The following is a 57,671-nucleotide window of genomic DNA, read 5'->3' as shown; positions in this document are numbered from 1 at the left end:
ACGCTGGTTTAATACCATGTTAAGCACAAGCTTATCTGAATCCTTATCCTTTGTAACATTATATGTAGCTGAATAGCAGCATGGATCCAAATGCCCTGTTGCAAGGTCGTGGAACTGATAAAGATTTGTCATGATTCTTCTGGAATATGGTGTTTCCTTAAGCTGCTTAAGGACATAATCCATCTGGTCAATCATCTCTCCCTTGAATTCGAACTTTTCACCAACTACGTATCCGTAAGCTGTTCCGATTGAGCCTTCCTCATCAGCCCATTCGTCCCAGATATGTGGCTTTAAATCCTTAATATTGTTAGACTTACGCTGGTAAATCCAGAGGATTTCATCCATCGCTGACTTAAGAGCAGTCTTTCTAAGTGTAAGAGCTGGGAATTCTTCTCTTAAATCGTATCTATTTACCACGCCAAACTGCTTGATGGTGTAGGCTTTTTCACCTGTATCCTGCCAGATTGGACGCACAATTTCGTCTTTTGTATCTGTGCCATTATCAAGTATGTCCTGGCACATTTTCTTGAATATTACATCAGCTTTACTCATAACATTTCTCCTTCGTAAAACTTAATTACACTATCGAATAAATTTTACCACAACATATTGGGGTTTGAATAGTTCTTTTACTATTTTTAGTAAATAATATCGCCCCATTTCCCTTGAAAACAGCCTCCTTTTGAGTTACTATATTTTTTAGTAGTTTAATCGCTAGGCCTCTCCAGCGGAAATATATAGGTCTAGTTTAGGAGAAGAAATGAGTCAACAAAAAGTAGATCAAAAAAAGCATGACAAAGCAAATCGCAAGTCAATCGTTAGAAAAAAGAAAATAGAGGAGATTGCAAGTTTAGTATGTGTTTCTATAATTGCTATCGCAATTGTAGGCTGGATTGGTTTCTCTGTTTATAAGAAGGCAGAGCAGGCTAAGCTAGCTAATGCAACATACGAATACAACGAAATCACTACTACCGCTATTCAGGATTACCTTGGCACATTAAACCAGTAATAGGCCATTTAAGCAAAAGTCCGCGTGTGGCGTACAATTGTAGTTTTCTGTTTTAGAATTCACAATTTTTACACATTTTATACCCTTAGAGGTGTTATAATAGCCTTAAGAAAAGCAAATCATATTATTATTTATACTTTTGAGGAGGTATTTGTAATGTTTGATTGTAGTTTATTCCAGGATCTTAGGGCAGACGGTATAGGAAAAGAAATAGTAGAAAGCATTCAGGAGCGCATCGAACAGCGTGAATCACAGGTTCACGAGCAAGCAGCTTCCTTAGGAGTTTTCTTATCACCAACTACCATGAATAGATAGTGGGCTTTAATTTAATAGGGGTTTTAAAAAGAGATATCCACGATGGATATCTCTTTTTTTGAATCATTCATTAAATTTCATCGCTGCCCTTAAGCTCTTTTATTCTTGATAAAATCTGTTTTTCATTAAATGTAAAGAAGATGCACGAACCTATGAAGCAGGTTACAAATGCTATTGCTGCCGTAGCTCGATAGCTTTGCTTAGTCTGTGAAACTGTAACAGATGTAAACACTACCATAGCAATGGCCTGGCCCATTTTGAAGGCAAAGGTTCTTGCTGCGAAGAACATACCACTTCTGTCCTCTCCTGTTTCAAGTCTGGTAAGCTCTGCCACATCTGCAACGCAAGCCTGTGGAAGGATTCCAAGGATAGCCATAGGAATAGATGCTGCCACTGCAATTATGAAGCCCCACTGTAATCCCTTGCCGCAGAAGGTTGTTACCATAAATACACATGCATAGGCGAAGAAGCCAATGATGATAAGCTGCTTTTTGCCAATCTTTTTAGCAAGAATATTTACTGCAGGATACAAGCATACGCTGATAAAGGTCATAGTGGCTGTAAGCACGAATGTCCAAGTATCAGCAATCTCCATAAGCTGAGTTTCATAGAATGCCAATCCTGTTTGGAATAATGTTAGTGCAAAGAAATAAATCACATCGCTATAAACAAAATGTCTAAACTGCACATTTGAAAAAGTCTTAACCAAGGATTTGAAAGGCTTTGTTTCACTTGGCTTGCTTTCAATATAATCTCTTTCATTAATATAGAATGCTGGAATCAACATGGCAACGCAGGCAATAGAGGCCATGATTGCAACAGCCATTCTGATTGAGCCAGCCTGCCCAAATCCACCCTCAAGAGCACCTGCCACATTTGGAAGCAGGAAGGAAATAGACTGACCTACAATAAATGTAAATGAAATATAAGTTGATACATTAATTCTGTGCTGCTGAGTATCCCCAAGCTCTGCAATAAGAGCATTATATGGAGTACAGAACATTGTCATAAACAGATAAAAAATCATAAGAAGTGCGAACAGCATGGCATCATTTGCTATGACATTGCTAGTCTGTGGCAGGATGAATAATCCTATTGTGCAAAGTGAAAATGGAATTGCCATTGCTCGCATAAATGGGATTCGCCTTCCACCCTTGTAATCTGCCCCGTCAGACCATCCCGCAATAAGAGGATCTGTTATCGCATCAAAAATACGTCCTGCTGCAAGCACCAGGCCAAACAATGTTAATTTAAAAAATATAGGATGCTGTGTGATATTAGATGCAAATAATCCAGTATTTGGATTCTGCTCACTAGGTGCGCCTGTGTAATAATAGACCATCCAGTTGGACACTACTCCCGATAGCAAGCTCCAACCAAACTGCCCCAGGGCAAACACCCATAGAAGTTTGTTTGTGATAGGTTTTAGTTGTTTCATTATTTAGTTATTCCCCCTTAAAAATATATCTACCCGCAAATAATATTATAGCGCACTTTTTCTGTTTTTGGGATGAAATTGACGCGGAATGTATCGCATAATACGGTAATATTTGTGATTTCTTAAAAATTACTGTAACTTAAATACGTAATTTTCCAGCGTATCATTCACAGGATTAAGCATTGCTAATAAGTCTTCACACCATCCCGCTTGTTTTTTAGCATCAGGATGGTTGATATTCTTCATCCAAGAATAAACTCGCTCTATCATGGCAATCGCATTGCTTTTACTGCTGGTAAAATACTTTTCGCCAAACAATTGCTGGAACTCGCCAAATGTATCTAATTGATCTTCATATCTTAATGCAGTATATGCCGCCCAATTGTTGATGGCGCCTGGTATCTTATTTCCAATGTGCCCTTGATAGGTTAGATATGCGAAAATCTCCATTTCAGATGCATTGTTAGGATTAACATCATTTACATGAATGTTATAGGTATGAGTTTTGCCGTCACTTTCCTTCATGCTCAATTGCACTATAGGATTCTCTGATGTAGATTCTGGAGTCTCATAAGCTATAACCATATGTGATACCAAATCTGATACAGGGTAAGTTGTTATTCCTATAACCTTTCTATCTTTTGAGACAGCATCCTCGGATATTTCTTCAACAGCACCATATCGGGAAATAATAGATTCATTTTCATTCTCTATTTTTAGGGTTGCTTTTGAAATATTTTCAATTCGCTGGTCCTCTTTCGTTTGCTCTGACGGAGCAAGCTCATCTTTTTTAAGAATGCAACTCTCAGTCATTTTTAAGTAGACTTCGATGAGTTCAGCTTTCTGTTCCGCAAAGAACTGATTCATTTTCTTTTGATATTCTTCGTCAGCCCATATTCTCCTAATCTCTTCTTCAGTAGAATATTTTGACGAAAAATTACCTATAGATTCTTGTAATTTATCACCCTCTAATCTAAGGCAATAGTCCATGTAAGGCCTTCCACTATTAATTGCTTCTTGCTGAAATTCGCCATGATTATTTTTAATTCTATCTATAGTATCCAAAACTTCCTCTTCAAAGCTAGAATCACTTTGCATCTTACGAATGACAGCTACATCGATATCAATACTGACTTTTCCTATTTCGCTATAATTATCACCAACTTGGTTAAGGCTATCATTATAGCCAAGATATGGACGACTATCGTTCATATGCTTTAGCGTTTCTTCAATATCAGATAATCTAAATGATATGTCAGTAAACTTTGAACATATTTCATGATAATAATCAAGCACATCATCACCTAATAATTCCGATTGCTTTGTCACTTCAAACTGTACTTCAGTTTTACTAACAGAACTGACGGCGTCACTGTATTCCATTCTTGTGCTTACAGCATAACCTGACAAAATATTACCTACTGCCATGAAAACTCCTTTCTGCAGCTCATCTATCAGTCAAAGCTGCTCCGCTCTCCAGAAAGGTCCGAGCGGTGATGCTAGAGCCTAAAAAAGCGCCTATTCCAACTTCATTCCGTTGAAATAAGCGCTTCCATAGCTCTATAACAATTCTTACACTATGATATCGAGAATCATGGCAGGATTATTAATGGTCAAATTTAACAAATATATAGAATCACATTCTTCTATTGATTATATGAATATTTCCAAACGCTTTTCATTTGAGATACAAGGATATCAACATCCCAGTGCTTTTTTGAGTTCTTTGGACTATTTGGATCATTAACAATAATCTGCCCATCATCAGTGATGCCAGTTAAAACAATAAAATGACCTGTTTTAGTAAAATCACCAGGAGCCATAGAACAGATTAACGGTGTGGAGCTTGTTAGATTATTCATTATGAAATCCACTGACACACTACCTGCCGAAACATCAAGTCCAAAATGCTTTGCTCCTGTAGTCATAATATCCCATGACGTCCCCTGTCCATATGTATAGAATCCCTGCTGTGCAGCGTATTGACTTACAACATAAGGATTAATGGCTGCATCTTGCTCAAGTCCACATGCAACCATTGCAATACATGTAGGTCCACATCCAGCTACACCCACATAATTTCCGCCATAGTCTTTATATCCCCAACGCTTATCCCACTGCATAAATAAAGGAATATCACGTTCTGACATTTCCTTTGAAACGTCCATATCAAAGTCTTCGTCTTTGTACTTATTAAAGTTTTTCACATAATCAGATGCCTCAGGATATTTCTCACCAAATTCAATTACATTCTGCGGTATATCTTCTACATCTCGATTACCAAATATGTTGAATCCTAAAATCACAATCAAAAAGATTAATACAATAGCCAATACAGGCTTTAATATTTTTAGGTGTCTCTTTGTTGCCTTATGACTGTGCTTAGCTTTAATTGTGCTTATTAAAACATAAACAAAAAATGAAAGTGCCAATATACAAAATGCCATGGCATCAGTTAGCCATTCTGGTGCAAAAAAATAATCCATTGCTATTAAGCCAATAAAAACAGCAATGATAATTATGAAAGTTTTTAATAGCCATCTGATAGTATTTCTCAAATATGTATTCCCCCTCATCAAAGCGTTGCATCCGCCCAAGTAATTATCAACTGGTAATATTTTAAAATGGAGAGCCTTGAAAAATCAAGGCTCCCTAAGCTAACGAATCATTATTTCGCTCTTACTATTTCCTCAGCCATATCTAGCATTTCTTCAGCCGAAACATCATTATCAAAGGTTCCTAGGTCATAGATAACGTTATCCATTTCAAATATTACGTTTGAAACATAGCTTGTTTCACGTTCATCTGAACCATAACTGATAAAGAAATGGTCATCTGTTGCTTCGCGTTCACGTTCTTCTTCAGTAGGTTCAGAGCCTTCTTCGACAGGTAAAAATAAATATTCATCTACGCTGTAATAAATATCTACGCCATCAACTGTACGAGTTTCTAATGCTCTAGTTGCATCAACAGATTCTCTAGTTATATGTTCCTCTGAAATAACAGGGCTAGTTGAAATGTAAATATATGGTGAACCATCCCTCTCATACTGAAGATATATTTCTTTGTACTCATGCAAGGTGTGACTATCTTCATCTTCAATTCGACTTGATTCTGTTTCCATGTATGAAAAAGAATATCCATTAGTGAAATTCTCTATAGCAACAATATCTAGACTAGTTTTCTCCTCAAGCTTTTCTAAATCATCAAAATTTGTTGTTTTAGAATATAAATCATTATGGCTTATTATACTAGCCGCCTTACCAGCAGCAAATGCAGTTCCACCAACAAGTACTAAGCAAGCAGCTGTTACAGTTGCTATTTTCTTTATATTAAATACTGATTTCATATGGCCTCCATTCTTTTCATCAATTGCATTATTAATCTGATGTATCAAATGTTCTTTTTCAATTGTTGAAAACTGGAGCTCATCCATGGACATTTTATATTCTTTGATTATCTCTTTATTCATAAAGTTCACCTGCCTTAATATTAATTACATTATCCCGAGTCAAAGATTTCTTTAGTTCCTGTCGTCCTCTAGATAGATATTTTGAGACTGCAGAGATTGGTTTATCCATTATGACCGAAATCTCTTTGACTGAATAACCTTCATAGTAATGAAGATATATGCTTATTCGATAATTGAGAGGTAGCTTCTTTATTTCATCTAACAGCTCAGAAGTAGGTGCCACTGGTGCTTCTTTTTCCACAATAGCCTCTAGACTTACAGTTCTTTTGAAAAATGCACTTCTTCTTAAATCGTGGCATGCATTAATAGTGGTTCTTATAATCCATGATTTTTCATGTTCCCTTGTATCGAAAGTCTCGCCGTTTGTCATATATTTCAATAAAACTGTTTGGCAAATATCTTCCGAATCAAAGGTATGCTGCAAATAGTTGTAGCTGATTCGAAGAATCATATCTGAATAAGTCTCCACAATTCGCCTTACTTCTTTTTCATCCATATGATATTGCTCCCTTTTTCTTAAATTTAGAAGGCCTTCTACTTATAATACGATTTAAAGTGGGTAAAGTGGACACTAATATTTATATTTTTTAATGGTAAAATAAAATGAGCTGACAATTGCCAGCTCATAATTATATTAATGATTCTTAGGCACATACACAACGCATGTAACTGTACCATCTTTGTTTAGGGTATATGTCTCAATAACCAGGTCTTTTATTCCATTTTCCGATGAAGAATAACTAAAGTTCTCACTCATTCCAATCTTTCCATCAGGGAACATATACTCAATATTCCAATATCCGCTACTAGAAGTGCCATTAGGCATCACATAATCATAGCTAATATATCCATCTTTATCAGGCTTCACATTCTTTCTGGTTGATTCTACTGGAGTAGCATAGTTATCTATATTATCTACTGTAAGTTTAGACATAAACTTCTCTACTTCTTTATCTGATGGCAAATCTTGAATATCTTCTTCAACAGAATTTTCAACTTTTTCAATAATAGCATCAGCTGCTCTCTTATCAGCTTTTGATGGGTCCATTGGAAGAACAAATAAAGCATTAACACCATCATATTTTTCATTTCTTGATATTTTTCCAGTGGCATTATCATATATATATGCATCAGAATTATAGAATGAGCCATCAGAAACACCTAAATATATTTCTCTGTCTGCAAAAGCCTCGATGTTTTCAACTTCCATAATACGATATTGAATGCCATCTTCAACAACAGCGAAATATCCACCTGCAGCTAATGTGAAAATATTATATTTGCTAGGGTTATAGCCCTGGATATATGGAGAAACAAGAAAATCATTTTCGCCATAACTATCACTTGAAACATCCGGCATTGCTGATCCGTCTGTTTTACTTATTCCTACAACAGCATAAGTATTGTCACTAACAACTTGTCCATCAGATGTAACCAAATAATCAGATAATTCTTTACCAGAAATCAGGCCAATCATAGCAATATCATAACCACCGCAGGATTGTGTTTCGCCACCTGCCCAGTCCCCTTGTTTATCAAAGGCTTCTGTAAGTTTTGTATCGCCAATCTTACTGGCCACATCTTTTGCTGAAAGATATTTCCAGGCTGCATAGGCTGTGCCTGAAAGTATTAAAACCATGCAAAGACAAGCCACTGCAACAATACCCCTATTCATACCTTTAAATTTTACTACTTTATTTTTTGCTGAATAACTAGCACAACCTGCTATCAAACAATCATCAACGCCATTTATTGCTAAAAACAATTCATCTCTTTTCATGATGCTAAATACCCCTCCTTTACTAGTTCATTTTGCAACCTTCTTCTAAGTCGACCTAAAGTAACAGAAACATTATTTTTTGACATATCGAATTTCTTAGAAATCGATGATAAATCTTCTGCATAGAAGTACCTACTTAGAAATATAAATGCTTCCTTCTCAGATAAGCTATTTACAAAATCTCTAACAATAACTGCCAATTCACTACCAAGAATTTCTTGCTCCACATCACTGTGATCAGGAATGCATTCCTCTAGTTCTTCTAGAACCTCTTCAATTACTCCATTACCACGTTTTTTTGATGTCAAACTCCGATATCGATCAAAAGCTAATTCACGTGTGATTTTTGCAAGAAATGCTTTGAAGATTTTTGGTCGTGTAGGTGGTATTTTGTTCCAAGTCTTCAAGTATGTATCATTGACACATTCCTCGACATCTAGATTATCCTTTAATATATTTCCTGCTATTTTTTCACAATAATTACCGTACTTATTATCGGTTTCAGCAATGGCCATTTCATCTCGTCTGAAGTATAAATCTATTATTTCTTCGTCTCTCATGGTTTCCCCCTTGTTGTTTTATTTGTAAGACCCTTACATCTATATAGCCGAAAAAAATATTAAAAAGTTACAAGATATTATAACAATTTTAAAACAGCGCGATAGGTCGTCCCGTCTCGATTGAAGTGCTCATTTAGTATAAAAAATAGGACCACCCATAAATGGATGATCCTATTTTTTATACTAAAAGAGCGCGAGACGGGACTCGAACCCGCGACCCCCACCTTGGCAAGGTGGTGCTCCACCAACTGAGCCACTCGCGCATATCTGTTGTTTCGTTTGCCTCAACAACAATAGCTATTCTAAAGGATAGACAAGAATAAGTCAAGCATATTTTAAAACTTTTTTCACAGAATTTTTCATGCTACAATTATGAGTATGAAAAGTACAAATTTGAAACGTCCATACATCAATATTATAAATGAAAAAGGCGCTATTATCGGCAATGGTTCTAACCAGGGTTGGTTCTCTTCTTCCCCTTGGTTTAACGTTAGTGGGCAGGGGTGTGGCATTATTTCTTCGCTAGATGCATGCTACTATATAGAAGGCAAAAGAATCATTTCCAAAGCACAATATGAATTTGGTATAAATGACTTTGCCAAAATTATCGTATTTACGAAGTTATTCATGCATGAATTCTTCTTCAAAAAGTTTGCCATCGGAATCACCCCAAATCAAATCTGCCGTTTCATGAATAAACGCCTAAAGGGTCAATATAAGGTTTCTTATAATGGTAGATTTGGTCATGCTGATTTACTAGAAAAAATAGAATCACAGCTAAACAATGACCTGCCTGTTATTTGGTCTCTCTACCGTCCTCGCAAAAAGATAACCTTATACACTTTTAAATCAGTAACCCGCGAGTACATTCCAACCACTAGCACCAACAGTCACTACGTAAATGCGATAGCTGTAATACATGATGCAGCCCCTAATCATCCTACTATGATAAAAATCTCATCCTGGGGAAAGATTTATTATATCGACTTTGACGAATATCTAAAATACACAGAAGGCTCTATTATCAGCGCAGTCTGCTCAAACATATTCTTAATAAAAAAGCTTCAGTGAAAACAATCACTGAAGCTCATTTTTTACTTTCTCTTATCTAAATTGCTAGCAACCTTCATTCCAATATTCTGGATAATCTGGAACAGAATAATAAGAAGAATTACTGTAACAATCATTATATCAGTCTGCCATCTATAATATCCGTAACGCACAGCGATGTCACCTAATCCGCCGCCACCAACAGTTCCTGACATTGCAGAATATCCAAGGATATTTCCTGTAGTGATTGTAGCACCGATGATGAGTGATGTGCGTGCCTCAACAAGCATAACCTTTGTTACTATGTCCCAATTGCTGGCACCCATTGATTTAGCAGCCTCGATAACTCCTGGATCCACCTCATTAAGGGAAGACTCCACCATACGCGCAATGTAAGGTGCTGCGCAGACTACAAGTGGAACAATAGTTGCAGTAGAACCGTAGCTCTTTCCAACTACAAATCTTGTAAATGGTATCAATAAAATCAACAAAATCAAAAATGGTATTGAACGAACTATGTTACAAAAAATATCCAATAACCCATATACAAACTTATTAGGCTTCAATCCATCCTTGCTTGTAACCTTCAAGCAAATTCCAAGAGGGAGGCCTAAAATATAGGCAACCAATGTTGACACAATTGTCATGTAAAGAGTGTCTCTGATTCCCTCTAGTATCATATTAATTACCTGTGAATCAAACATCTCCTGTTACCTCCTCTATCTCTAATCCACGTTCCTTAAGATACACAATAATATCTTCCTGAAGCTCCGAATCCTCTGGTAGTCCAAGAATCATTTCACCTTTGGCAACGCCACCTACATTTCTAGTATCTGCCCTAAGAATATTCACTGCTGTCTGGAACTTAAGAACCATGTTTGCGATGACCGGCTCAAAGGATGAGTTCTCCGTAAATACGATACGAATCTTCTTCTCGCCATTAAGTGTCTCAACTGTACCGTGGGATTTTGTATCATCTCCTCGTAATATCAGCTCTCTGGCAGCGCTAGACTTTGGATGATTAAATACATCCTCTACAAATCCATTTTCAACCACCTGGCCCTTTTCGATGATAGCGACCTTGTTACAAATTTCTGATACAACAGACATCTGATGTGTGATTACGATAATAGTGATGCCAAGCTTCTTATTAATATCGCGAAGCAGTTCTAATATAGAAGCTGTTGTCTGTGGATCAAGAGCTGATGTTGCCTCATCACAAAGCAGGATTCTAGGATTATTCGCAAGAGCTCTGGCGATGGCGACACGTTGCTTCTGACCACCTGAAAGCTGAGATGGATATGCCTTCGCCTTATCCGACAGTCCAACCACCTCTAACAACTCTTTAGCACGCTTTCTGGCATCAGCCTTTGATACCTTCTGCAATCGAAGTGGAAAACAAATATTATCGATTACATTTTTTTGCATAAGTAGATTGAAGCTTTGGAAAATCATAGCTATCTGGCTACGTTCTGCTCTAAGCTCCTTTTCTGTAAGCTGACCGAGGTCCTTATCACCTATAAGCACCTGTCCCGATGTAGGCTTTTCAAGATAATTAAAGCATCTAACAAGAGTACTCTTGCCTGCGCCAGACATACCTATGATACCGTAGATATCACCTGTCTCTACAGTAAGGTTGATATTCTTTAACGCATCAACACTTTGCTCTCCCTGAGTAAATGTCTTTGAAAGATTTTTTACAACAATTTCATTCATAGTATACACTCTCCTCATAATCTATTATCAGACTATGACTTCATATTATTAACAACAAATGAGTGTAGCGATGGTAGTTTCAACTTCCTACCCCACTACACTCTATTTAGATTAACCTTTGTTTATTTTTCGGTCAAGTCCACGGATTATTTGTTGTAGAAAACAACAGCTCCGTCGTATGTATCCTCGATAAACTTCTTAATCTCATCTGACTTAAGAACTGAAACAAGCGCTTTTATCTTAGCATCGTTCTCATGTCCTTCAGCAACTGCGATGATGTTAACGTATGTCTCTGCTGCCACTGAATCTGAAGCCTCATAAGCTATTGAATCCTTAGCAACTGAATATCCAGCCTCGAGTGCATAGTTACCATTTAATACAACATAAGCAACTTCTCCTACAACACGTGCAACCTGTGCAGCCTCAAGCTCCTCGAAATCAAGGTTGTATGGGTTCTCTGTGATATCGTTAACTGTAGCCTCAAGACCAACACCATCCTTTAATGTAAGAAGTCCATTGTCCTGAAGAAGTAAAAGTGCTCTTGCCTCGTTTGTAGTATCGTTTGGAATGGCAATAACATCACCCTCTGCAACATCATCAAGTGATGACTTTGTACCAGGATAAATTCCGAATGGCTCGTAATGAATGTCACCTGCATCTACAAGATGTGTTCCATGCTCCTCGTTGAAGCTGTTAAGATATGGAACATGCTGGAAGTAGTTTGCATCAAACTCGCCTGCCTCAACAACCTCGTTAGGCTGAACATAGTCATCAAATACTTTCACTTGAAGGTCATACCCCTGTTCCTTAAGTGCCTCCTTTGCAGCCTCAAGAATTTCTGCATGAGGTGTGGCTGATGCAGCAACTGTGATTGTTTCAAGCTCTGTTGAATTCTCTGTCGCTGTGGATGATTCGCTATTTGCATCTGCGCTTGAATCTGCTGTGCTGCCGCAACCCACTAATGCCCCCGCTGTAATTATTGAAGCTAATGATAAGCTTGCTATCTTTGAAAATCTCTTATTCATATTTATGTCTCCTCCTAAAAAGTTATGTTATGCTTGAGACTTTATCACACTAAATCACCTAGTTCAATGGGTCTTATTATACCTAGATTTTATTACTAGTTATCAATTTTATTGATAGCAAAGCCTAAATCAACTTCTTAGCTTTGTTTTTTCTACTAAATAGACTATAATTTTTAAAGAAAATTATATATAGATAGGACGCAATAATGAAACGAAAATTATTATTAATTTTGATTCCATTAATCATCATTTTAGGCGCTGTAACTGGAGGCCTTTTCTTCTATTTCTCTGCGACAGATTTAGTTTATTCTGAAGTGTACATAGAAGCCGGTTCCAAGGATTGCACAGTTGGTGACTTCCTTAAGCACGATGCTGATGGCGTCGCCTTTTCAAAGGATTCTGACTTTGACCTTAATACACCTGGCGACTATAAAATTACCATCAATCGAAAGATGCCTGTTATAGGAAAGATGACTTATCACAGCACACTGCACGTTCAGGATACCACTGCTCCTGTTGTGACATTGGCAGAAGAAACAATCGAAATGTACACTACTGCCACTGCCCCTACAGCAGCTGATTTGGTTGAATCTGTAATCGATGCATCCAACTGTACAATCGATTTCAAAGAGCCTTACGACTTCACAAAGGAAGGCAAATTCAATGTAGTAATTCTTGTGACAGATGAAGCTGGGAACACTACCGAAAGCACCATTCCTTGCACAGTTATTGAAGATGTAACTCCACCAGAAATCACAGGTGTGGAGCCTCTTACTGTTTCCCAGGGCGATGCTATTTCTTATAAAAAGGGTGTAACTGTTACTGATGATAAGGATGAGAATCCTACACTTGAGGTAGACACTTCTCTGGTAAATCCAGACAAACGTGGCACATACAAAATCACCTATACAGCCACTGATGCAGCTGGAAACACATCAGAAAAAACAACCACTATCAAGATTGTTTCAGCTAAAATATCTGAGGCCACAGAGGAAACTGTTTATGCTAAGGCTGATGAAATTCTTTCAGAAATCATCACCGATAACATGACTCAGCTTCAACAGGCAAAAGCCGTTTTCGATTGGGTTGTAAAAAACATTACATATTCTGAAACTGCTGGTATTGACGACCTGTTATCAGCCGCCTACAAGGGCATGTATTACCGCGTTGGTGACTGCACTGTAAAGCAAAAAACTGCAGAGGTTATGCTTAACAGACTGGGCATCAAAAATATGGAAATCGAAAAAATCCGTGACACACGCGGTCACTACTGGTTACTGATTGATGTTGGCGAGGGTTGGTATCACTACGATCCAAATCTACAGCTTGACGGTACTCTTATCTTCTACTGGCATGATGCAGATTTATGGGCATATTCAAACGCACACAAGAACACTCACAACTATGACCCAAGCAAATATCCACATATACAATAAACACTTAGGAGGACTAAAATGAAAAACAAATTACTTTCTTTGGGATTGATTATGGCAATATCTCTTTCTATGGTTGCCTGCGGAAATTCTAGCGATACAAAGGTTATCGAATCAAACACAAGCACAGAGGCTACAGGCTCTGAGCAGGTTGCAACAGCTAATGCTGGCTACGTATTCAACTATGATGGCATGGACATTCCTGTAGATGCAGATGTTGCTCCAATTATCGACAAGCTTGGTGAGCCTAACAGCTACTTTGAATCTCCTAGCTGCGCCGCTGATGGTATCGGAAAGCTTTACACTTACAGCGATTTTGAAATCCAGACATATCCAGATGGTGATGTAGATAAGGTTCTTTATGTAATGCTTCGCACTGACAATGTTGCTACAAAAGAAGGCATTGATTTATCAAGCTCACGCGAAGATATCGTTGGTGCTTATGGCCAGGCCACTGAAGAAGATTCAAGCTCTATGAAGTATGAAAACGGTGATATGACTCTCGTATTTATCTTCGATGGCGAAAGTCTTATTTCTATCGAATACGACAGTGCAATGAACAAATAAGAGGACTGAATTGTCTGAAAAACAAAGGGATTTTTTAAAGCTTTGCAACTTTAGAAAATCCCTTGACTTATGGGTGTTTGTACTATAGAATACATATTGTTGTTGAGGCAAACACAGCAACAGATATGCGCGAGTGGCTCAGTTGGTGGAGCACCACCTTGCCAAGGTGGGGGTCGCGGGTTCGAGTCCCGTCTCGCGCTCGATAATTAAAATAAGCAGTATCGCTTTTGCGGTGCTGCTTATTTTAGTTATCGGGCATTTAAATCGAGACGGGACGACCTATCACGATTTGTCGAGCTTGCGATGAGAAATCGTGATGCTTCCTTAATCCCGTCTCGCGCGAAGGCTTGCTGTTTGAAATAATTGCTTAGCATGAAAAACTTAAAACTAAATTGTCGTTGAATCTATATTCCAAAGATGCTATATTATAAATAAAGAAAGCACCCACTCCAAAGTGGATGCTCCCGAATTAGAGTTAATTAGCTCTCAGTGAGAGCCGCCTCTTTCGTTTGCCGACGAGAGAGGCATTATTTTTTTCGCTTGTTGTTCCTCTTATCGAGAAAGCTAAGCAACGCCAGTAAGAAACCACAAGCTGTAAAAAGCAATGCTAACATCGTTAGCATAATCATCAAGATTTCATAGTCCGTCATGTGCGTCACCTCCCTTCCATAGTGATATCCACTCTGTGGATCACCTTATAGAATGGTTCGGGAGATTTCCACCTCGTCATGGGTACTTTCAGTACGGTTACACCGCATAAATAATCTAGCACGAACGTTCTGTTTTTACAATCGAACATACTTAGTTTCTAAGTACTTTTATGAGTACATTATTCACACTTAAAAAAATAGATTGATAAATGTCGATAGAAATCAGGGGTACAAAAAGGGCCTTTGACAAATACTTAGGAATCATCAAACACTGATGTTGCGGAAGCTTCCAACAAGACTGATTTAAGTGAAAATCATATTTTTCAAAATTCACTTATCTATAATTTGAAAAAAGTTAAGTGTATTTAAAAAATATATTTTTTCACTTAAAAATCCATATTCCTATTAAGTGTGTGTATGGATTTAAAAAATAAACTTAACATTTTAATTGAAACTTTTGAGCTACTTAAGTGTATTTCTCCAGAACCAGAAATAAACTTTAGTAGCTCTCTTATTATATTAAGTGAAAAAGCATATTCTTATAATAAACTTAACTTTACCTAAAATATTTTATCTTATTTTAAGTGAATTTCTATTTTTCTTATATTCACTTAACCCACTTTCAATTTTTTAAGTGAAAAATTCATTTTTCTATTTTCACTTAACCTGCTCCCCGACAAATTTAAGTGAAATAGCCATTTTCAAACATTCACTTAACAAAAATACATCCCTATGCGAATATATGAATCACTACCCCATCAGGGGCGCCTTCAACGGTTCCAGTCAAGGCAGCTGTCTCCAAATGCTTAAGAGCATCGCTATCTGTAAGTATGCATGGACTAGTGACAATGCGGCCATCTGATTGAATTTCACCATTATTTTCAATAAAAATACGGCAGCTCTTGCCTGTGTAATCCACACCTTCCATGATGTATCTAGCAGAAAGCTTTACACGGCCATCCTCGCCTAGACGCTGAGTATCTACCCCGCCAGGAAGGATTTTTCCTTTGAAATTATCGCACTCACATTCACCGTCAAACAAAATCATGGTAACACCGTTAATGCCACCCTTTACCTCTAATGCTTCCTTAATACGAACCTGTACTGTCAAAACCTCTGTTGCCATTATTCCCTCTCCTATCAATTAAAATCTACATTTAGCCAATTTCTTTATCTAGTCAAATCCTTTACCCACTTATATCTCTTGTAGTGGAAAAATACCCAAGGCAGCTTGCCCACCTCGTCGACGCAGGTGCAGGCATATACTGCAAGCACCGGCCATTTAAATACAAATGCTCCCAAAAGTGCAAGTGGCACCGCGATACACCACATACTAACAGCAAGGCTATACACATCAAAAAGTGTGTCTCCGCCAGATGCAAATACGCCATTGATAATTACGGTATTAATAGCACGACCAATCATGTAAAAGGACATTATTACCATCATACCAATCAGATATCTCTTAGCAAGCGGTGTAAGTATCATAAAGCTGGTAACAAGTGGAGTAACCAGTAAAATCACAGCTGTAGAAAACAATCCCACATACACGGATAATTTGGCTATTCTGCCGCCATATAGCTTGCCCTTTGCCAAGTCACCTGAGCCTAGTTCATTTCCAACAATAATGCCTCCTGCGGCGCTGATACCATCGCATAGGCAGCACATCAAATCTCGCACCACTGCCGCCACAGAATTGGCCGCAGCTGCATCTGTACCCAGATGGCCCATGATGGCTGTATATGAAGTAAAGCCCACGCCCCAGAACATAGCAGCTCCAGCAAGTGGCATACCACATTTAATATAGTCCTTGGCAAGTAGTCTATCTCTTGCCAACAAATCGCCTAAGGATGGATGGATGAAATCCTTCTGATAAGAAGATATAACCGCCCAAACCAGCTCGATAATTCTAGCAAGCAATGTTGCAAGAGCTGCACCATTTGCCCCCATTGCGGGAAGGCCCAAAAATCCAAATATGAATACAGCATTTAAAATAATATTTATAATTACGGCGCCAGAACTAATGAAAGCGCATCTATCTGCATGGTCAGTAACACGCATCATACCTAAGAAGCACTGGGAAAAGCCTGTAAGCAGATATGACCAGCCTGCTATTCTTAAATAGCCAGCACCGATTCTGATAAGTTCTGAATCGCTGGCGAAAATCAACATCAGCTGATTAGAAAAGCCTACGCAAAGAACGCACACAAATAAAGATATAACAGAGGCGATTCTAAGGCTCATACCAAATATCTTATGAATGGCCTGCTTATCTCCCTTGCCCCAATACTGGGCACCTAATATTGCTATAGAACCTGTTACGGCACAAAGCATCATGTTTTGGATAAACTGAATCTGTGTGGCTAAAGATACTGCTGCCATAGAATTCTGTTCTACCCTGCCTAGCATAACAGCGTCACTGGCTGCCACAAGTGCAAGCATCAGTGCCTGAAAAGCCAGCGGTAATGTTAGATTAACTAATCGTTTTAAAAAGGCCTTATCTCCAAATAGTCCGCTCATATTTAATCCTCATTTTATATTATTTAACCTCTAAATCATATCATTACGAAAGCAAATAAAAAAGCCCTAACGACTAGAATTATCTAATCGCTAGGACCTTAAATCGTATATCAGAATTATTAAGAATATAATCTCTTAACGTTGCTTTCAACAACATTTTCTGCCTTGATTTCAAACTCGCCATTAAGGAATGCCTGAAGCTGACCCTTTGTATTAATAGCTTTGCCATTAACAAGAATAATAAAAGGCTTTTGGCCTTCAGCATTTAATGTCATTCTATAATCAACTCTATCAAGTGCGTATTCGATTCCCATTTGATAAGAATCAAAATAGCAACGTGAATTTCCAAGTGTATGGTCAGATGTAATCCAATATTCTTCAACAACATTAATATTTGGTTCGATCTGGCTCATTTTCACAAATTTCTCATCACATTCTTCTCTTAATAATCTGTACTCTTTATTAAGTGTTGTAAGTTCCATTCTTCACCTCATATTAAAACTAATTACCACAAAACCAATAGCACTTTATCATGCTATTAGTTATATGTCAACACTCAATTTAACAATTTAGATTATTTATAACTATTTTCGCCACAACCTACCAAGAGGTGCTGTTAAAAAGATTGCTTTAAGCACGTTGTCTGCAATCATGCAGGTCCAAACATAAACCAATCCCTGATTGAAAAAATGAATACCAACATAAGTAGCAAGAATTCTAACCAACCACATACCGGCAAACTCTATAACAAATGGATATTTGGTTTTGCCTAGACCATAGTAAATACCTTCGGATATGATGTACATTCCAAAAAATGGCTCGGAAAATGCAACCATTTTAAGTACAGTAGCGCCCAAAGCTATAACGCCTGGGTCAGATGTGAAAAATCCCATCAAAGGCTCTGCAAAGATGAATAATAGGGTTCCACTGAGAGTCATAACCGCCAAAGTACAAATAATACTGCTGGCACAAACGGCATGATATTTATCATGATTCTGCTCACCATAAGCAATACCAACCATAGTATTAGCCGCAGATTTAAATCCGTAGCCACCGATATAGAACAGCTCCTCGGCACCTACCGCTATACTGTGAGCCGCAAAAATGATGGTACCCATGTGAGATACAAGGCCTGCAAAAACTACATAGCCTGATGTAGATGCAACATTAATAAGCAACACTGGAAGTGATAGCTTCCAAATCTTTTTGGTAATTTCCTTATCCGTAATAAATATGCTATCCCTGAATCCAAGGTAAGGATTTTTGAAGAATACCACAAGAGTAAGAATACCACCTAAGGCTGCGGAAATACATGTAGCATAGGCTGCACCATCTACTCCAAGTCCAAACATATAAATAAAGATATAATCAAGCACAATGTTTACAGCATTAATGACAATGCTAATAACCATTGGGGTTTTGGTGTCCTTAGTGGCACGAATTGCAGATGCCAGGATATACTGAACACTCTTTAAAATAATAGGAACTGATATCCAGAAGAAATATCTGGTAGCGGCTGGTCTGATAGCCTCCTCTGCTCCCATCCATGTTGCTACAAATGGTGAAAGTGCAAGACAGATGATTTCAAGTACAGCACCTACTCCAAGAGCGAAAATAAGACTTTGCTTTGCTACCTGCTTAATTTTATGGTCCTCGCCCGAGCCTATGGCCTGAGCTATAAGTGTCATGGCAGCTACACCAAATGCATAAGGCATACTTCCAATAAGCCATGTGATAGTGGTGGAAGTAGATACGGCAGCTGTAGCATCTGCGCCCAAACGACCAACCATGGCAGTATCAACATACTGCATCAATACAGACAAAATCTGTTCTAGCATGGTAGGCAATGCCACCGTCACAACACTCCAAAAGACCTTATTATCCTTAATGTTACTCTTTGTTATCATCACTATCCTTTTCCATTCCATTTGCCCATATCATGGATTGAATTGCTCTTGCAACTCTAATGGCATCTATAGCCTCCATGGCACGTTTATAATCTGCCTCCTGCTTTTCATACATGGCGGCAAAATCCTTCTGCTTCTGTTCAAACTCCTGCTTGCGACGCTCCTTAGCTTCCTTTGCCTTCTTCTGGAAGGCAGCATAGTCAGCATTAGACGCTGATTGACGTTTGGTTGTTTTGCCCACTACTCGGCTGTGGGTTAAAACGTGACCATCAGTATCGTTGCACAAAAACTGATATGCCTCTGTGATGCGATTGTAGGCGGTAAAATCCTTACTGCCTGTCACATCAGGATGACATTTTTTAACAAGGTCTTTGTACACAGCCTTAATCCTGGCTAATGAAGCATCTGGCCCTAAGCCCAAGATGCTAAGCGCTTCGCTTCTGGTTTTGATCATAACTCACCCAATATTTCTCCAATAAAATACAATGAACCAAATACAATTATTTTTTCGTCATATTTTTTAGCGGCCTCTAAAGCCTTATCATAGGATTCCATGGCAGTAGCATTTAACCCTATATCATTGATGCTATCTGCAAGCTCCTTTGCCTGAAGGGCTCTGGAAGAATCCACAGTAACAGTAAACATTCGCTTTACCTGAGGTGCGATGATGTGAACCATCTCAAGGTAATCCTTGTCTGCCATTACTGCCATTATAAATGAAAATTTCTCATTTGAAAATTCCGCTGCAAGACTATCTGAAAGAGCCTGCACGCCGGAAGGATTATGAGCTCCATCCACCATAATAAATGGATTATCTGATATGAGCTGCATTCTTCCTGGCCATACTGCTTTGGCAAGTCCCTCTTTTATAATATCATCACTGATGCCGGCATCTAAAAACCTGATGACTTCAACTGCAACTGCGGCATTTTTTCTTTGATATTTTCCAAATAGCCCTAGCTTGCTGTCTGAGGAAACCTCTGTTGCTTCTATGTATTTACAGCCCATTTCCTGGCTTCTTCCAATAATTACGTCCTTTGCTTCAGCAGGCATCTGCCCTATAACCACTGGAACGCCAGGCTTAATTATGCCAGCCTTTTCTCCTGCAATGGCAGCCAGGGTGTTTCCCAAATACTGTGTATGTTCCAAGCCTATGGATGTTATGGCACACACTCTTGGTGCCTGAGATAGCCCGTTAGTGGAATCCTTAGCACCACCCAGGCCTGTTTCCAAGACGATGTATTTAACTCCCTGTTCCTTGAAATATAACAAAGCCATCGCCAGCCAGTAATCAAACATGGTTGGCTCTAACTCAAGCTGAATATCTAGTAGATATGACCCAAGCCTAGCCACGTCATCCCTGCTGATTTGTTTACCATCTACCACTATTCGTTCTGTGTAATCAATAAGATGTGGTGATGTAAAAAGCCCTACTTTAAATGGTTCTTTAGACGCAAAAGAAGCAGCCTGCAAGATACTACTTACAAAAGCTGCCACTGAACCCTTGCCATTGGTACCTGCAATATGGATGATGTTAATATCCTGCTCAGGATGTCCCAGCTTTTCCAGAAATTCTATGGTAACATCTCTTCCACATGCTTTACCAAAACGGCGTTTATTATCGATTGTATTAACTACCTGTTCATATGTCATTTTGTTATACTAGACCACAAGAATAACTCCACCATCATTTGCATACATGGTGCTGACGCCTCTCATGTCAACAATGAAAATATCCTTGAATGTGGCCAACGACTCCATTTTTTTCTTTAATGATAGTGCACGTTCAGGACAGTTGCAATGAGAAATTGCAACAATTTTGTTTTCACAATTTGTTGTGACGTCCATGACGCACTTTGTCATTTTATCAATGGCCTGATTCATACCACGGCCCTTAGCCAGCTGCTGAATATAGCCTATTTCTGTTGAACCCATTACAGGTTTGATGTTAAGTGTTTCTGCGATAGCAGCCTTAAGGCCTGAGAGTCTACCAGACTTTCTAAATGTCTCAAGTGTTTCAAGTACAAAGAAAGTATGCTGCTCCTCAATGTAAGCATCTACTGTTTCTATAACCTGTTCAAAAGACATTCCTGCCTCTTCGCATTCAGCAATCTTCATAGCGATAAGTGTTTCACCGATAGAAGCTGATTTAGAATCAAAAACGTGAATGTTCTTAGTTTCATCATCCTCCTCAAATAAGTCCTTTGCAAGGCAGGCACTGTTATATGAGCCTGAAAGCTGAGATGATAATGTAACTAAATATATGTTATCGGCATCACATTCCATTTCCACCATGTAAGCATTTGGAGATGGGCATGCCGACTTAGGTGCGTTAGGACTTTCGGCAACAGCCTTGATAAAGCTGGCCTGATCAAAGGTGTCATCATCGATAATCTGAGCGTCATCTACTTCTAAAGTAAGAGGAACGTTAACGAAATGGCCGTCATTTTTCATGTCCTCTGTAAGCTCGCCACAACTATCTAGAATAACTTTATACATAATATCCTCATTTCTCCTACTATATAGGTTATTTGATATATGTATTATAGCATCCTAATACTCCCACGTAAATAGTTTTTATTAATTCATCATGTGGTTTTTAAAACCACATCCATTAAATCCTACTCCCACTTAATTGTTATGACATTTGAATTCTCATCTAAAAGATAATAAACCGATGTCAAATCAGGACAATAATCAGATATATGTTTTTCATCAAAGAAGTAATTTATCACTCTCGAATAAATATCTGTGCTACTGAATTTAAGAGATATTTCATCTTCTCCTGATTCATATGATTCTCTTATTCTTTGGCCTATAGAATCAATTCCAAACCAGTCATAATATAAGCCTTCATGCACGAAATAATTATCTGCATTAGATAAACATTCTGGCACCTCAAAAGAAGATGTAATGACATGGTTCTGACTGATTTCCTCTGTTGTCATTGCCAGATATGCATAGTTGATTCTTCCAGTCGCATCATTGTTGCTGTCTAGATATTTACTGTTGCCCCAGGTTACATCCATGTAATAATATGCACCATCAAGACAAACCAGATTCCATGCGTGGCTTTCATTGTTTGCTGTACCTGTTATGATGGTACTTTCAACGCCAAGCTGATCAAGCAGATACCAGGCTGCATCTGCATATCCCTGACAAACTGTGGACTGATACAAAAATACACTAAGAATATTTTGATTTTCTATACTTTCAGTATCGTAATCGACCTTATTTATTAGTGTCTCAAACACATACAACGCTTTATCAAAATCGCTTGCTGATGAGCTTATACCAGATAACCAGTCTTCTACAACAGAATCAATCATTCCCTGGTATATATCTCTTTGCTCCTGGCTCATAGAAAACTTAGGTTCAAACTCAAGTCCTACTACCTTCTTACCATTTGTATAGGTGTTGTACTGATATCCATTTACCCAAAAAAGATTTCCATAATCGGCCATTACAGCTTCATAAGCGTTAGCTAAAACCTGATGGTTCTTTGTGGACAAAGTGATACGACTTTTATAACTTGTAATGCAATCATAAATCTGGTCGTATGTCTGCTGTTCCTCTTCATCTAACTGCTGATAAGCATATCTATCATAAGATACACTTTCGACAGTTATAGCCTCTTCCATCATGGGATTACTGATTAATGCCGATGATGGCTCTGATACACCAGTCTGTTTTGCATTATAAATCAGGCATATACCAATAAATATGCCTACGGCTATGAGTGAAGTAATTAATAAATTGAGTAAAATGTGAAATAATCTTTTCAACGTCGCTCCTTATTAATGTAAAAAAAAGCAGCGTAGATTCTACGCTGCCTCTCCCCTTAATCTTTTTTTATTGCCTATAGCTTGTTTTTCATAACACAACCAAAGGTATTCGAAAAATAGATTAATGTAAAATTGATTAACGTACTACTGTTACGTTAACAGCCTGTGGTCCCTTTGCGCCATCAGTTACTTCATACTCTACTGTAGCACCTTCCTCGAGAGTCTTGAATCCCTCTGAATTGATGCCGCTGAAATGTACGAATACATCGTTTCCAGCTTCGTCTGAAATAAAACCGTAGCCCTTTGAATTGTTGAACCACTTAACTGTACCTTTGCTCATGCTAAGTACCTCCAATATATTACTTGCCAAGCTTTGCCTGACTAGATTTAGTTTAACAGAACACTTCCCTAAAGTAAAGAATTTGTCCGAATATTTTGTACAAATTTTTAAAATCGTTACTTATAGGACGTCAAACTCAAACCCAAACGGAGATAAATAACATTTTTTACTAGTTAGCAGCAGCTTTTTCAGGGATAAGTCCAGTAGTTCTTAATAGAATTCTTGGGCCACCCTTTTTCTCTATATAATCTTCTGTAATTATTACCTGACCGATATTTTCGTCCTTAGGAATTTCGTACATAATATCAAGCATAAATTCCTCGATAATAGAACGAAGACCTCTGGCTCCTAATTTCTTATCAAGCGCTTTCTTGGCAATGGCATGAAGTGCACCTTCTTCAAATTCAAGCTTAACCTCATCTAACTCTAAAAGCTTCTGATACTGCTTGATAATTGCATTTTTAGGCTCCTTGAGAATACGTACAAGCATATCCTCATCTAGCATTTCTGTAGCAAATACAATTGGAAGACGTCCTATGAATTCTGGGATCATTCCAAACTCTCTTAAATCCTCTACAGTAACCTTTTGAAGGATGTTTTTATCCTCGTCGTATTTATCCTTTAAATCTGCCATAAATCCCATTGATGAATGCTTATTAAGACGAGCTTTAATGATTTCATCCATAGCTGGGAAGGCACCACCACAAATAAATAAAATATTTCTTGTGTTGATTGTTGTTGTAGGCACCATTGCGTTTTTGCTAGATGCTCCGATAGGTACCTCTACATCAGCGCCTTCAAGAAGTTTAAGCATACCCTGCTGCACTGACTCACCGCTTACATCACGCTGATTTGTGTTTTTCTTTTTTGCAAGCTTATCAATCTCATCGATGAAAATAATACCCTGCTGACATCTTTCAACATCATTACCTGCTGCAGCAAGAAGCTTGCTAACTACAGATTCGATATCATCACCAATGTAGCCTGCCTCAGTAAGGGATGTAGCATCTGTAATAGCAAGAGGTACATCAAGAAGTCTTGCTAAAGTTCTAACTAAGTATGTTTTACCTGAACCTGTAGGTCCAAGCATAAGCATGTTAGACTTTTCGATTTCGATGTCATCCATTGTGCCTGTAGCAACACGTTTGTAATGATTATAAACAGCTACAGACATAACCTTTTTAGCGTAATCCTGTCCTACCACATATTCATCAAGCTTTTCTTTGATTTTGTGTGGAGGGATGATGTTGTTTATATCAATAGCTGGTGCTGGTCTGTCTTCCTTATCTGCGCTCTGAGTACCATGGGCATTTTTAACCTTTGGGCCTTCTCCGAAAAGACTGCCTAGATTCAAAAAGCTAATGTTTGGCATCTTTGACATATCCACATTGCTCTTGGAATTATCACCGCCGCCAAATCCAAAGCCTCCCATTGAATCAAATGTGCGCTGCATACAATCTGTACATACGCTCATTCCTGGGGCCATCTTAATAAGTGGGCCTGTGATGTTATCTGGGCGATGGCAGATATAGCAAAACTCTGTAGGCTTATTATCCTTCTTGTCCTCTGTTGATTTGTTTTTGTCGGTAACTTCATCTATAACCTCATCAGAGATATCTACTACCTCATCTGGGTCAACTTCTCTATAATCCTGATCTGACATATTAACTCCTATCTACTGCTTTCGCAGAAATCAAAAACCATGTTGTAATAATCCAGAATTATATCGTCAGTCGCATTGAATATTTCGTGCTTACTTCCCTCGAAACGGTGAAGCTTGCAATTAGGTGCTAAACTGGCAAACTCATTTTGAGCCTCTGGCATTACAAGAGCATCTTTAGATGCTTGCATTATTATAACAGGAATTTTGACTAAACTTGCGTTTTTAAGAATTTTTTTAGAAACATTAATAGCTTCTCTGGACCAACCGTAAGTGCAGCCGTTAGTCTGATAATGCTTTTCACGCTCTCTTTCATCATATTGGTAATTATATCTTGCTTTAGAAAGAGCAGAACATCTAGGATATTTATAGGAGTGATCATAATCATGGTACCCCTTTAAATATCTTTTATTAAAAAATGGTATGTATGAAAGAAGCTTCATGAAGCCTAGCATGAATTTGCTAGTACCACCTGTTGACATTTGTATCATAGGTGATGATAAGATTGCCCTTTCAAATACTGTTGGATGCTGCTCAATATAAAGTGCTGCAATTGCTCCACCCATAGAATGAGCAAAAAGAATCAGTCTTTCTGTAAGACTTTCTGGAACAACAATTTTCTCGATAAATTCGTTAAAATCTGATACGTAGTCTTCAAAATGATTTACGTGAACCTTGCAAAAGCCGTCTACCTGTCTATCTGATAAACCATGGCCTCTGTGGTCAATAATAAAGACAGAATATCCCATCTGATAAAAGTAATAAATTAGTTCTGCGTATTTAGTAGTAAACTCACAATAGCCATGAGATATAACAACAGCAGCCTTCTCATCTGGATTTATGATAGCTTGATAGTGTAGCGTTAAACCATCTCTATTTATAAAATAGCCATCTTTTATTTTGTCATTTAGAAAAGGAAGGATTTTGCTTTTGATACCCTCCGCAAAATCCTGTTCTCTAATGAAGAAATCTTCTATTTTTTTCATAATTAATCCCACTTGTATTCGTTAACAATTTCTAGTGCTACATCTGGATAATTTGTAATAATTCCGTCTAAGCCCATATCACATGCCATATGTAAATATTGCTTAGAATTAACTGTCCATGTGTTAATCTTCAGTCCTAATTCATGACATCTTTCAACATAATTTGGATACTGAACGTTATACAACGCTGGATGCAAAGCCTCCACACCATGTTCCTTACCGTATTCAGGCATGTTAAGTGTTCCATCCATATATAGGAAGCCTGTTCTTGCAGTAGGATCAAGCTCCTTTATTTTCATAATGCTATAGTGGTTAAAAGATGAATATATAACCCTGTCTTCCATTCCAAATTCTTTTGTCATGGCTAGGATATCTTTTTCTATTCCTTCATAAAAAACTATTCCTGTTTTTAACTCGATATTGATTATTAAATCGGTAGGCTTAATAAGTTCAAACACTTCTCGCATGGTAGGAATATCTGCATGCCTGCACTCAGGATGAGTAGCATTGTAATTGAACTTTTTAAGCTCTTCTAAAGTGAAATCCCTAACATAACCTTTTCCATTTGATGTTCTGTCGATTTTTTCATCGTGGATAACTACCAGCTGTCCATCCTTTGTTTTGTGGATATCTAGCTCTATTCCGTCAGCTCCCATTTCGATAGCTTTTTCAAATGCTGGAATTGTGTTTTCAGGCAAGTATCCGCTTGCACCTCTGTGTCCAAAAACTAACGGTCTGTTCATTGAATCATTACCTCTTTTCCTTATGCCTTTAAGATTGTATATTCTTACTCTTATTTGTTTTAATAATAGTCTTGCTCTATAAAATCTCTGTTTCATTAGTCCATGTCTTCGAAAGCCTCTAGGCCTCGTTTTGCTTCTACATTTCCATCGCCGTGTTTAACAAAAAGCATAGTTAAAAATGCAAGTGCTGCAAAAATCGTTGCATAAGGGAATAAAGTAATATACCCCACATGGTTAAGCAGCCAACCCGCAACTATTGGTGTTACTATCTGCGCTGCCATCGAGAAGGTGTAATAATATCCTGTGAATCTACCAACATCTGAGCCTTTACACATTTCAACAACCATTGGCATTGAATTAACATTGATGAAGGCCCAACCGATACCAACACATGCAAACAATACATACAATATTGGCGAAAAGCTTGGATGAATTATCGTAAATACGAATCCACCTAAAAAGCTTAGTCCAAGTATAGCCACACCTAAAAGGATTGTTTTCTTTCGTCCTACTTTAGATGCAAGTAAACCTGATGGAATAAAAAACACGATTGCTCCTGCAGTAGCAACAAGTAAGCAAAATGATGCTGCACCTACTGCCATATTCCACATTCTGACAGCGTAAGTTGTAAACCATGTTTCCATGCCATTATATGCAATAAACCATAATGAAACTGATATTAAAAGGAATATCAACGAACGTTTTACATCCTCCGGTAAAACCTCATTGCCGTTTTCGTCTTCCACAGCGAGATTTTCCTCTGGATGCAAAAGCTCATAGTTTTCAACCTCTTTAGCAAATCCTATTTCATCCACAGTGAACATCACTACGCAAAGAGCTATCAACATTATTCCTGCAACAATAAGAAAAACAGGTAGATAATTGATATGCTCCAAATCTTTTGTACGTGACGCTGGATAAAGCACTGCTGCAACTGCAAGATAAATAATGCCACCCACAGCGCCCATTAAATTGATAATGGCATTTGCTTTAGAACGAAGTGGTTTGATTGTGCAGTCTACCATTAATGCAACAGCAGGACTTCTGTAAGTTCCCATTGCAACAAGAAGGGCTCCTAGTATTCCAATGAATATGGCTTCTTTCCCCATGGTAGGATTTGCATAATAGCTGTTATCCACAATTGGAAGCATAACCATAAGGATAACTGCAGCAATTGTTCCATATAAAATGAATGGCTTTCGCCTACCCATTTTGTGTTTCGACTTGTCTGAAATAGCGCCAAACAATGGCAATAAGAACAACGCCAAAACATTGTCCATTGCCATGATTACACCCGAAATAGTTTCGTTTAGATGAAAGGTTCCTGTTAGTATAAGCGGAATTAAGGCATTATACATCTGCCAGAAAGCGCATATACTAAGAAACCCGAACCCCATTTGTACCGTTCTCTTAATATCCAATTTCATAATATCTCCCCCAATCTAGTCCGCTTGTTACCTACAGGCTCATCTAAATACGTTTTACTTCGTATATACCACCAGCTGCAATGCGTGCTCCGCTACTACGTTGTCGATGGCTGGTATTTTGCCTTTGATAGCGTATTCAATCTGTTTTATCTCGTTAACTACTGGCGCAAGCTCATGATAGATAGCCTCCATGTGTGGCTTCATGTTCTCAGGTGTGTATTCCTCTGGGAACTCAAGCACTACCAAGTGACGAATGACTTTAGTATCCTCTTCAATCTTTGTAAGGAAGCTGATTGAATAAATATCATCGTGATTCTTGCCGTACTCTAAAAGCTTCTCACGAATAGCTGTTGTTTCCTCACAATCTTTTGGAACACCAAGAAGGATTTTCTTGCCAGCTGGAAGCTTTTCTTCCTTTACATGCTCAGCATCATTCTTAGGTGCAAATTCTGCCTTGTATCCAGGTGTACCTGTGATAGTGTCAAGATATGGTATAGGAAGTGTGCAAGGTACAGCGTTAAATGGATTAATAGCAATACCTGCATAAGCATCTCCACGCTTAAGCAATGCATATACATCCTGGAAAGAAAGAACCTGTGTATGAACAAGTTTGCCATCCTTTGAAAGTCCTTCCCATTTACGAAGTGCATCCCAGTCAGTAAACAATGGCATTACCATGCTGTCCTTATCTTCTGGAGTTCCTGCTAACTTGATTTGAGATTTAAGCATATAAAATCCGATTTTAGTATCTTTTTTAATAACAGCAACACCGTTTTCATTAACTTCTGGTTCAACGTCCATTTTGATTGGTGTAAGGAAATGAGCATGACTAACATGATATGCAACTGTTGCATGGAAACCATTATCCTGGCTGTATGTAGTCATACCATTAATGATTCCAGCTAATGCTGGATTTTCTATAGATACCTTAGGATCAAACTTATCCTGTGGCTTAATGTTTGTGATTACAGCATATTTTTTAAGCTGAACCTCGTCTGGCAATGTAAGCTGTAAAGATACAGCTGTATCTGAAGCCTCATCAACGATAGCTGTTCTTTCTTCCTGCTTTGCTTCTATTGCCTGAACCTCGCATTCTACAGCTGGTGTACCAGCCATGTATACGTATACCTTATCGCCCTTTTTAATTTGTCCGTATAAATTTCCTGAAATAATGCTTCCGTTACCATCAAGCATAGTAGTAACGCCATCAACGATTACAGAAAAGCGTCTGTTAGTATCTACTGTGTTGGAAACATCTGCATCCTCTAATTTGATATTTTCTGCTGCATTCTCTGCTGCAGCATTTGCTTCTTTTTTCTTTTTGTCAAATAAACCCATAACAAATTCTCCTTAATATCTTTAGTGCAGTTGCACTTTTAATATTATAATCTATTTGTTGCTAAATACACAAGAAATAGCTAAAATAACAGTGAAAACTATAACCACAAGGGAGGTACATATGAGTAAAAAAGGATTCATCTCAGAATTTAAAGAATTCATCATGCGTGGAAACGTCATGGACATGGCTGTGGGTGTTATCGTAGGTGGTGCTTTTACAGCAATAGTAACATCCCTGAACGAGGATATATTAACACCACTCCTCGGAATATTTGGCGGAACAGATTTTTCTGAACTAAAAGTTACACTTGGATCTGGTGAATTAGCACCAACTCTTTATTACGGTAATTTCATTACTGCTATAATCAATTTCTTAATCACAGCGCTTGTTATCTTCTGCATCATCAAAGGTATCAACAGAGCTAGCGAAAGAGCTGCTGCAATTGTTAAGCGTAACAAAGAGGAGGAAGAGGCTGCTGCTCCTACAGAAAAGGAGTGTCCTTACTGCTATAGCAAAATCGATATTAAGGCAACTCGTTGCCCTCACTGTACTTCACAGTTATAAAACAAAAAGCTTGCTACCTTTACAAGGTAACAAGCTTTTTTATTAGTCAAGTTTGTCTCTTTTTGATCTTCTCAACTGTTTTCTCAGTTTATGATTCTCAAACATTGTCTTAAACATTTTTACTTTAAATAGAAATACCTTCATTATTCGTCCCTTTACATTCAAAGCGAATGCATTCTTAATGCAAACCACCTATTATTATTTTGTAATATCGTCGTTCTTATTCTTTGAAGCCTTCTTTTCGTAAGCAACAGCTCCACTGATTACAGCGATAATAACAAGAATCCACCACCACCAAGAGCGCTCCAAGAAATTCTTCTGAACTGCAGCTGACTCTGGAACAGCTGGATCTTCGATTTCAACTTCCTTTGTATCTTCAACCTTTTCTGTCTTCTGAGCATCAGCAGTATCAACTGCATCTTCTGTATCTGCTGCAAGAGGAGTATCCTCATCCTCGATTGTAACAACTGCGTTTCTTCTTGCTGGTCTAGCTGGCTGCTGTGGACCTGCTGCTGGAACTGGTGTAACCTCTGGAATAGTTGTTGGGTCGTAATTTACTGGTACTACTACTGTTCCGCTAGGAGTAGGTGCTGGGCCTGGACCTGGTGTTGGAGCAGGTGTTGGACCTGGTACTGGTGTAGGTGCTGGTGTTGGACCTGGCACAGGTGTAGGTGCTGGTGTTGGCGCCCACTCAAATGCCTGGTGAATGAAATTATATGTTGTACCAACAACTCTAACATGTAATGTATATGAATGTGTAGAGTACTCTGTTGGTAAAACTGACTGAATTTCGTTAGCATATGAAGTAGTGTAGTATCTTGATACAAAGTTAGCTACAAATGAATCATATGTTGTATCATGTGAGCAACCTACAGCAAAATAGCCTGTTCCAACTGGCTGTATTGGCTGATTGCCAATCTGTCTTGTTGGATCACCAAATGGTAAAGCTAAAGCTAAACCAATCATATTCTCCTGCTTCTGAAGTTCATTTGTAACCTGCTCCATGAAAGCTTTGCTAAAAGCATCAATCTGGTTATTTCTAGTTTCCATATCAATATCAGAAAGCACGCCATTAATGAACTGATATTTAACCTTTGTAGTTATGTTGATAACATTCTGTATGAATTTACCATCTTTATCAAAAAATGAAACAACTGTAGCATCACCTTCAGCAATGAGGTTTTCTACAGTAGGGCATTCAACCTCAACCACGTTACCATTTTCATCTACAGTAGTTTTATCTGTAAATGTTGTAGATGTTTCATCAGTAACGTATTTTCCAGTTACTGTATCTGTATCCATTAAGATAATGTTAGCAACAGAAGCCTTTTTCTTTTCATCATCTGAAAGGTTAAGAGCGTTGAAAGCTTCCTCTGTGTAATAGTTATTATTGTATAAATAACGCTTTACGTAATTAGAACCATCTTCTTTGATAAGTCCCTGCATTTCTTCGTTTGCACCTGCAATGTTCTCAGGAACTGTATTATATGTATCTTCTGTTGGACCAGTGACTACTTCAACCTCAGGCTTCTGTAAATCATACTTTGTTTCTTCTGTTGAAACAGTAACAATATTAGTAGTTGGATCAACCTTATAGCAATAATGACCAACCTGCTCGTTACCTTCAGCATCTGTATAAGTAACTCTTACTGAGTCGCTATCCATTCTTTCTACCTTAATGTCATCTACACCAAGGTTAGACTTAATGATATTCTTGATGTTCTCGTCTGAATCACCATCTTTAATTACTTCCTTTTCTGTAGGAGTAACAACAGGAGCTACCATTTCAGCGTAATCTGAAACCGCATCATTTACTTCATCAACAAGTGTATTGTAAAGCTCAACTTCCTTTTCTGTAGTCATGCCTGCTGCAATTGCTGCTTGAACCATTTCTGCGTCTGTTGGTATTCTAGGTACACTAGCTGCTCCTAACATATTTTCTTCTAATTTTTCATCCCCAGCGACCTCGTTGTTCTCATCTGTCTGTGTTTCCTGTGAAGGTACTACTTCAGCGCCTTCTGTAATTGTTGCATTCTGTTCTGTAGGCTCAGCTGCCAAAGCAGTAATATTCATAGAACCTGCAAGCGTAACAGCAGAAAGACCTAATGTCATTGATTTTACAACCTTGTTTTTCATCTCTAGTCCCTTTCAATTATTTTATTTTGTTAAAAATTTGTTTTAGTCTCTAAAATCTACCTTAAAGAATGTAACACTTCTCAACTATTGAAACAAGATTTTGGCAAAAATGTCAAAAATCTGGCAAGAACGTATAAAATATTTGTGTACTATGTTATAAATATAAAAAGGATTGACTTTCGGTCAATCCTTGTAACGTTTATTGATTTAATTTGTCTATTAGTTTCATCGCTGCTCTGTGCTTAGCTTCCAAAACAGCAACACCGATACCTGCTGTAGATACACCTGCTAATCCTATAAACCATTTTCCTCTGGCAAGTATTCCTGCAATTGTTATTGTTGTTGGCGTTTCTTCATCTGGAATCGTAACAGCATCGCCTGCTAATTCCGTAGTAGCATCCGAATCTAATTCAGATTGTTCCCCGTCACCACCATTTCCATCGTTGCCTGTACCAGCTGTAGTATCGTTTGCAACCTGTATCTGTTGTGCTTGATCTTCTGTATCTTCTAACTCTTCTGGCTCTTCAGTTTCTTCTAGTTCTTCATCAGTAAGGTCTAAAACAACTGATTGTATAGTTGATTTAATGTTTTCTGCTGCTGGAGCTGCAGGAACTGAAGGTGCTGTTTCGTATCTCTTAGCAAAGGATGTTTTTGCATTTGCTAATGATTCGTTAGCAAAATCTAAATTTTCTTTTGCAGTTGTTAAGTTAAGCTCTGCCTTTTCAAGCTTTGCCTGAAGAGATGCAAGTTTTGCTGCTGTAGTTATATCGTTTGCTGAATCTAAGCTTTCGATTTTGTCCTGAAGCTTTTTAACCTCTGATTTAGCAGATGCATAACTTTCTTTAGCTTTATTTACATCCTCCATAAGCTTTGAATAATAATCAAGCTTAGTCTTAAGTGAAGATATGTATGATCTATAGCCATTAGACATGCTTTCAAACAAAGCATTACCTTCATTAATATGTCTTTCTTCTACAGATGCATATTTTATATTTTCTTTGATCGAAAGATTTGTGCTATTTGCAATATCTATGCCCACAGCATCTTTTGAATCCTTAGCATCCTGTGTTACAGCAGCTACAGCATCCTTATATGATGCATATTCATTGCCTGCCACCTGATCAGAAATGGCATATTCTTGAATATATCTAACTATACCGTATCTATATTCCTCAGGAGTGCTTATAACTCTTTTGCCTGATTGGGCTAGTTCTTTTACTATGCCTTCGTAACTAACACGAGTCATAGGCATAAGATATACTTCCACCTGGTCGTAATAAACATTATATTTCAAATCCAAATGATAAGTTAAAGGCCATGGTGTTTTTGTTCCTTCTATGTAAGAAGCTTCTGCATTATATCTGTATAAATCACTGGCATATAATTCTTCGATAGATTTTTTGCCCTGAGCTATGGCCTTTGCATCAGAGTAATTGATATAAGAAATGGTTCCCTTATATCTTGCAAGCTCTTCATATCTAGGAATGTAGAAACCAGTAGCTGTAAAATATCTTCCGATTTCTATTCTGTTATCGTCTAAAGCTTGTGCTTCTTCTTTTGTGATGCGAACTGTTTGACCGTTTGAATCAACATATTCGTAGCAGAGCTTGTTATCGTATATACGAATCTCCCCAGAATCTTTATCTACTTCATAGCCATAATCAGCATTTACTGTTCTTAAGATATTTCCATCCGAATCAGTAATAGTATATGAAATAGAAAGATAATCATCATTTGTTGATGAAACTACAAAATCTGTGATTTGCTGGCCATCAGACAATTCATTATTAGGAATGTAATAGTATCTAACAATAGTCTGAACATATTCTGAAATATCTGTAGTTTCGTCTGCATTAACTAATGCTTCTGCACCGGCATCAACTAAAGCCTGTCTTGCAGCTTCAGCTTCCTGCTGCATTTTAGCAAGCTTTTCTTCTGCTTCTGTTAAAGCTATGTCTGCTTTATTTAAATCCGACAATGCAGATTGTTTATTTGATTTATATGCATCTGCGGCAGTTAAATAATCTTCCTTAGCCTCTTCATATGCTACCATCGCTTTATCATAGGAAGCACTGGCCTCATCGTAATTGGTCTGCGCATCGGATACTGTTTTTTCCGCATCTGCAATAATAGTGACAGCATCTGATTTTGTCGTATTAGGTGCAAGTACTGCCTCATTAGCGTTTTGAGCTGCTGTTTTAGCTGCTTCGCTATCAGCTTTTGTGTTATCAGCCTGGCCTGATATTGTTCCAACGATATCGTTTGCTTCGTCTTCGGCATCATCCATGGCCTGCTGGGCTGTTTCTATATTAGTTGTGGCTTCAATAGCATTTGATATGCTTTCTTTTGCTTCTGTTGCCTCAGGGATATCTGTACCTGAAACGTTTTCCACAATATTTTCAACTGTATTATCATCTATAGATTCCGAAAGGCTTTGGGAATCTGCTACGTCTGTAGCAGTGTATGAAGAGTCGCTAAAAAGGCTTTCAGTGTTATCTGAAGCCTGTACTTGCACCGGAATCGCCACGGTGCCAGCTATAGTAATTGTCGACAAGCCTAAAACAGCGGCTTTGGCCGAACCTTTCCTCATCACCTAAATCCTTTCGTTATATAATTTAACTATACTGTAACTAGGATAACAGAAAAAAAGCTAGACGCAATAGTTTTGGCACAAACGTTTAAAATCTGGCAAAACTAATTCGTACTAGCTCTAATTCTTTATATTTATTGATTATTATATCGATATTCATCAACTATCTGCATTAACTCTTGTATTTTTCTAGTTGATACAGGATATTCGCTTGAATCAGTCATATGAACCTGACCCGCTTCGATATAATCCAAATATTCCATATTAATAATGATGCCTCTGTTCGGAACTGCAAATCTTTTATCGGAACCTGTCATTTCTAAAAATTCGCCTGACGTTAATCTGGCTCTTCGTGTGGTTCCATCGGATTTTCTTATTTCTAGATAATGCCCATCCGTTGTAACAGCAACAATGTCTTTTAATTTAACACGTTCTTCCACTCCGGAAGCAGAAATCTTTATAAAAGCTGTATCAAGCGGTGTGTGCTCTAATATTTCTGTAAGAACCTGGTCTATTCTTTCTAAAGTAAATGGCTTTGTAACATAATCAAATGCATGTAGCGAAAATGCGTCTGGATAATGCCCATCTGAAGCTGTCAGGAAGATAAGGAAGGTTCTCTCAGTCTTACGTCTAAGCGTTTTGGCTGTTTCTATACCATCCATACCAGGCATATAAATATCCATGAAAACAATATCGTATCGTCTTTCCGATAGTGCATCAATAAAACTTGGTCCATCTTCAAATTCATCAACTAAAATTCGAACCGACTTAACCTTTGAAAGCTTTTCTACCATCATTTTCAATTGCATGCGAAACATACTTTCGTCATCAACAACTGCAACTCTCATATAAAATCCCCTTATGTAACTTATACTGTAACTAAATAATAGCATAATTAAGCCAGTTTGATAATGAAAAACCAAAAATAATTATATATAATATATTTATGAAACTTTTTTTAGATAATCTACTATATATAAACATAATATTATTAATGTCTGGTGCAGTATCTATACACCTTGGGGCCGTTTTTTTGAGCCGCGAAAAACATACCCGGGGCTTTTTTAAGTACGCCGTATTTTTGCTTGCCTTAGGAAACGGTCTATGTCTTACAGGATATTCCATTATGTCCCTTAGCACCAATCTGTTTTTAGCCTATATTTTCAGAGTTATAGGTTTGGTCGGTATAGACATTTATCTAGTTGCAGAATTGCTGCTTATCACCAGCTGCCTTAACTTTAGTAAAATTGCAGAATACATGATTATTGGAATTGCATCTATCGCAGCTATTTTGGATGTTTTAATCTACGGGCATCCTGACACAGATAAATTCATAAGATATGACAACTTTACAAGTTATATTCGCTCAGATCCATATAGACATATCTTCCACTACACATATCTAATCATACTTGTAATATGTCTTCTTTTGATTAGTATAGCTTGGGCATTTAGTTCCAAATATAGACGTGAACGAAGACTTATTATTTATGCTTTCATTTCTAATACTATTTTATGCCTTTCAACAATACCTGATTTAATAAAAATTGTGCACGATATTTCCTTTGCGCACATTTTCTATTGCTTTGGTATTTGTATTGCGTTTGTTGTTTTCTACACTGCAGCCAACAGATACATGGTGTTCTATATCACCGTCAATAATATCAGTAAGGATATTTTTTCAACACTGGCCGCAGGACTGCTTGTATTCGATACTAACTATCATTTATGCCTGTCAAACGAATATGCTAATAAATTGCTTGGACTTGATAAAGAGCCACAGCGTATTCGACTTAAAGAAATCTTTAAGCTAAAAAGTGGCGAGCCACTGAAGATGTTTGCCAAAGCTACTGAAGGAGATGCAATCGATTACCGCTTAACCTCAGAGGTTACTGACAAAGTCACATTAGTTAACTTTTCTTGCAAAATGGACAAAAATCATGAGCCAATGTGTTACATCTTAGTAACTACAGATTTGACTGAAGAAAATCGCCTAGTGGAAGAAGCACAAGCTGCTAATAAAGCTAAATCACAATTCATCAGCAATATTTCTCATGAAATAAGAACACCTATTAACATCATATCAGGTATGGATGAGCTTATCTGCAGAGAATGTGAAGATGAAACCATATTAAAATATGCAGAAAATATAAGTACAGCTTCTAAGAATCTTACATCCTTAATTAATGATATTTTGGATTTTTCAAAGATTGAATCAGGTAAGCTGGAAATCATAAAAAATGAATACAGCATCAAAACAGTACTTAATGATTGCTACAACATGTTTTACTATCTTGCTGCTGAAAAAAGGCAAAATCTAACAATAAACTGTGACCCAATGCTTCCTAAAACTCTTTACGGTGACGATGTCAGATTAAAACAGATTCTTTCAAATCTGCTATCCAACGCCGTTAAATACACACAGGAAGAAGGCTCTATTAAGTTAGATATCAAATATGAGAAACGTACATTTAATAATATCACGCTGATTGCTTCTGTCGAAGACAACGGAATTGGTATTAAAGAAACTGATTTACCTCATATTTTTGAAAACTTCCAAAGATTTGAGCTGTCACGAAATCGTTCAATACAAGGAACTGGCTTAGGTCTTTCAATTACTCAAGACCTGGTTAATCTTTTGCATGGACAAATATTAGTAAACAGCACTTACGGAAAGGGCTCAGTCTTTACCGTAAAAATTCCTCAAAAAGTAATTGATGCAGCTCCATTAGAAAGTATTTATGATGACTATTCAACCGATACAAAAAAACATCAGCTAAGTTTCACTGCTCCTAAAGCAAGGATTTTAATCGTTGATGATGTACAAATGAACTTAGACGTATTAGTCGGCCTTTTGAAGAAAACTGAGATTCAAATCGATTCTGTTTTAAGTGGTGCTGCTGCGTTAGAAAAACTGAATACTACCAAATACGATTTAGTTTTTCTTGATCATATGATGCCTGAAATGGATGGCATAGAAGTACTCACCAGACTGCGCGCTAATAAGCAAAGCATCAACAACGAAACTCCAGTCATCATGGTTACGGCAAACGCCATGATTGGAGCAGATCAATCTTACCTTCACAGCGGTTTTGATGACTATATTTCAAAACCTATTAAGCCAAATGTTTTGGAAGAAATGCTGCTGAAGCATTTACCTTCTCATCTAATAACATTAAATGAAGAAACTGAAAGTCCGGTCTCAAAGCCTAACGTAACTTCAAGCTTGCTATCAGCTCTTAGCTTTTTAGATACAAAAGCTGGCATGGAATTTGCTGCAGATGATGAAGATTTTTACACACAGATTCTTACCACCTACGTAAACGAAGATAAGCGTCCTGCGTTAAATGAAAGTCTCAGCAAAGAGGACTGGCCTAATTATCAGATATTGGCACATTCTCTTAAAGGAACATCTATGACTATTGGTGCCCCTGAGCTTTCTGCAAAGGCCAAGGCTTTGGAATTTGCGGTTAAGGAAAACAATATAGATTACATAAAAGAACATCACTATGAGGTGATGGCTGAATATGGAGATTTGCTAAATCAATTAAATGATGCATTAAATAAGGCCTAAGCGTTTTGCTTAGGCCCTTTGTTTTATTAATGTTTCTTTTCAAAGGTTCCTGCAACCTTATCAAGCAAATCACGAATTGGAAGATGCTGTGGACAAACCTTTTCACACTTGCCACACTTAATACAATCAGAAGCCTTACCATTGTCACTTCCACTTACTAAATCATAATACATGCCCGAGTTCCAATCATGGAATGCCTCGTGAGCATTCATAGCTGAGAACATGTCTGGAATGCGAATGTTTTTAGGACAGTGATTCTCCTCTACGCAATATCTACAGCTAGTACATGGAATGAGGTTAAGGTTCTTAAAGATACCTGTAACACGGGCAACCGCTCCCATTTCTGCTTCTGTCAGTGGCTCAAAATCCTTCATGAAGCTTAAGTTATCTTCCATCTGCTCCATGTTGCTCATTCCTGAAAGAACCATAGTCATGCTAGGGAAGCTGGCTGCAAATCTGATTGCATAGCTGGCGTTACTCTTATCTCCTAAATCTCTGAATACCTTATCAGCCTCTTCAGGAAGATTTACAAGGCTACCGCCCTTAACTGGCTCCATAACTATAACTGGCTTGTTATGCTTTTCGCATACTTCGTATACCTTGCGGCTTTCTACAGAAGCATCCTCATAATCAACATAGTTGAACTGAATCTGAACCACCTCTACCTCTGGATGGTCTGTGAGAATCATATCAAGGACCTCTGCCTTGTCATGGAATGAAAGTCCTACGTGTTTAATCTTACCTTCTTTTTTAAGCTCGAAGGCTGTCTCGTATGCCTTGCATGCCTGGAACTTTTTGTAATTATCCTTATTCTGTGCATGCATGAGATAAAAATCAAAATAATCTACTCCGCACCACTTTAACTGATTCTCGAAGAAAGGACGGATATCCTCCTGCTTGTTAAAATATGGCTCAGTCAGCTTATTTGTAAGCAAGAACTGACTTCTGTCATATCTTGCTGACAGGCATTTTGCAATGGCTGTCTCAGATTTACCATCTATATATCCATGAGCAGTATCGAAATAGTTAAGACCTGACGCTATAAAGGCATCAATCATCTTATTGAACTGTTCATGATCAACTTCCTTGTCCTGCATTGGAAGTCGCATACATCCAAATCCAAAGTTACCGTGAATCTCTGGGAAAAACTTATTTTCTACCATTATGTACCTCCCGTTATTACATTCCTTTTACCCTGATATAATAACATGAAACCCGCGTGTAATGGAATAAATTCATTTCAAATGTTATCCGCAAGGTCAGCAAGAATCTATGCTTTTTTAATTAATGCCACCGTTTCAAGCTGATTTAAATTGTCCAAACCAAAAAGTGTCTCATTGTTGATCATTGGAATCTTAAACTTAATATCCTTAATCCACTTTCCATCTGGCTGTCTCTCTTCGTAAACCTCAACCTTCTCTATAAGTTGAGTGATGAACTCTCTGCACTCTGCATCAGTCATATCAACAACGTACTTGTCGAAATAAACCAATGCCTTGTATACATTATCAGCTGATACTTTATTTGCTATTATTGCCTGACGCTTTGCCTGAGCAGACAGTAGTAGTTCTTCTGTCCTATCAATTTTATCATAGATTTTATATAAACTACACTCGAGATCATTTTTGCGTCTTGAATAATGCTTATTCTCAACATCTAAAGAATCTATATCATCATTGATAGCCTCTTTTCTGTTGTAACACTTTCTAAGCTGAGCTTTTAATTCTTTTATTTCTTTATCCAATTCAGTGGTATCCACCTCCGCCTTAATCTTTCTTTTGATTTCTTGGGCGAATTTTCTACTTTGTGTCATTCGAATTATAGACTCAATGACTGCTGCATCAAGTAATTCTTCATTTATCTGCTTTCTATATGTGCATACATGACCTCTATCCTTTTTTCTGTGCTTGCAAGAATAATAATAGAAATCCTTATAGAATGTTCCATCCGCTTTTTTCTTAGTTGCCTTGTTAGCGTACAATCCTGTTCCACATATCGGGCATTTCACTATTCCTGTAAGAAGATGCGTTCTTTCTTCTTTTGGTTTATTAACACGACTATATTTATGAGAACGCTTTTTCATCTTGGCATTAGCAGCCTCCCACAAATCTTCAGATACAATAGCTTCATGTGCTCCATCAGCCGTAATATAATCATCAGAATTAACTATCTGATATTCATTACGTGTACCTTTAACTTTTTGAGTTTTTCTTCTACCAAATGCAATCTTTCCAATGTAAACAGGATTTTGAAGAATAAGACGAATTGTATGTTCGCTGAAGTATTCGTTTTCCCAATCACGCCTTTTTACCTTCTTTATTCCATGATTCGAAAGATACTTTGCTACACCTGAAGGTCCATGTGTTGTATTGACATATACTTCAAAAATCTTTCTAATAACTTCCGCTTCATCCTCTTTAATAACTAGATTTCCATCCACTAGCTTATAACCATACGGAGCCATTCCTCCATTCCATTTTCCTTCTCTAGCCTTTTGCATTCTACCTTCCATGGTTTGAGCTCTAATGTTTTCACGTTCAATTTCAGCTACAGCTGATAGAACTGAAATCATTAGTTTACCTGCATCTTTTGATGAATCTATTCCATCCTCTACACATATAAGGTCAACTCCAAAGTCTTGCATCACTTGAAGTGTAGAAAGAACATCTGCAGCATTTCTTCCGAATCTTGAAAGTTTAAATACAAGAACAAACCTCACATCATCTTTTCCTGCTTTTATATCTTCGATCATTTTATTAAAAGCCAGGCGATCCACAGTGGATTTGCCTGACTTTCCTGCATCCTCATATTCCCCAGCAATCTCGTACTCATTGTAAGCACAGAAGCCTTTCATTCTTGTCTTCTGTGCCTCTAATGAATAGCCATCTATCTGCATTGCTGTTGAGACACGAGTGTAAATATAAACTTTTGTCTTTTCTTTTGTCATAATACCTCCCAAGCTATTTGTCTTCATTAACCGAAGCTCCAGGTAAACGCTTAAGCCCCTCGTTATTTACATATTCCAATGTTTGCATTTGTTTAACTACAAGCTGTCTAAGGAGAACCAGTCTTTCTGATTGAGGCTTCCCCTGCTCAATTAAAATTGCGTTGTAGCTTTCCATATTTGCAAGTACGAGCAATTGATTAAGACTTGCGAAATCTCGCATGTTCCCATTTTTATCTTTATTGGAATCTCTCCATTGTTTCGCTGTCATACCAAATAATGCAACATTAAGAAGATCTGCTTCACTGGCATATTTAAATGAAATCTGCTCTGGTGTAAGTTCTGGTGGGATTAAGTTATCTTTTATTGCATCAGTATGAATGCGATAGTTAATCTTTGCAATTTCACGATTCAAATTCCAGTTAAGAGATAATTTGCTATTTTCATCTTTCTTTATACGTTTGTAATCTTTTATAATATACAGTTTAAATTCAGCGGAAATCCATGATGCAAATTCAAGCGCAATGTCTGAATGTGCGTATGTTCCACCATATCGACCTGCCTTTGAAACTATACCTATAGCATTTACACCTTGTATCCACTTTGTTGGTGACATTGTAAAAGCATGCAGTCCTGCCTCACCTCTAAACCCCTCGAATTCGAGGGGTTTAAAATCAGTATTATGCAACCGCTCCCACAATCCCAAGAATTCAATTGTTTCTCGAGTTCTCATCCAATTACATATCGTAGCATTTGCATCATCACTTTTATATTTAGCTATATCAGTAAGTGAAATAAAATCATTCTCAAAATCCATTGTGTACATGCGAATGTCCTTACCATTTGCATGTATTGTATCTTTCATCATTTTTCCCATGTTAAATCCTCCATTTTCGTCAGCTCCCCCAACTTCTTCGCATAGGTCAGCAATCTCTTTTGCGCGTCCTCATTTAAACCTTCATATTCCATTAAAAGCTGCTTTTCCTTATAATCCACCTTAGTCTCCTTGACCTCAGCCTCATCTATACCTTTACCCGTAAGAAGAGCCTCCGGTGATACTTCTAATACTCTGCATATATCCATAATCTTATCAGCGGAAGGATTATGCCCTTTTCTCTTCCAATCACTGATTGTGCTAGGTGCTATTCCCGCAGCTTTGCCAAATGCATTCTGACTTAAACCACGCTCTTTTATAAGAAAAAATAATCTTTCAGTTATTGTCATAACAACTGTCCGTCTTTCCGTATTCTATCATTTTCGTTTACGCGAATATATTATCATGTAAACAAAACGTATTCAATATCAAACAAATCTTTTTCTTTACGTTTCTCTGACATAAGCTTGATACACCTTTTCATGTCCTGCATTAGGAATATCTCCTCTAAATAAGGCATTTTGCCTCTGCAGAAAATTTTTTAGTAAGGAATGGCCTATATAGATAAAGTCACTGTAGTTAAATGGAGTAATATGCTAGACCTGAACCTATCGAAGATCCCCGCTACTGAAGTAAATGAGTTAATGAAAATTGTTAAGAAATCTTGCAAGCATCCAATATTCAAGAATCCACCTAAAGGGCGTGAAAATAAACACTGCCATCTTATAGAATGAGCACCTTCACAATAGAAGGTGCTCATGTGATGAGTTTATTAATTAGACACATATTCAATTTGAGCGTCAAACCATTCTTCCGCTTCCTCTTCATATTCAGAACCATACTCACTAAAAAGCTCATCAGAAATTTCTATAGCCGCATTAATCTCACTGGCAAACCTTTCAGGAATATCATTTTCTGGCTTATTATAATAATCTGCTACACGTCCAAGGGAATAAGAAGCAAGTTGTTTATTCTGCTGAGTACCAATGCCATCCAATAAAAACATTCCAATCTTATATTCTGGCATCATCTCAAAATAATCATCATAGCCATATGATGTCATACCCCAGCGGCATCGTTTATAAAATTCCAATGCAACTGAGCAGTTTGCCTTAGCTCCTATTCCATCTTGAAAAAATTTTCCCAACATACATCCTGCATACGCATCCTCATCCTTTAAAAATGCGGAAGCAAAATATGTAAATGCCTTCTGATAATTCTGTCCACAATCTATTCCATAAAAATAATTTCTAGCCTGCTCAACATCTGCATGCTCTTCAAATAATTCCTTAACATGTGAATAGAAATCATAATGGTCACGAACTATATCAGGATATGCTTTGAATATATATGCTTTTAATATTAATTCTCTTGCCGCCTGCAAGTTAATATCACATCCGTAGCCATGGATATAACAAGTTGCCAAATAGTAAAAGGACTTGACATAGCCTTTATCTGCTAAGCGTTTAAGATAGAGATAAAGCATGTCACTGTTCTTAGATTTCTCTAAAAATGATAACGCTAATTCAAATTGAGCGTCATCAACGCCATTAGCAGCACAGATATCTCTGTAAATAATCTTTTCCTGTAATGGCAATGCATTCTTTTTTAGTAGATTATGTAATCCTAAATAATCACTAGCGGAAATATACTCTTCTATCGTTTCCCTATTCAAATTGTCCCGAACCATTCGGTAAAACTCTGTAAGGGGAATTTCTTTTTCATCTTTCTTTGGCATACCTTCACTTTCTTGCATTTTATTCATATAGTCCATGTGTACCGATTCCATACCTTACACCATATTCTTTAAATGCCTCTATAATGCTACATTCATAAAATCCCAAATGCTCATTACTTGAAATTTTTAAATTCTCTCATTGCTGTCTGGAATGCTGTAGGATTTGGATAACCGCCTTTAAAGCAATTAAACTCATCTATGAATTCACGATTTTCTTTATATTTTAGTAATAATTTATAGGCAAGTTCACTATCTTCTTTGGAAATTTTACGATTTCGCAGTTCATCCCATCTTCTATATATCATCTCAATTTCTAAAATATATTTTTCCATAAAGAATCACTCTCCGTCATACATGAAATGTCCAGAACAATTAAACTCATATTCGTTCTTATGCTCTGAATTGTATCCAGCGGCAACAACATCAATCTCCTTACCTGATGTAGCATTTAAATCTAAATAGTATCCCTGCTGTGACAAATAATCACAATAAACAACCATATGTATGTCATCATGCTCCGTATATCCATCAAAACAACGTTCTCCGTGTCCCTCATACCCCCAATTCACGCGAATGTGATCCTTTCCAACTGCTGAATCTGGAATAATCTGTAATGTATATGTAACAGCTGGATTAGTAGATGTAAATACATATCTGCCATATCTTATACATGGTTCAGTAAATTCTTCCTCAGGTTCCACAATTTCCTCTTCATACGCTATCTCTTCATCAACCGCTTCTTCATCGACTATTTCAGGAAACATTGACTGTACCATTGTTTCCTCCTCGTGATTGTCATTTTCGTCTATGACAGAAGAATTTGCGTCCTCTCTTTCTTTCTTAAAAATCATCCATTTCCCTGAATCTTGTTGCAAATAATAGATTCTCTTTCCCATATATACAGGTTCAATCTTTTCATACTCTATTTTCAAATCATTTAAACTATCTAAAACAGCCTCCTTTACTATCTTTTTTGCAACCTGTTTCTTTAAAAAATTACTATTATCTGAAAGCTTATTCAAAAGAAATGTTTGTAAATAGTTGTCAAAATAGCTTTCTATAGATTCACCCGTTGCCCCGTCTTTTGCTGACATTTTAACAGTTACTATTGCCGTACCATCATCTTTCATCTCAACATCATCGCTAATAGAGCGAATAAACAATTCCGCAATTACAAATTCAGTAAAATCTTCCACTGCTTTTTGTACTTCATTATCTTTTCTTAAATATTCCGCATCTATCACTTCATCAGTTGCAGTTGCGAAGAAAATAAATTGTGCCTCTTCTACAGCGCATTCCATAAATGTCGTATTACTTTCCTCTTTTAGTTGTTTTATTTGCTTAATATCTTCACTAATTTCTGTTTTAAAATCATCTGCGCAATAAGATAGTGCTTTCTCAGAATCACATGTAACTTCTGCGTCTAAGAAATTGGAAACAGTCTCAACTGGAGTCATAACAGAGGCAGATTCTACTTCTTGCTCTAATTCATCTGCACCAGACAAATTATTTTGTGAATCAGTATTAGTGTCTGTTATAGTACTACTGTGTGTACACCCCTTGAGAACTAAAACAATTAATACCAGGATAAAAATTGCCAAAATAATAGCCAAGTACTTTACTTTAGATTTTGTTTGGAGTTTTTCTTTTTCAGTCTCGTCATATAACTCCTCTGACTTGCTAGATGTCTCTATTTTTGACTCGTTCCTTAACTTATTTGTATCATTTTTTTCAAAAAAAAGAGTTTCCTTTGTAGAGTCATCATCGTGTTCAGAATATTTTGTTCCACATTCAGGACAAAAACACCCCTCAGTAAATTCCGTACCGCAGTTTTTACACTTCATTTGAATCTCCTTCCTATAAGCCTTCCAAAAACTAGGTTGTCATTCTTTTTCCACAATAATTGCAAAACTTTGACGTTCTAGCTATTTTAGAACCACAGAAGACACAGAATTTTGTTGGATTATCAGCATTTATGTTATTGTTAATAGATTCTTCCGTCTTAGACTGTTCTACTTCAGGTTTTTCTACCTTAGACTCCTCTGTCTTTGACTCCTCTGTCTTTGACTCTTCTTTCTTTGGCTCTTCTTCTATGATTATCTCATTAACACTAGGACTATATTTCTGAAGTTTATTTAGAATAAAAAATATATCACTATTCTTTTTTAGCTGATTACCTTCTATATAAAAATCATATTTTTTGCCATTGTTGGTTTCTATTTGAATGAATGGGACACACTTATCTCCATCATTTTTTGTTCTTAAAATAGCTATGGAGGTTATTTCGTTTAATGGAATAATATTTTTGCTGCTATTCTCTATAACAAAAAATTCTTTCGGTGTTATAATCATCTGATTAATTACAAGGAAAGCATAAACATCTATATCATATTTTTTTGCAACTTCTGATTTTTCAGAAAAGAACGAAACGACAGTATCGTCATGTGTATCCTTTTTATTGTACTTTTGTAATACATCGCAGTATAATTTTCCATTATCATTTTTATCCAAATTGATATACTTTTCACAAAATTGAAGTATGGCGTCTACTTTCGTTTTCCATAAATGAGATTTTAGTTCTTTCCTTATTTCTAATAATTGCTTGTAAATATTTATGGAATTGCTTATATTAGAAAAGAATTTTTCTTCCGAAAGAGAATCTACTAATATTTCACATTTGGATTTATCATTTACATAATTCTCCAAATCATCTATATCAGTAAATACCAATTCGTCATAGTTTTTTTCACTAATCTTTTTTAAGGCCTTTTTCGCAAGATTTTTAAAATGTTCAGTCATAATAAGGTCTTTTTTCGCCTCAAGCAACCTGTAGCTATTTATATAATTAGCTACGTCTATTATTGGACCATCTTCACATAATAAATTAATAGACTGACTAAATCTCTCTGAATCATTTTGATAGATTCTTTTCTCATCAATTGTGTCGAATAAAACGCCATCATAAGTTCTTTGAGCTCTCTCTTTTTCCTCTTTTTCCTTTTGTTTCTTATCTATTAAAGGCTTTTGATATTTCAAGAAATATTCGTGCAAATCAGAATCCTTTTTAAATACTATAATATTTTGTTTTGGAGTCTTTTTATTCTCATTAAGAATTTCTTCTATAACAGCCTCATTTGCGTCACCCAGAATAAATCTTGTAAATTCCACATAGTTAGTAAAATCATCTTCTGTTTCAAATTCAATCATATTAAAGTAAAAAATTAATCCATACACATCACCAGGATTCTTTTTTATATACCTACTTATGTAATTATAAGGTGGATTATTTTTATTAGTTTTTGTCTCGATTTGTTCATTCAATTCGACTCTATCACTAGCCAGTCTTATTGAATAATTAAAATCAACTTCAAAAATAACATTTGCACTATATAAAGCGTTAACTATGGTTTCTCCCAAACTATCAAAAAAAGAATCAATGCATCGATCCAAGAAGGAAAACACTGTAGCATCCCATGCATCAAAGGCATTATTTACGTCATTATGCCACTTTTTAACTACTGCCTCCTTTTTTCTTTCAACCTTTGGTTTATTAAATGCTTCATGTGCAGAATTAATCAACTTTGCCCTAATCGTTCCACCTATTAAGCTTCCTAAATCATTCGCATAGATACTCTCAATTGGCGGTGAAATATACTCAGCCTCATGCCAGCCATCTCCGTACTCCATATGTGCATTCGTAAAATCTAAATCAAATTGTTCTTTTGCTTCTTGATTAACTTCATAAATCGCATCATATAAAGAATTCATTGGAACCATTAAATCATATATTTGTCTTTGGCCCATTCCATCTATTACATTTTGAAGATAATCATCCCATATATGTTCCCAAACGATATAGCCTTTGTCAGACAGCCATTCCGCTCCCATTTGAGCAAATTCGCCATCTTTCATATTAGCAGGGGATAATCCATTTTGATAAATAGACACAAGCGCAGAATGTGTTAATGCTCGTTGATTTTCTATCCTTGCCAAAGTATATGCACACACCCTTTGACTTCCATTGAGCTCAAATTGTTCACCATTTATAGTAAAAGAATGAATTATCGCTGCTTCCTCTTTGCGCTTTTGTGCCTCTTTTTCTGATTCCTCCTGAGCTTTCTTTTCTTCTAACTCCATCACAAAGTCAGAAATCGGATATCCACATTTTGGACAAACGCTCGCTTTATCAGAAACTTCGTTATTGCAGTCTGGACAAGTTATAAGTGCCATAATATCTCCTTTTTATACATAAAACAGTTATCTACATCGTTGTATAACAGCTACTATTTTTCTAATTTAATATTTAAACCAAGAGCTTTTTCCTTTAATGTAAATTTGAAATAAGTGTTTTCTTCATCCACTTTAAATTTTACTTTACTTGTATTATTATGACGTATAAGCGTATCACTTTTTACTTGAATTTTATGAGTTCCTCTTGATAGATAACCTGTATAATATTCCTCGTTCCCAGCCTTTATCTTTCCTATTTCCTCGCCATCAATATAAACAATACAATCGTCATTATATGCTAATGATTTCTTTATATAATTTATATCAATCGTTACAATTTTATCTTCTTCATATTCATCCGCATATTCTAATAGTTCATCTTCAGTAAAATTACTCTCATTCGAACTTTCCTCTTCTATTGCTATTTCTTCTGTATCGTCAATATTGGATATAGCTTCTACACCATCGGTATCAGACATTTCTTCCACAGTGCCAACATCGGATGCTTCTTCTACACTATTCGTATCAGATATTTCTTCCAAACTACTATCATCGTTTGATTCTTCTATATCCACTTGTATGGTCTCTGAAGAACTTGTACCACTTGTTGGGGTAGGTGACAAAACAACATATATCAAAAATACATAAATTAATATAGAGAGGATTATTCCAACTATAGCGCATTTCTTATATTTCGTTTTAGCCTTTAAAGCTTGAATTCCCTTCACAATAGAAATAACACCACACACTATAGGTATAATAACCGTTATTATACTTACCCAAGAAACAAGGCCTAAAACCAATGACCATATAGCCCTAGCATTTTCTTTTGATTTTTGTTTGTTTGATGTTTCTTCTTTTTGTGATTGATTATCATTAAAACCTTTATCTTGATTTTTTGATGCTATGTTTATCTCTATTTGGGTTCCACACTCTGGACAAAAACAGCCCTCTGAAAATTCTGTACCACACACCTTACATTTCATAATTACACCTCCTTTAAGTAATCTATAAAATTTTCGTCAGGATACTTATCTAAAAATGAAATGTCCTCTTCGAATCGTATTGGTTTTATAAGCTGATTATCATTCATGTTTTCTGGTGTTACATACTTTGTATGTTCAAAACCCATCCATCTAGTAACTGCCCCAACATCACTTACACTCATCTTTAATACTTTTGCAATCGATTCTTGAGTATTATTTCTACTATATAATTTCCCTATAACTTCAGCTTTTTCAACACGTGTCATAATATCCCCTTTCATATTTTCTGACTAATACAAGGTTTTAGCGCTTTTATCTGATTATAATTCTACTATGCACATAAGGTTGTATCAACAGTTGTTGATTTATTTCAACAATACACCATTAAAAATTCACAATTCTGTTGATAAAATTTAACAAAAAGAAAGGATTTACTCTCTTGACAGAACAAGAATTGTTTTTATCAGAAATTGGAAAACGAATTGAAGAACGAAGAAAAAAATTAGGACTAACGCAAGAAGGCTTGGCTGAAAAAAGTAATGTCACTACCCAATTTGTTTCATATGCCGAAAGTGGAAAGAGGGCTATGCGACCTGAAAATCTACTACATGTTGCTAATGCCTTAGGAGTTAGTACGGATTATATTCTAACCGGGGACATTATAGACAAAGATTTGCTGTTAATATCAGACAAACTCAGACAGCTAACTCCTAGCCAAGTAAGAATTATAGAATCCATAATTGATGAATGCATAAAACTATAAAAGAAGCTAATCGCTACAATAATAGCAATTAGCTTCTTTTTTATAATATTATAAAACTTCAACACCTCTTCAATAGCTTTCTGCTGTTGTAACGTCCAATTCATCACCTAAAATGCTGTATTCTACGTGTTTTTCTGCGCTAGAAAGTTTGGACAAAAGTGCTACCGTCTCCACATGGTAAGTACCCGGGAACATGTCAACGCAGGCAAGGCGTGTGACCTTGTAGCCGCGGGCGAGGAATACCTCCAGGTCGCGAGCTAAGCTGGTAGGCTTGCATGAGATGTAGACAAGTGAATCTACACCATAGTCGATGATTTTATCAAGTGCCTTTGGATGAATGCCATCTCTAGGTGGATCAAGGATGATGTAATCAGGCTTTTCTGAAATGTCATCAAGAACCTTGAGAACATCACCTGCGATGAAATCGCAGTTATCAAGACCGTTGAGCTTGGCGTTTTCCTTAGCTGCCTCAACTGCTTCTTCTATAATTTCTACACCAGTTACATGCTTTGCTGCAGGTGCGATAACCTGAGCGATGGTGCCTGTACCTGAATAAAGGTCGTATACTTCTGCTCCATCAGCACCAGCGGCAATGAAGTCACGTGCTGTGCTGTAAAGTACTTCTGCTCCCAAAGAATTAGTCTGGAAGAATGAGAATGGGCTGATAGTAAATGAAAGACCAAGAAGCTCTTCCTTAAACCAGCTTTGGCCGTAAAGCACCTCTGTGCCTTCGTCTGCTACCACATCAGCCTCTCTATCATTTTTAGTATGAAGAATACCCGTAAGCTTTCCTTCCCAATCCTGACATTTCAAAAGTGCTTGCTTCCATCCCTCTAAAAGAGCAAGCTCGTAGATTGATGAAATCTGTGTACTAGTAACCAAATCTACTAAGATTTCACCTGTCTTTGTTGCCTTACGAACAAGCAGATGGCGCAAGTATCCTTCATGTGTATTCTTGCGATAATATGGCTGCTTCGCATTTGCGAAGTAATCTAAAGTGATTGTAAGAACACGACGCATATCCGCATCGATAATCTGACAACCATCTACTGTAACAACATCATAGAAGCTGCCCTTCTTATGCATACCAAGTGTAAGTGGACCGTCCTTTACCTCATCTCCGAATGAGAACTCCATTTTATTACGATAACCAAACTGCTTTGGGCTGGCTTTGATGCCTTCGTATGTGGCATTCCATACATCTTCGCTGATGACAGGAGCCATTAAATCATGAATCATGCCTTCCTTTAGCTTTAGCTGCTCCTCATAAGGAAGCGACTGATATGTACAGCCACCGCATTTACCATAATGTACACAATAAGGCTGCTCCATTTCCATAGGAGATGGAACATCTAGGGAAAGGAGATTTCCCTGGGCCTTTTCCTTTGAACTCTTTTTAACTCTTACTGAAACAGTCTGACCTGGCAACACGCCCTTTACACGAAGCTTGTCGCCCTCTGCTGTTTCTATAATACCTTTGTTAGGGAAAGAAACCTTTACTACTTTTCCCTGAACTATTTCACCGCGTTTCATATACACCTCATCAGTCAGCTATCGCTGACAGCTTCCCCTCAAGGGGAAGCCTTTTATACTTTCTTTAATTTTGCGAAGGAGGCGAACATCTTCTTGATTCCGACGCCGTCGAAGTCTACGGTGACCTCGTAGTCACGGCCTTCGTCGATGATGTCCTTTACTGTTCCTTCCTTAAATTTGATATGGCTGACTCTGTCGCCGATGCCATATTCCAATTCTGATTTTTCTATCTTAGTTCCGTTTTTGTTAGCAACTGCGGTAGTGGAACTTCCTACCGTATATACGTTAGTCTTAAATGTATCGCGAACTGAACGCTTATTATCACCGTAGCTTGTAGCGATGGCTGGGCCTCTGCCAGAAGGCTTTTGATATACAGAGTACTCTCCAATAGGAGTGCTTGAATAATCCTCCATAGGCTTTGGTTCCCACAGATTGCCCTTAATTAAATCCTCTGGGATTTCCTTAACAAAGCGAGAAATCTTGTGGAACTGAGTCTCGCCACGAATCATACGCATTCGGGCAGCAGTCATGGTAAGATGCTCTCTGGCACGTGTGATTCCAACGTATGCAAGACGGCGCTCCTCTTCTAATTCTGAATCGGCTCCGCCGCCGTCAAAGATGGCGCCCTGTCCTGGGAACAGGCCATCCTCCATGCCGGCCATGTAAACACGTGGGAACTCAAGACCCTTGGCGCCATGAAGAGTCATGAGCACAACATAGTTATCGCTTTCTTCGTAGCTATCTATATCTGCCACAAGTGCTACATCCTCCAAGAAGCCTGAAAGTGTAGGCTCTTCATCGTCGTCTCTGGCGTCCTTTTCGTAGGCTACGGCCTTTGTAAGAAGCTCATCGATATTTTCGATACGCGCTTTGGCCTCATCTGTGCCCTCTGCTCTAAGCTCAGCCACGTAATCTGTCTGGTCTAAGATTTCCTCGACAAGAGCTGATACTGATTCCTCCGCAGCAATCTTTCTGAGCTTTTCAATTAAATCTGTGAAGCCCTTAATCTTAACTGCTGCCTTTCCAATGGATGGAATATCGTTTGCATGAACTAAAGCCTCGTAGAAATTAAGGCCGTGTTCTCTGGCGTAATCTGATACCTTTGCAATGGATGTGGCACCAATGCCTCGCTTTGGAATATTTATAATACGCTGAACTGCGATATCATCAGCACCGTTATCTACTGTTTTAAGATATGCAATAACATCCTTGATTTCCTTACGGCTGTAGAAATTAACACCGCCTACTATTTTGTAAGGGATGCCTTCGTATATCATTTTTTCTTCTATAAGACGGGACTGGGCGTTGGTACGATAAAGGATTGCGCAATCTCTGTAATCGGCCTCTCCTTTGCGTACAAAGCTGGCAATATTGCTGGCTATGTAGCTGGCTTCCTCGTAAGCGCTGTCGAACTGTTGGAAGTTGATTTTGTCTCCAGCTTCTTCTTCAGTCCAAAGAGCCTTTTCCTTACGTCCCTCGTTATTTGCAATAACTGCATTGGCAGCATCCAGGATATTGCCTGTACTACGATAATTCTGCTCCAGCTTAATCACGTGAGCATTTGGGAAATGCTGCTCAAAATTGAGAATGTTGTAAATGTCTGCTCCACGGAATTTGTAGATGGACTGGTCGTCATCACCTACTACGCAAAGGTTCTCTCTGCCGCTGGATAACAGACGGACAAGCTCAAACTGAGCGGCGTTAGTATCCTGATACTCGTCAACCATGATGTAATGGAACTTATTCTGATAAAATGCCTGCACCTCTGGATCAAGCTTAAGAAGCTCTACCGTCTTCATAATCAAATCGTCAAAATCAAATGCATTGTTCTGACGAAGTCTGGCCTGGTATTCCCTGTAAACAGATGCCTGGCGAGACATGTTGTAATCGCCCATGGCACGATTAGTGAATTCCTCTGGGCCGATTAGTTTATTCTTAGCATCGGAAATGACATTTAAAAAAGTACGTTCCTTAAACTGCTTAGTATCTATCTGAAGATATTTGCAAACTTCCTTCATGAGGGTCTTGCAATCGTCTGTATCGTAGATGGTGAAATTAGTGCTGTAGCCCTGCCCAAGTCTCTCACAAAATCTGCGTAAGATTCTAACACATGATGCATGGAAGGTGGCAACCCAAACACCGTCAGAACCAAAACCTACGATATTATCTATACGCTCGCGCATTTCGCGAGCTGCTTTATTAGTGAAGGTGATAGCCATGATGTTGTATGGCATAACCCCCTGCTCAATTAAATAAGCAACGCGGTGGGTAAGTACTCTTGTCTTACCGGAGCCGGCACCGGCCAGTATAAGAACTGGACCTTCCGTAGTGACAACTCCCTCGCGCTGCCTATCGTTTAACATACTTAAATCCATAACCATTAATTCCTATCTAAAACGAAAGTTTGTTCTAAAATATTCTATCATATAAAAATGATTCTATCTATAAAATCACTTGCTTTCCTTTGGTTTTTCTTTAGTACTATTTTCATCCTCTGATTTAGCTTCGCGACCAGCTATAAACTGCTCAATCATCATCTTCTTAACGAAAACATCGAAGGCCAACTCACATATAAATGTGAATTCCTGGAGTTCATTTCTAGATTCCTCGTCCTGCTCCATGAAGGCTTCTTTACTAAGATTGTATTTTCTAATGATATCCTTTGTGACATCGTTTGCAACCTTGCTTTCGTAGCCTACCATGGCAGAATAAATGTCATAAAATCCTAGTCCTTCGTCTGAACCGAAATACCTTTCATTGATAGGGTCAAGGATGTTTTTGATGTCCTTCATTGAAAGGAAATTTTTAAGATAATATATGAAAATCAGATTGAGCATGTGATCTCTGGAATACTTCTTTTTCTCAGGCGATGGCAAAATCTGATTTTTAGTGTAATTGTTAATCATGGTTTTAGTCATAGCCTTGTCCTCAGTGGCTTCACGAACTGTGCCTAGCTCCTGATCAAGGAATGTAAGAACCTGATCCATGTATAAATCTATATTAGGGATGTCCTCTGGATGAACGTAATCTATTTCTGCAAGCTGATGCAAAATATCGCTAAGTCTTTTTCGTGTGTTATCCATATTATCACCTCAATAAAAAATAAGATGTAGTCTTCAAGACTACATCTTACATTCTATCACAGAAATTATTCCATTTAAATAATGAGTTATTTACTGATTCTCTTAAGTACCATATCGTAACCATCATTACCGTAGTTAAGAGCACGGTTAACACGGCTGATAGTTGCGGAGCTGGCCCCTGTTTCATCAGCAATATCCTGGTAAGTACGCTCTTCACGAAGCATCTTGGCTACCTCGAAGCGCTGTTTCATTGCTACCATTTCATTGACAGTACATAAATCTTCAAAAAATTCATAAGCCTCTTCAACAGTTTCGAGGCTGAGAATAGCTCTTAAAAGCTCATCCATTTCTGCTGTTTCAAGTTTCTTGTTCATTTTAAATATACTCCTATCGCTAGCACGTCACAGACGCACGGTTACCCTTTATTGTTTATATATAATTTAGCACATTAAAGTTTTAAAGTAAAGAATTATAATAAAAAATAAACAATAAAATGGCCCTCGCAAAAGGGCCATCGACTATTGTACGCTATAACTCTACAAAAGTAAAGCGATAAATTACTAATGTTACAAAGTTTTAAAGGATTGTGACACCTCTTTCACTAGCATAAGCCACATCTTCTTCAGGCCAGAACGAACACTGAACCTCACCGATATGACACTTGCGAAGGAAGAACATACAAATACGGCTCTGTCCAATACCACCGCCAATTGTATATGGAAGCTTCTTTTCAAGAATTGCCTTCTGGAAAGGAAGAGAAGCTCTATCCTCACATCCTGCCTTCTTAAGCTGAGCTGCAAGACTATCCTCATCTACTCTGATTCCCATAGATGAAAGCTCAAGTGAAATATCATCAACTGGATAGTAAACGATGATATCACCATTTAACTGCCAATCATCATAATCTGGAGCACGACCATCGTGTCTCTCACCAGACTTAAGCAAATCACCAATCTTCATAAGGAAGATTGCGCCGTATTCCTTTGCAGCCTCATACTCACGCTGATGAGCATCAAGCTCTGGCCATCTATCCTCTAATTCCTGAGAAGTGATGAAATGAATCTCCTCTGGTAAAATACACTGCACATAATCATAAGAATTTGCAATGTATTTTTCTGTAACGCGAAGCGCAGCATAAACGCTCTTTACGTACTTTTTAAGAGTTTCTTCTGTTCTGTCAGCCTTGTCGATAATACATTCCCAGTCCCACTGGTCAACATAGATGGAATGGATATTATCAGTATCCTCGTCACGGCGGATTGCGTTCATATCAGTGTAAAGGCCTTCGCCTACATTGAAGTGATATCTGCCGAGGGCCATTCTCTTCCACTTAGCAAGTGAATGAACGACTTCTACTTCTTTATCACCCTGCTCCTTTACGCCGAAAGCAACTGGGCGCTCCACACCATTCAAATTGTCATTAAGACCTGAACTTGGCTCTACAAAAAGTGGTGCAGTTACACGATGAAGATTAAGCTCCGCTGTAAGCTGTGCCTGGAAGAAATCCTTCACCTTCTTAATCGCAATTTGGGTCTCCTTCAAATCCAAAGCAGATTTGTAACCCTCTGGGATGTACATCTTGCTCATATTCTCCTCCTAAATCGTGTCGGCGACATTCTAGTGTTTCATGCTCCCGCAAGCCATCTCCCATTGACTTGCAACAGAAACTCCCCGCCGGCGTGGGTCCCCTCTGTTGCAAGTCATGGGGCCCTCTTGCTCGCGCTTGCCTAGGCTGTGATGTCGCCTTGGGTTATTAAGTGAGTAATCATTGAGTTGAGACATACATGTCTTTCTAAAGACCTTAAAGTGCCGTCCCTACTTAGGTGGTGCTTTAGCAGCACCTTATGTAGGGCAACGAGCACGACATGAGCGAAAGCGTGTCTTAGAAAGATATGTATGGGTCAGCGAAATGATTACGGACTTTAGTGGAAGAACTGCCATTGAAGATTGCCTACGGCAATGGGCAGTTCTGGGCAATCAAATTCACACATGTTCATGTGCGAATTTGATTACAAATCGCAGTTACCTACGGTACGTGGGAATGGGATTACGTCACGGATGTTGCCCATTCCTGTGAGGTACATTACGCAGCGCTCGAAGCCGAGTCCGAAGCCTGCATGACGAGAGCTACCGTATTTACGAAGGTCAAGGTAGAACTGGTAGTCCTCTTCCTTGAGGCCGCATTCCTGCATTCTCTTAAGAAGTACATCGTAGTCGTCCTCACGCTGTGAACCACCGATGATTTCTCCTATACCAGGAACGAGGCAGTCCATAGCAGCTACTGTCTTGCCGTCATCGTTGAGCTTCATATAGAAAGCCTTGATTTCCTTTGGATAATCTGTTACGAATACAGGCTTTCCAAAAATCTTTTCTGTTAAGTATCTTTCGTGCTCTGTCTGAAGATCACAGCCCCAAGATACCTTGTAATCAAATTCATCGTTGTGCTTCTCAAGCTCTGCAACAGCATCTGTGTATGTGATACGTCCGAAATCAGAAGTAGCAACGTGATGTAATCTATCAAGAAGTCCCTTGTCGATGAAGTTGTTGAAGAATTCCATCTCCTCTGGAGCATGCTCAAGAACGTAGTTGATAACGAACTTAATCATGTCTTCAGCAAGTTCCATATCATCCTCAAGATCAGCGAAAGAAATCTCTGGCTCAATCATCCAGAACTCTGCTGCATGACGAGTTGTGTTAGAGTTCTCTGCACGGAATGTAGGACCGAATGTGTAAATATTCTTGAAGGCCTGTGCGTATGTCTCACCGTTTAACTGACCTGATACTGTAAGGTTTGTAGCATGTCCGAAGAAATCCTGTGAGAAATCAACCTTGCCATCCTCTGTCTTAGGGATGTTGTTAAGGTCCATTGTTGTAACCTGGAACATCTCACCTGCACCCTCGCAGTCACTTCCTGTGATAAGTGGAGTGTGTACA

Annotated in this window: 52 protein-coding genes and 2 tRNA genes (2 of these 54 cut by a window edge); 9 read left to right on the top strand and 45 right to left on the bottom strand. The window is 37.7% G+C overall.

All coding sequences use genetic code 11. The features are described 5' to 3' along the window. Positions 1–552 carry the 5' portion of a thymidylate synthase gene (gene thyA, locus G611_RS0105265; RefSeq protein WP_028242739.1) on the bottom strand. 300 nt of this gene lie to the left of the window's left edge, so 552 of the gene's 852 nt are visible here — the first part of the coding sequence; it begins with the start codon at positions 550–552; the stop codon falls past the left edge of the window. 208 nt (positions 553–760) lie between these two features. Between thyA and G611_RS13965 the strand changes: the two genes are divergently transcribed. Both G611_RS13965 and G611_RS15710 read left to right on the top strand, forming a co-directional pair. Beyond that, positions 761–1,009, top strand: coding sequence for a hypothetical protein (locus tag G611_RS13965; protein ID WP_036948257.1), 249 nt, complete (start codon positions 761–763; stop codon positions 1,007–1,009). Positions 1,010–1,165: 156 nt separating this feature from the next. Beyond that, positions 1,166–1,324 (top strand): hypothetical protein, encoded by a 159-nt coding sequence (locus G611_RS15710; RefSeq protein WP_155942250.1) that lies wholly within the window; start codon positions 1,166–1,168, stop codon positions 1,322–1,324. A 70-nt stretch (positions 1,325–1,394) separates the two neighbouring features. On the opposite strand, the gene G611_RS0105250 is transcribed toward G611_RS15710, so the two are convergent. The 8 genes from G611_RS0105250 to G611_RS0105215 all read right to left on the bottom strand — a co-directional run bounded on the left by G611_RS0105250 (position 1,395) and on the right by G611_RS0105215 (position 8,837). Further along, positions 1,395–2,762 (bottom strand): MFS transporter, encoded by a 1,368-nt coding sequence (locus G611_RS0105250; protein WP_028242738.1) that lies wholly within the window; start codon positions 2,760–2,762, stop codon positions 1,395–1,397. A gap of 129 nt (positions 2,763–2,891) precedes the next feature. Beyond that, positions 2,892–4,190 (bottom strand): DUF6033 family protein, encoded by a 1,299-nt coding sequence (locus tag G611_RS0105245; protein WP_028242737.1) that lies wholly within the window; start codon positions 4,188–4,190, stop codon positions 2,892–2,894. Between the two features lie 218 nt (positions 4,191–4,408). After that, entirely contained in the window at positions 4,409–5,320 is a 912-nt protein-coding gene (locus G611_RS0105240) for a C39 family peptidase (RefSeq protein ID WP_051195080.1), read from the bottom strand. Between the two features lie 110 nt (positions 5,321–5,430). Beyond that, a complete protein-coding gene (locus G611_RS0105235) occupies positions 5,431–6,234 on the bottom strand; it encodes a hypothetical protein (protein ID WP_028242735.1) in 804 nt (267 codons plus the stop codon). After that, positions 6,227–6,730, bottom strand: coding sequence for an RNA polymerase sigma factor (locus G611_RS13960; RefSeq protein ID WP_036948254.1), 504 nt, complete (start codon positions 6,728–6,730; stop codon positions 6,227–6,229). Before G611_RS13960 ends, G611_RS0105235 begins: the two co-directional genes overlap by 8 nt. A gap of 138 nt (positions 6,731–6,868) precedes the next feature. Beyond that, positions 6,869–8,014 (bottom strand): hypothetical protein, encoded by a 1,146-nt coding sequence (locus G611_RS15195; RefSeq protein WP_051195079.1) that lies wholly within the window; start codon positions 8,012–8,014, stop codon positions 6,869–6,871. After that, positions 8,011–8,574, bottom strand: coding sequence for an RNA polymerase sigma factor (locus G611_RS0105220; RefSeq protein WP_028242734.1), 564 nt, complete (start codon positions 8,572–8,574; stop codon positions 8,011–8,013). The genes G611_RS15195 and G611_RS0105220 overlap by 4 nt, the downstream gene beginning before the upstream one ends. A gap of 190 nt (positions 8,575–8,764) precedes the next feature. Further along, positions 8,765–8,837: transfer RNA gene (locus tag G611_RS0105215), tRNA-Gly, on the bottom strand. Between the two features lie 115 nt (positions 8,838–8,952). Here G611_RS0105215 and G611_RS0105210 point away from each other — a divergent pair. Further along, a complete protein-coding gene (locus G611_RS0105210) occupies positions 8,953–9,645 on the top strand; it encodes a hypothetical protein (RefSeq protein ID WP_028242733.1) in 693 nt (230 codons plus the stop codon). A gap of 23 nt (positions 9,646–9,668) precedes the next feature. Here G611_RS0105210 and G611_RS0105205 read toward each other — a convergent pair whose 3' ends face one another. The 3 genes from G611_RS0105205 to G611_RS0105195 form a co-directional block, all read right to left on the bottom strand. Further along, positions 9,669–10,328, bottom strand: a complete 660-nt coding sequence (locus G611_RS0105205) for a methionine ABC transporter permease (protein ID WP_028242732.1) — start codon at positions 10,326–10,328, stop codon at positions 9,669–9,671. Next, the gene (locus tag G611_RS0105200) at positions 10,321–11,340 is read right to left on the bottom strand and encodes a methionine ABC transporter ATP-binding protein (protein WP_028242731.1); all 1,020 of its coding nucleotides are present in this window, start codon (positions 11,338–11,340) and stop codon (positions 10,321–10,323) included. The genes G611_RS0105205 and G611_RS0105200 overlap by 8 nt, the downstream gene beginning before the upstream one ends. Positions 11,341–11,486: 146 nt before the next feature. Then, entirely contained in the window at positions 11,487–12,365 is an 879-nt protein-coding gene (locus G611_RS0105195; RefSeq protein ID WP_028242730.1) for a MetQ/NlpA family ABC transporter substrate-binding protein, read from the bottom strand. Between the two features lie 206 nt (positions 12,366–12,571). Between G611_RS0105195 and G611_RS15190 the strand changes: the two genes are divergently transcribed. The 3 genes from G611_RS15190 to G611_RS0105180 all read left to right on the top strand — a co-directional run bounded on the left by G611_RS15190 (position 12,572) and on the right by G611_RS0105180 (position 14,565). Beyond that, on the top strand, positions 12,572–13,801 hold the full coding sequence (locus G611_RS15190) for a transglutaminase-like domain-containing protein (protein ID WP_028242729.1): 1,230 nt from the start codon (positions 12,572–12,574) through the stop codon (positions 13,799–13,801). An 18-nt stretch (positions 13,802–13,819) separates the two neighbouring features. Beyond that, complete coding sequence (locus G611_RS0105185) at positions 13,820–14,365, top strand: hypothetical protein (protein WP_028242728.1); 546 nt, start codon at positions 13,820–13,822, stop codon at positions 14,363–14,365. 127 nt (positions 14,366–14,492) lie between these two features. After that, positions 14,493–14,565, top strand: a tRNA-Gly gene (locus G611_RS0105180). 1,180 nt (positions 14,566–15,745) lie between these two features. Here the strand turns inward: G611_RS0105180 and G611_RS0105170 are convergent. The 14 genes from G611_RS0105170 to G611_RS0105105 all read right to left on the bottom strand — a co-directional run bounded on the left by G611_RS0105170 (position 15,746) and on the right by G611_RS0105105 (position 29,721). Beyond that, positions 15,746–16,141, bottom strand: coding sequence for a DUF3237 family protein (locus G611_RS0105170; RefSeq protein ID WP_036948250.1), 396 nt, complete (start codon positions 16,139–16,141; stop codon positions 15,746–15,748). 44 nt (positions 16,142–16,185) lie between these two features. Next, positions 16,186–17,535, bottom strand: coding sequence for an MATE family efflux transporter (locus tag G611_RS0105165; protein WP_028242726.1), 1,350 nt, complete (start codon positions 17,533–17,535; stop codon positions 16,186–16,188). A gap of 119 nt (positions 17,536–17,654) precedes the next feature. Continuing rightward, on the bottom strand, positions 17,655–18,017 hold the full coding sequence (locus tag G611_RS0105160) for a hypothetical protein (RefSeq protein ID WP_028242725.1): 363 nt from the start codon (positions 18,015–18,017) through the stop codon (positions 17,655–17,657). A gap of 102 nt (positions 18,018–18,119) precedes the next feature. Then, positions 18,120–19,442, bottom strand: a complete 1,323-nt coding sequence (locus G611_RS0105155; RefSeq protein ID WP_051195078.1) for an MATE family efflux transporter — start codon at positions 19,440–19,442, stop codon at positions 18,120–18,122. Then, positions 19,426–19,896: a J domain-containing protein gene (locus G611_RS13945; RefSeq protein ID WP_036948246.1), complete on the bottom strand. Its 471-nt coding sequence runs from the start codon at positions 19,894–19,896 to the stop codon at positions 19,426–19,428. Before G611_RS13945 ends, G611_RS0105155 begins: the two co-directional genes overlap by 17 nt. Continuing rightward, positions 19,893–21,095 carry a bifunctional folylpolyglutamate synthase/dihydrofolate synthase gene (locus G611_RS0105145; protein ID WP_028242723.1) on the bottom strand — a complete coding sequence of 401 codons (1,203 nt, stop codon included), beginning with the start codon at positions 21,093–21,095 and terminating at the stop codon, positions 19,893–19,895. The genes G611_RS13945 and G611_RS0105145 overlap by 4 nt, the downstream gene beginning before the upstream one ends. Before the next feature lie 9 nt (positions 21,096–21,104). Beyond that, positions 21,105–21,941, bottom strand: coding sequence for a DegV family protein (locus G611_RS0105140; protein ID WP_028242722.1), 837 nt, complete (start codon positions 21,939–21,941; stop codon positions 21,105–21,107). Between the two features lie 122 nt (positions 21,942–22,063). Further along, positions 22,064–23,227, bottom strand: coding sequence for a transglutaminase domain-containing protein (locus G611_RS0105135; protein WP_028242721.1), 1,164 nt, complete (start codon positions 23,225–23,227; stop codon positions 22,064–22,066). Between the two features lie 136 nt (positions 23,228–23,363). Next, the gene (locus G611_RS0105130; protein WP_028235478.1) at positions 23,364–23,567 is read right to left on the bottom strand and encodes a cold-shock protein; all 204 of its coding nucleotides are present in this window, start codon (positions 23,565–23,567) and stop codon (positions 23,364–23,366) included. 169 nt (positions 23,568–23,736) lie between these two features. Next, positions 23,737–25,230: an ATP-dependent Clp protease ATP-binding subunit ClpX gene (gene clpX / locus G611_RS0105125; RefSeq protein WP_028242720.1), complete on the bottom strand. Its 1,494-nt coding sequence runs from the start codon at positions 25,228–25,230 to the stop codon at positions 23,737–23,739. A gap of 8 nt (positions 25,231–25,238) precedes the next feature. Then, on the bottom strand, positions 25,239–26,213 hold the full coding sequence (locus tag G611_RS0105120) for an alpha/beta hydrolase (RefSeq protein ID WP_036948241.1): 975 nt from the start codon (positions 26,211–26,213) through the stop codon (positions 25,239–25,241). A 2-nt stretch (positions 26,214–26,215) separates the two neighbouring features. Continuing rightward, on the bottom strand, positions 26,216–27,052 hold the full coding sequence (locus tag G611_RS0105115) for a glycerophosphodiester phosphodiesterase (RefSeq protein ID WP_330362026.1): 837 nt from the start codon (positions 27,050–27,052) through the stop codon (positions 26,216–26,218). Continuing rightward, complete coding sequence (locus tag G611_RS0105110; RefSeq protein WP_330362025.1) at positions 27,052–28,353, bottom strand: MFS transporter; 1,302 nt, start codon at positions 28,351–28,353, stop codon at positions 27,052–27,054. The genes G611_RS0105115 and G611_RS0105110 overlap by 1 nt, the downstream gene beginning before the upstream one ends. Positions 28,354–28,437: 84 nt before the next feature. Continuing rightward, complete coding sequence (locus G611_RS0105105) at positions 28,438–29,721, bottom strand: SseB family protein (RefSeq protein WP_028242716.1); 1,284 nt, start codon at positions 29,719–29,721, stop codon at positions 28,438–28,440. Between the two features lie 121 nt (positions 29,722–29,842). On the opposite strand from G611_RS0105105, the gene mscL reads away from it, so the two are divergent. Further along, complete coding sequence (gene mscL, locus G611_RS0105100; RefSeq protein WP_028242715.1) at positions 29,843–30,286, top strand: large conductance mechanosensitive channel protein MscL; 444 nt, start codon at positions 29,843–29,845, stop codon at positions 30,284–30,286. A 198-nt stretch (positions 30,287–30,484) separates the two neighbouring features. On the opposite strand, the gene G611_RS0105095 is transcribed toward mscL, so the two are convergent. The 3 genes from G611_RS0105095 to G611_RS0105085 form a co-directional block, all read right to left on the bottom strand. Then, the gene (locus G611_RS0105095; RefSeq protein WP_028242714.1) at positions 30,485–32,422 is read right to left on the bottom strand and encodes a hypothetical protein; all 1,938 of its coding nucleotides are present in this window, start codon (positions 32,420–32,422) and stop codon (positions 30,485–30,487) included. A 199-nt stretch (positions 32,423–32,621) separates the two neighbouring features. Next, positions 32,622–35,012, bottom strand: coding sequence for a hypothetical protein (locus tag G611_RS0105090; RefSeq protein ID WP_155942249.1), 2,391 nt, complete (start codon positions 35,010–35,012; stop codon positions 32,622–32,624). A gap of 134 nt (positions 35,013–35,146) precedes the next feature. Beyond that, the gene (locus G611_RS0105085) at positions 35,147–35,860 is read right to left on the bottom strand and encodes a LytR/AlgR family response regulator transcription factor (RefSeq protein ID WP_028242712.1); all 714 of its coding nucleotides are present in this window, start codon (positions 35,858–35,860) and stop codon (positions 35,147–35,149) included. A 98-nt stretch (positions 35,861–35,958) separates the two neighbouring features. Between G611_RS0105085 and G611_RS15185 the strand changes: the two genes are divergently transcribed. Next, complete coding sequence (locus G611_RS15185; RefSeq protein ID WP_081656970.1) at positions 35,959–38,586, top strand: hybrid sensor histidine kinase/response regulator; 2,628 nt, start codon at positions 35,959–35,961, stop codon at positions 38,584–38,586. Positions 38,587–38,612: 26 nt separating this feature from the next. Here the strand turns inward: G611_RS15185 and G611_RS0105075 are convergent, their stop codons facing one another. The 10 genes from G611_RS0105075 to G611_RS0105020 form a co-directional block, all read right to left on the bottom strand. Further along, on the bottom strand, positions 38,613–39,749 hold the full coding sequence (locus G611_RS0105075) for an aldo/keto reductase (protein ID WP_028242711.1): 1,137 nt from the start codon (positions 39,747–39,749) through the stop codon (positions 38,613–38,615). Between the two features lie 107 nt (positions 39,750–39,856). After that, on the bottom strand, positions 39,857–41,533 hold the full coding sequence (locus tag G611_RS0105070) for a recombinase family protein (RefSeq protein ID WP_028242710.1): 1,677 nt from the start codon (positions 41,531–41,533) through the stop codon (positions 39,857–39,859). Between the two features lie 13 nt (positions 41,534–41,546). After that, positions 41,547–42,407 carry a KilA-N domain-containing protein gene (locus G611_RS0105065; protein ID WP_028242709.1) on the bottom strand — a complete coding sequence of 287 codons (861 nt, stop codon included), beginning with the start codon at positions 42,405–42,407 and terminating at the stop codon, positions 41,547–41,549. Further along, on the bottom strand, positions 42,395–42,754 hold the full coding sequence (locus G611_RS0105060; RefSeq protein WP_028242708.1) for a helix-turn-helix domain-containing protein: 360 nt from the start codon (positions 42,752–42,754) through the stop codon (positions 42,395–42,397). Before G611_RS0105060 ends, G611_RS0105065 begins: the two co-directional genes overlap by 13 nt. Before the next feature lie 422 nt (positions 42,755–43,176). Continuing rightward, complete coding sequence (locus G611_RS0105045; RefSeq protein WP_155942248.1) at positions 43,177–44,169, bottom strand: tetratricopeptide repeat protein; 993 nt, start codon at positions 44,167–44,169, stop codon at positions 43,177–43,179. Between the two features lie 86 nt (positions 44,170–44,255). Continuing rightward, the gene (locus tag G611_RS0105040) at positions 44,256–44,474 is read right to left on the bottom strand and encodes a hypothetical protein (RefSeq protein WP_028242705.1); all 219 of its coding nucleotides are present in this window, start codon (positions 44,472–44,474) and stop codon (positions 44,256–44,258) included. A 6-nt stretch (positions 44,475–44,480) separates the two neighbouring features. Next, positions 44,481–45,986, bottom strand: a complete 1,506-nt coding sequence (locus tag G611_RS0105035; protein ID WP_028242704.1) for a zinc ribbon domain-containing protein — start codon at positions 45,984–45,986, stop codon at positions 44,481–44,483. Positions 45,987–46,017: 31 nt separating this feature from the next. Further along, entirely contained in the window at positions 46,018–48,372 is a 2,355-nt protein-coding gene (locus G611_RS13935; RefSeq protein WP_036948236.1) for a zinc ribbon domain-containing protein, read from the bottom strand. Positions 48,373–48,425: 53 nt separating this feature from the next. Then, positions 48,426–49,358, bottom strand: a complete 933-nt coding sequence (locus G611_RS0105025) for a DUF4190 domain-containing protein (protein ID WP_028242703.1) — start codon at positions 49,356–49,358, stop codon at positions 48,426–48,428. Between the two features lie 2 nt (positions 49,359–49,360). After that, the gene (locus tag G611_RS0105020; protein WP_028242702.1) at positions 49,361–49,624 is read right to left on the bottom strand and encodes a hypothetical protein; all 264 of its coding nucleotides are present in this window, start codon (positions 49,622–49,624) and stop codon (positions 49,361–49,363) included. Positions 49,625–49,797: 173 nt separating this feature from the next. Between G611_RS0105020 and G611_RS0105015 the strand changes: the two genes are divergently transcribed. Then, complete coding sequence (locus tag G611_RS0105015; protein WP_028242701.1) at positions 49,798–50,121, top strand: helix-turn-helix domain-containing protein; 324 nt, start codon at positions 49,798–49,800, stop codon at positions 50,119–50,121. Between the two features lie 69 nt (positions 50,122–50,190). Here G611_RS0105015 and rlmD read toward each other — a convergent pair whose 3' ends face one another. The 6 genes from rlmD to asnS all read right to left on the bottom strand — a co-directional run. Next, positions 50,191–51,654: a 23S rRNA (uracil(1939)-C(5))-methyltransferase RlmD gene (gene rlmD, locus G611_RS0105010; protein WP_028242700.1), complete on the bottom strand. Its 1,464-nt coding sequence runs from the start codon at positions 51,652–51,654 to the stop codon at positions 50,191–50,193. A 53-nt stretch (positions 51,655–51,707) separates the two neighbouring features. Further along, complete coding sequence (locus tag G611_RS0105005) at positions 51,708–54,029, bottom strand: ATP-dependent helicase (protein WP_028242699.1); 2,322 nt, start codon at positions 54,027–54,029, stop codon at positions 51,708–51,710. Between the two features lie 75 nt (positions 54,030–54,104). Next, positions 54,105–54,737, bottom strand: coding sequence for a DUF1836 domain-containing protein (locus G611_RS0105000; protein WP_028242698.1), 633 nt, complete (start codon positions 54,735–54,737; stop codon positions 54,105–54,107). Between the two features lie 86 nt (positions 54,738–54,823). Further along, positions 54,824–55,111 carry a YerC/YecD family TrpR-related protein gene (locus G611_RS0104995; protein ID WP_015548776.1) on the bottom strand — a complete coding sequence of 96 codons (288 nt, stop codon included), beginning with the start codon at positions 55,109–55,111 and terminating at the stop codon, positions 54,824–54,826. A gap of 202 nt (positions 55,112–55,313) precedes the next feature. Next, positions 55,314–56,324 (bottom strand): aspartate--ammonia ligase, encoded by a 1,011-nt coding sequence (gene asnA / locus G611_RS0104990; RefSeq protein WP_028242697.1) that lies wholly within the window; start codon positions 56,322–56,324, stop codon positions 55,314–55,316. Positions 56,325–56,746: 422 nt separating this feature from the next. Continuing rightward, positions 56,747–57,671, bottom strand: the 3' portion of a protein-coding gene (gene asnS / locus G611_RS0104985; protein WP_028242696.1) for an asparagine--tRNA ligase. It continues 476 nt past the right edge of the window; only the last 925 of its 1,401 coding nucleotides appear in the window; its start codon lies beyond the right edge, outside the window; the stop codon is at positions 56,747–56,749.

Source organism: Pseudobutyrivibrio ruminis AD2017 (genome assembly GCF_000424305.1).
Taxonomy (GTDB): domain Bacteria; phylum Bacillota; class Clostridia; order Lachnospirales; family Lachnospiraceae; genus Pseudobutyrivibrio; species Pseudobutyrivibrio ruminis_B.
Note: the sequence above shows the minus strand (reverse complement) of the source record. Positions and strands in the feature narration are given on the sequence as shown.

Excerpts from the sequence above, each read along its gene's own strand:
- G611_RS13965 (WP_036948257.1), top strand. The coding sequence starts at position 761 with ATGAGTCAACAAAAAGTAGATCAAAAAAAGCATGACAAAGCAAATCGC.
- G611_RS15710 (WP_155942250.1), top strand. The coding sequence starts at position 1,166 with ATGTTTGATTGTAGTTTATTCCAGGATCTTAGGGCAGACGGTATAGGA.
- G611_RS0105250 (WP_028242738.1), bottom strand. The coding sequence starts at position 2,762 with ATGAAACAACTAAAACCTATCACAAACAAACTTCTATGGGTGTTTGCC.
- G611_RS0105245 (WP_028242737.1), bottom strand. The coding sequence starts at position 4,190 with ATGGCAGTAGGTAATATTTTGTCAGGTTATGCTGTAAGCACAAGAATG.
- G611_RS0105235 (WP_028242735.1), bottom strand. The coding sequence starts at position 6,234 with ATGAATAAAGAGATAATCAAAGAATATAAAATGTCCATGGATGAGCTC.
- G611_RS13960 (WP_036948254.1), bottom strand. The coding sequence starts at position 6,730 with ATGGATGAAAAAGAAGTAAGGCGAATTGTGGAGACTTATTCAGATATG.
- G611_RS15195 (WP_051195079.1), bottom strand. The coding sequence starts at position 8,014 with ATGAAAAGAGATGAATTGTTTTTAGCAATAAATGGCGTTGATGATTGT.
- G611_RS0105220 (WP_028242734.1), bottom strand. The coding sequence starts at position 8,574 with ATGAGAGACGAAGAAATAATAGATTTATACTTCAGACGAGATGAAATG.
- G611_RS0105210 (WP_028242733.1), top strand. The coding sequence starts at position 8,953 with ATGAAAAGTACAAATTTGAAACGTCCATACATCAATATTATAAATGAA.
- G611_RS0105205 (WP_028242732.1), bottom strand. The coding sequence starts at position 10,328 with ATGTTTGATTCACAGGTAATTAATATGATACTAGAGGGAATCAGAGAC.
- G611_RS0105200 (WP_028242731.1), bottom strand. The coding sequence starts at position 11,340 with ATGAATGAAATTGTTGTAAAAAATCTTTCAAAGACATTTACTCAGGGA.
- G611_RS0105195 (WP_028242730.1), bottom strand. The coding sequence starts at position 12,365 with ATGAATAAGAGATTTTCAAAGATAGCAAGCTTATCATTAGCTTCAATA.
- G611_RS15190 (WP_028242729.1), top strand. The coding sequence starts at position 12,572 with ATGAAACGAAAATTATTATTAATTTTGATTCCATTAATCATCATTTTA.
- G611_RS0105185 (WP_028242728.1), top strand. The coding sequence starts at position 13,820 with ATGAAAAACAAATTACTTTCTTTGGGATTGATTATGGCAATATCTCTT.
- G611_RS0105170 (WP_036948250.1), bottom strand. The coding sequence starts at position 16,141 with ATGGCAACAGAGGTTTTGACAGTACAGGTTCGTATTAAGGAAGCATTA.
- G611_RS0105165 (WP_028242726.1), bottom strand. The coding sequence starts at position 17,535 with ATGAGCGGACTATTTGGAGATAAGGCCTTTTTAAAACGATTAGTTAAT.
- G611_RS0105160 (WP_028242725.1), bottom strand. The coding sequence starts at position 18,017 with ATGGAACTTACAACACTTAATAAAGAGTACAGATTATTAAGAGAAGAA.
- G611_RS0105155 (WP_051195078.1), bottom strand. The coding sequence starts at position 19,442 with ATGATAACAAAGAGTAACATTAAGGATAATAAGGTCTTTTGGAGTGTT.
- G611_RS13945 (WP_036948246.1), bottom strand. The coding sequence starts at position 19,896 with ATGATCAAAACCAGAAGCGAAGCGCTTAGCATCTTGGGCTTAGGGCCA.
- G611_RS0105145 (WP_028242723.1), bottom strand. The coding sequence starts at position 21,095 with ATGACATATGAACAGGTAGTTAATACAATCGATAATAAACGCCGTTTT.
- G611_RS0105140 (WP_028242722.1), bottom strand. The coding sequence starts at position 21,941 with ATGTATAAAGTTATTCTAGATAGTTGTGGCGAGCTTACAGAGGACATG.
- G611_RS0105130 (WP_028235478.1), bottom strand. The coding sequence starts at position 23,567 with ATGAGCAAAGGTACAGTTAAGTGGTTCAACAATTCAAAGGGCTACGGT.
- clpX (WP_028242720.1), bottom strand. The coding sequence starts at position 25,230 with ATGTCAGATCAGGATTATAGAGAAGTTGACCCAGATGAGGTAGTAGAT.
- G611_RS0105120 (WP_036948241.1), bottom strand. The coding sequence starts at position 26,213 with ATGAAAAAAATAGAAGATTTCTTCATTAGAGAACAGGATTTTGCGGAG.
- G611_RS0105115 (WP_330362026.1), bottom strand. The coding sequence starts at position 27,052 with ATGAAACAGAGATTTTATAGAGCAAGACTATTATTAAAACAAATAAGA.
- G611_RS0105110 (WP_330362025.1), bottom strand. The coding sequence starts at position 28,353 with ATGGGGTTCGGGTTTCTTAGTATATGCGCTTTCTGGCAGATGTATAAT.
- G611_RS0105105 (WP_028242716.1), bottom strand. The coding sequence starts at position 29,721 with ATGGGTTTATTTGACAAAAAGAAAAAAGAAGCAAATGCTGCAGCAGAG.
- mscL (WP_028242715.1), top strand. The coding sequence starts at position 29,843 with ATGAGTAAAAAAGGATTCATCTCAGAATTTAAAGAATTCATCATGCGT.
- G611_RS0105095 (WP_028242714.1), bottom strand. The coding sequence starts at position 32,422 with ATGAAAAACAAGGTTGTAAAATCAATGACATTAGGTCTTTCTGCTGTT.
- G611_RS0105090 (WP_155942249.1), bottom strand. The coding sequence starts at position 35,012 with ATGAGGAAAGGTTCGGCCAAAGCCGCTGTTTTAGGCTTGTCGACAATT.
- G611_RS0105085 (WP_028242712.1), bottom strand. The coding sequence starts at position 35,860 with ATGAGAGTTGCAGTTGTTGATGACGAAAGTATGTTTCGCATGCAATTG.
- G611_RS15185 (WP_081656970.1), top strand. The coding sequence starts at position 35,959 with ATGAAACTTTTTTTAGATAATCTACTATATATAAACATAATATTATTA.
- G611_RS0105075 (WP_028242711.1), bottom strand. The coding sequence starts at position 39,749 with ATGGTAGAAAATAAGTTTTTCCCAGAGATTCACGGTAACTTTGGATTT.
- G611_RS0105070 (WP_028242710.1), bottom strand. The coding sequence starts at position 41,533 with ATGACAAAAGAAAAGACAAAAGTTTATATTTACACTCGTGTCTCAACA.
- G611_RS0105065 (WP_028242709.1), bottom strand. The coding sequence starts at position 42,407 with ATGGGAAAAATGATGAAAGATACAATACATGCAAATGGTAAGGACATT.
- G611_RS0105060 (WP_028242708.1), bottom strand. The coding sequence starts at position 42,754 with ATGACAATAACTGAAAGATTATTTTTTCTTATAAAAGAGCGTGGTTTA.
- G611_RS0105045 (WP_155942248.1), bottom strand. The coding sequence starts at position 44,169 with ATGAATAAAATGCAAGAAAGTGAAGGTATGCCAAAGAAAGATGAAAAA.
- G611_RS0105040 (WP_028242705.1), bottom strand. The coding sequence starts at position 44,474 with ATGGAAAAATATATTTTAGAAATTGAGATGATATATAGAAGATGGGAT.
- G611_RS0105035 (WP_028242704.1), bottom strand. The coding sequence starts at position 45,986 with ATGAAGTGTAAAAACTGCGGTACGGAATTTACTGAGGGGTGTTTTTGT.
- G611_RS13935 (WP_036948236.1), bottom strand. The coding sequence starts at position 48,372 with ATGGCACTTATAACTTGTCCAGACTGCAATAACGAAGTTTCTGATAAA.
- G611_RS0105025 (WP_028242703.1), bottom strand. The coding sequence starts at position 49,358 with ATGAAATGTAAGGTGTGTGGTACAGAATTTTCAGAGGGCTGTTTTTGT.
- G611_RS0105020 (WP_028242702.1), bottom strand. The coding sequence starts at position 49,624 with ATGACACGTGTTGAAAAAGCTGAAGTTATAGGGAAATTATATAGTAGA.
- rlmD (WP_028242700.1), bottom strand. The coding sequence starts at position 51,654 with ATGAAACGCGGTGAAATAGTTCAGGGAAAAGTAGTAAAGGTTTCTTTC.
- G611_RS0105005 (WP_028242699.1), bottom strand. The coding sequence starts at position 54,029 with ATGGATTTAAGTATGTTAAACGATAGGCAGCGCGAGGGAGTTGTCACT.
- G611_RS0105000 (WP_028242698.1), bottom strand. The coding sequence starts at position 54,737 with ATGGATAACACACGAAAAAGACTTAGCGATATTTTGCATCAGCTTGCA.
- G611_RS0104995 (WP_015548776.1), bottom strand. The coding sequence starts at position 55,111 with ATGAACAAGAAACTTGAAACAGCAGAAATGGATGAGCTTTTAAGAGCT.
- asnA (WP_028242697.1), bottom strand. The coding sequence starts at position 56,324 with ATGAGCAAGATGTACATCCCAGAGGGTTACAAATCTGCTTTGGATTTG.